47 protein-coding genes, 1 other RNA gene and 2 pseudogenes are annotated in these 49,445 nt (G+C 46.2%); 30 read left to right on the top strand and 20 right to left on the bottom strand.

Annotated features, from left to right (window positions below; genetic code table 11):
* Positions 1-448: 448 nt before the first annotated feature.
* Both QUB61_RS17535 and QUB61_RS17530 read right to left on the bottom strand, forming a co-directional pair.
* Positions 449-2,101, bottom strand: coding sequence for an alpha-amylase family glycosyl hydrolase (locus QUB61_RS17535; RefSeq protein WP_333130548.1), 1,653 nt, complete (start codon positions 2,099-2,101; stop codon positions 449-451).
* Positions 2,102-2,586: 485 nt separating this feature from the next.
* Complete coding sequence (locus QUB61_RS17530; RefSeq protein WP_333130550.1) at positions 2,587-3,309, bottom strand: response regulator transcription factor; 723 nt, start codon at positions 3,307-3,309, stop codon at positions 2,587-2,589.
* Between the two features lie 398 nt (positions 3,310-3,707).
* Here QUB61_RS17530 and QUB61_RS17525 point away from each other — a divergent pair, with 398 nt between their 5' ends.
* Entirely contained in the window at positions 3,708-5,594 is a 1,887-nt protein-coding gene (locus QUB61_RS17525) for an ATP-binding protein (RefSeq protein WP_333130552.1), read from the top strand.
* Between the two features lie 930 nt (positions 5,595-6,524).
* Here QUB61_RS17525 and QUB61_RS17520 read toward each other — a convergent pair.
* On the bottom strand, positions 6,525-7,052 hold the full coding sequence (locus QUB61_RS17520) for an orange carotenoid protein N-terminal domain-containing protein (RefSeq protein ID WP_333130554.1): 528 nt from the start codon (positions 7,050-7,052) through the stop codon (positions 6,525-6,527).
* A gap of 297 nt (positions 7,053-7,349) precedes the next feature.
* Here QUB61_RS17520 and QUB61_RS17515 point away from each other — a divergent pair, with 297 nt between their 5' ends.
* Positions 7,350-7,745: a hypothetical protein gene (locus tag QUB61_RS17515; RefSeq protein ID WP_333130556.1), complete on the top strand. Its 396-nt coding sequence runs from the start codon at positions 7,350-7,352 to the stop codon at positions 7,743-7,745.
* 273 nt (positions 7,746-8,018) lie between these two features.
* Here QUB61_RS17515 and QUB61_RS17510 read toward each other — a convergent pair whose 3' ends face one another.
* Positions 8,019-9,218 (bottom strand): glycerate kinase, encoded by a 1,200-nt coding sequence (locus QUB61_RS17510; RefSeq protein WP_333130635.1) that lies wholly within the window; start codon positions 9,216-9,218, stop codon positions 8,019-8,021.
* Between the two features lie 96 nt (positions 9,219-9,314).
* A complete protein-coding gene (locus QUB61_RS17505; RefSeq protein WP_333130558.1) occupies positions 9,315-9,647 on the bottom strand; it encodes a DUF565 domain-containing protein in 333 nt (110 codons plus the stop codon).
* A gap of 361 nt (positions 9,648-10,008) precedes the next feature.
* Here QUB61_RS17505 and QUB61_RS17500 point away from each other — a divergent pair, with 361 nt between their 5' ends.
* From QUB61_RS17500 to QUB61_RS17465, 8 genes are all read left to right on the top strand, one after another.
* Complete coding sequence (locus QUB61_RS17500; protein ID WP_333130561.1) at positions 10,009-10,587, top strand: hypothetical protein; 579 nt, start codon at positions 10,009-10,011, stop codon at positions 10,585-10,587.
* Between the two features lie 476 nt (positions 10,588-11,063).
* Positions 11,064-13,001, top strand: coding sequence for a glycosyltransferase family 39 protein (locus tag QUB61_RS17495; RefSeq protein ID WP_333130563.1), 1,938 nt, complete (start codon positions 11,064-11,066; stop codon positions 12,999-13,001).
* Between the two features lie 43 nt (positions 13,002-13,044).
* On the top strand, positions 13,045-13,572 hold the full coding sequence (locus QUB61_RS17490; RefSeq protein ID WP_333130565.1) for a GNAT family N-acetyltransferase: 528 nt from the start codon (positions 13,045-13,047) through the stop codon (positions 13,570-13,572).
* A gap of 137 nt (positions 13,573-13,709) precedes the next feature.
* Positions 13,710-13,979 carry a hypothetical protein gene (locus tag QUB61_RS17485; protein WP_333130568.1) on the top strand — a complete coding sequence of 90 codons (270 nt, stop codon included), beginning with the start codon at positions 13,710-13,712 and terminating at the stop codon, positions 13,977-13,979.
* 320 nt (positions 13,980-14,299) lie between these two features.
* Entirely contained in the window at positions 14,300-14,518 is a 219-nt protein-coding gene (locus tag QUB61_RS17480) for a hypothetical protein (protein ID WP_333130570.1), read from the top strand.
* A complete protein-coding gene (locus QUB61_RS17475; protein WP_333130572.1) occupies positions 14,515-14,784 on the top strand; it encodes a ParE family toxin-like protein in 270 nt (89 codons plus the stop codon). Before QUB61_RS17480 ends, QUB61_RS17475 begins: the two co-directional genes overlap by 4 nt.
* Before the next feature lie 55 nt (positions 14,785-14,839).
* A complete protein-coding gene (locus QUB61_RS17470) occupies positions 14,840-15,079 on the top strand; it encodes a type II toxin-antitoxin system Phd/YefM family antitoxin (RefSeq protein ID WP_333130574.1) in 240 nt (79 codons plus the stop codon).
* A gap of 61 nt (positions 15,080-15,140) precedes the next feature.
* On the top strand, positions 15,141-16,877 hold the full coding sequence (locus QUB61_RS17465; protein ID WP_333130577.1) for a protein kinase domain-containing protein: 1,737 nt from the start codon (positions 15,141-15,143) through the stop codon (positions 16,875-16,877).
* Here QUB61_RS17465 and QUB61_RS17460 read toward each other — a convergent pair.
* Positions 16,874-17,101 carry a hypothetical protein gene (locus tag QUB61_RS17460; protein ID WP_333130579.1) on the bottom strand — a complete coding sequence of 76 codons (228 nt, stop codon included), beginning with the start codon at positions 17,099-17,101 and terminating at the stop codon, positions 16,874-16,876. The genes QUB61_RS17465 and QUB61_RS17460 overlap by 4 nt on opposite strands.
* 234 nt (positions 17,102-17,335) lie before the next feature.
* On the opposite strand from QUB61_RS17460, the gene ssrA reads away from it, so the two are divergent.
* The 5 genes from ssrA to nuoK all read left to right on the top strand — a co-directional run bounded on the left by ssrA (position 17,336) and on the right by nuoK (position 21,086).
* Positions 17,336-17,726: a transfer-messenger RNA gene (ssrA, locus tag QUB61_RS17455) on the top strand.
* Between the two features lie 361 nt (positions 17,727-18,087).
* On the top strand, positions 18,088-19,206 hold the full coding sequence (gene nuoH / locus QUB61_RS17450) for an NADH-quinone oxidoreductase subunit NuoH (RefSeq protein ID WP_333130581.1): 1,119 nt from the start codon (positions 18,088-18,090) through the stop codon (positions 19,204-19,206).
* Positions 19,207-19,309: 103 nt separating this feature from the next.
* A complete protein-coding gene (gene ndhI / locus QUB61_RS17445; RefSeq protein ID WP_333130583.1) occupies positions 19,310-19,870 on the top strand; it encodes an NAD(P)H-quinone oxidoreductase subunit I in 561 nt (186 codons plus the stop codon).
* A 205-nt stretch (positions 19,871-20,075) separates the two neighbouring features.
* The gene (locus QUB61_RS17440; protein ID WP_333130585.1) at positions 20,076-20,702 is read left to right on the top strand and encodes an NADH-quinone oxidoreductase subunit J; all 627 of its coding nucleotides are present in this window, start codon (positions 20,076-20,078) and stop codon (positions 20,700-20,702) included.
* A gap of 78 nt (positions 20,703-20,780) precedes the next feature.
* Positions 20,781-21,086, top strand: a complete 306-nt coding sequence (gene nuoK, locus QUB61_RS17435) for an NADH-quinone oxidoreductase subunit NuoK (RefSeq protein WP_333130637.1) — start codon at positions 20,781-20,783, stop codon at positions 21,084-21,086.
* Between the two features lie 112 nt (positions 21,087-21,198).
* On the opposite strand, the gene folB is transcribed toward nuoK, so the two are convergent.
* The 3 genes from folB to QUB61_RS17420 form a co-directional block, all read right to left on the bottom strand.
* Positions 21,199-21,555, bottom strand: a complete 357-nt coding sequence (gene folB / locus QUB61_RS17430; RefSeq protein ID WP_333130587.1) for a dihydroneopterin aldolase — start codon at positions 21,553-21,555, stop codon at positions 21,199-21,201.
* 155 nt (positions 21,556-21,710) lie between these two features.
* Positions 21,711-23,078, bottom strand: coding sequence for a serine/threonine-protein kinase (locus QUB61_RS17425; protein ID WP_333130589.1), 1,368 nt, complete (start codon positions 23,076-23,078; stop codon positions 21,711-21,713).
* Between the two features lie 387 nt (positions 23,079-23,465).
* Positions 23,466-24,749: a glutamate-5-semialdehyde dehydrogenase gene (locus tag QUB61_RS17420; protein WP_333130591.1), complete on the bottom strand. Its 1,284-nt coding sequence runs from the start codon at positions 24,747-24,749 to the stop codon at positions 23,466-23,468.
* A gap of 388 nt (positions 24,750-25,137) precedes the next feature.
* Here QUB61_RS17420 and QUB61_RS17415 point away from each other — a divergent pair, with 388 nt between their 5' ends.
* On the top strand, positions 25,138-25,386 hold the full coding sequence (locus QUB61_RS17415; protein WP_333130593.1) for a hypothetical protein: 249 nt from the start codon (positions 25,138-25,140) through the stop codon (positions 25,384-25,386).
* 193 nt (positions 25,387-25,579) lie between these two features.
* Here the strand turns inward: QUB61_RS17415 and QUB61_RS17410 are convergent, their stop codons facing one another.
* From QUB61_RS17410 to QUB61_RS17400, 3 genes and pseudogenes are all read right to left on the bottom strand, one after another.
* Positions 25,580-26,005 carry an acyltransferase gene (locus tag QUB61_RS17410; protein ID WP_445300643.1) on the bottom strand — a complete coding sequence of 142 codons (426 nt, stop codon included), beginning with the start codon at positions 26,003-26,005 and terminating at the stop codon, positions 25,580-25,582.
* Positions 26,006-26,257: 252 nt separating this feature from the next.
* Positions 26,258-26,464: pseudogene (locus QUB61_RS17405) on the bottom strand (succinate dehydrogenase/fumarate reductase iron-sulfur subunit); the annotation flags it as partial.
* Positions 26,461-26,709: pseudogene (locus QUB61_RS17400) on the bottom strand (glutamate-5-semialdehyde dehydrogenase); the annotation flags it as partial. The pseudogenes QUB61_RS17400 and QUB61_RS17405, both read right to left, overlap by 4 nt.
* A gap of 219 nt (positions 26,710-26,928) precedes the next feature.
* On the opposite strand from QUB61_RS17400, the gene QUB61_RS17395 reads away from it, so the two are divergent.
* The 8 genes from QUB61_RS17395 to QUB61_RS17360 all read left to right on the top strand — a co-directional run bounded on the left by QUB61_RS17395 (position 26,929) and on the right by QUB61_RS17360 (position 35,469).
* Positions 26,929-28,650: a M48 family metalloprotease gene (locus QUB61_RS17395; RefSeq protein ID WP_333130595.1), complete on the top strand. Its 1,722-nt coding sequence runs from the start codon at positions 26,929-26,931 to the stop codon at positions 28,648-28,650.
* A 362-nt stretch (positions 28,651-29,012) separates the two neighbouring features.
* Positions 29,013-29,993 carry an SMP-30/gluconolactonase/LRE family protein gene (locus QUB61_RS17390; RefSeq protein WP_333130597.1) on the top strand — a complete coding sequence of 327 codons (981 nt, stop codon included), beginning with the start codon at positions 29,013-29,015 and terminating at the stop codon, positions 29,991-29,993.
* Between the two features lie 166 nt (positions 29,994-30,159).
* Positions 30,160-31,899 (top strand): hypothetical protein, encoded by a 1,740-nt coding sequence (locus QUB61_RS17385; RefSeq protein ID WP_333130599.1) that lies wholly within the window; start codon positions 30,160-30,162, stop codon positions 31,897-31,899.
* A gap of 154 nt (positions 31,900-32,053) precedes the next feature.
* Positions 32,054-32,650 carry a Uma2 family endonuclease gene (locus tag QUB61_RS17380; RefSeq protein WP_333130600.1) on the top strand — a complete coding sequence of 199 codons (597 nt, stop codon included), beginning with the start codon at positions 32,054-32,056 and terminating at the stop codon, positions 32,648-32,650.
* Entirely contained in the window at positions 32,586-33,233 is a 648-nt protein-coding gene (locus QUB61_RS17375) for an S-layer homology domain-containing protein (protein WP_333130602.1), read from the top strand. Before QUB61_RS17380 ends, QUB61_RS17375 begins: the two co-directional genes overlap by 65 nt.
* 74 nt (positions 33,234-33,307) lie before the next feature.
* Positions 33,308-33,643, top strand: a complete 336-nt coding sequence (gene psb28, locus QUB61_RS17370) for a photosystem II reaction center protein Psb28 (protein ID WP_333130604.1) — start codon at positions 33,308-33,310, stop codon at positions 33,641-33,643.
* Between the two features lie 83 nt (positions 33,644-33,726).
* Positions 33,727-34,233, top strand: coding sequence for a molybdenum cofactor biosynthesis protein B (locus QUB61_RS17365; RefSeq protein ID WP_333130606.1), 507 nt, complete (start codon positions 33,727-33,729; stop codon positions 34,231-34,233).
* A gap of 303 nt (positions 34,234-34,536) precedes the next feature.
* Positions 34,537-35,469: a methylated-DNA--[protein]-cysteine S-methyltransferase gene (locus QUB61_RS17360; RefSeq protein ID WP_333130609.1), complete on the top strand. Its 933-nt coding sequence runs from the start codon at positions 34,537-34,539 to the stop codon at positions 35,467-35,469.
* Positions 35,470-35,693: 224 nt separating this feature from the next.
* On the opposite strand, the gene QUB61_RS17355 is transcribed toward QUB61_RS17360, so the two are convergent.
* The 4 genes from QUB61_RS17355 to QUB61_RS17340 form a co-directional block, all read right to left on the bottom strand.
* Entirely contained in the window at positions 35,694-36,509 is an 816-nt protein-coding gene (locus QUB61_RS17355; protein WP_333130611.1) for a hypothetical protein, read from the bottom strand.
* A gap of 74 nt (positions 36,510-36,583) precedes the next feature.
* The gene (locus tag QUB61_RS17350) at positions 36,584-36,862 is read right to left on the bottom strand and encodes a hypothetical protein (protein ID WP_333130613.1); all 279 of its coding nucleotides are present in this window, start codon (positions 36,860-36,862) and stop codon (positions 36,584-36,586) included.
* Complete coding sequence (locus QUB61_RS17345) at positions 36,846-37,070, bottom strand: DUF433 domain-containing protein (protein ID WP_333041786.1); 225 nt, start codon at positions 37,068-37,070, stop codon at positions 36,846-36,848. Before QUB61_RS17345 ends, QUB61_RS17350 begins: the two co-directional genes overlap by 17 nt.
* Positions 37,071-37,240: 170 nt before the next feature.
* Positions 37,241-37,624: an Mth938-like domain-containing protein gene (locus QUB61_RS17340; RefSeq protein WP_333130615.1), complete on the bottom strand. Its 384-nt coding sequence runs from the start codon at positions 37,622-37,624 to the stop codon at positions 37,241-37,243.
* 358 nt (positions 37,625-37,982) lie between these two features.
* Between QUB61_RS17340 and QUB61_RS17335 the strand changes: the two genes are divergently transcribed.
* Positions 37,983-39,335 carry a cytochrome P450 gene (locus QUB61_RS17335; RefSeq protein WP_333130617.1) on the top strand — a complete coding sequence of 451 codons (1,353 nt, stop codon included), beginning with the start codon at positions 37,983-37,985 and terminating at the stop codon, positions 39,333-39,335.
* Positions 39,336-39,510: 175 nt separating this feature from the next.
* On the opposite strand, the gene QUB61_RS17330 is transcribed toward QUB61_RS17335, so the two are convergent.
* Positions 39,511-39,849 carry a hypothetical protein gene (locus tag QUB61_RS17330; protein WP_333130619.1) on the bottom strand — a complete coding sequence of 113 codons (339 nt, stop codon included), beginning with the start codon at positions 39,847-39,849 and terminating at the stop codon, positions 39,511-39,513.
* Positions 39,850-40,137: 288 nt separating this feature from the next.
* Complete coding sequence (locus tag QUB61_RS17325; RefSeq protein WP_333130621.1) at positions 40,138-41,073, bottom strand: class I SAM-dependent methyltransferase; 936 nt, start codon at positions 41,071-41,073, stop codon at positions 40,138-40,140.
* Positions 41,074-41,404: 331 nt separating this feature from the next.
* Here QUB61_RS17325 and QUB61_RS17320 point away from each other — a divergent pair, with 331 nt between their 5' ends.
* The 3 genes from QUB61_RS17320 (at position 41,405) to QUB61_RS17310 (ending at position 47,025) form a co-directional block, all read left to right on the top strand.
* Positions 41,405-42,307 carry a hypothetical protein gene (locus tag QUB61_RS17320; protein WP_333130623.1) on the top strand — a complete coding sequence of 301 codons (903 nt, stop codon included), beginning with the start codon at positions 41,405-41,407 and terminating at the stop codon, positions 42,305-42,307.
* Positions 42,308-42,562: 255 nt separating this feature from the next.
* A complete protein-coding gene (locus QUB61_RS17315; protein WP_333130641.1) occupies positions 42,563-43,501 on the top strand; it encodes a glutathione S-transferase C-terminal domain-containing protein in 939 nt (312 codons plus the stop codon).
* Between the two features lie 323 nt (positions 43,502-43,824).
* Entirely contained in the window at positions 43,825-47,025 is a 3,201-nt protein-coding gene (locus QUB61_RS17310) for a COR domain-containing protein (protein ID WP_333130625.1), read from the top strand.
* A gap of 40 nt (positions 47,026-47,065) precedes the next feature.
* Here the strand turns inward: QUB61_RS17310 and QUB61_RS17305 are convergent, their stop codons facing one another.
* Positions 47,066-47,251: a hypothetical protein gene (locus QUB61_RS17305; RefSeq protein ID WP_333130627.1), complete on the bottom strand. Its 186-nt coding sequence runs from the start codon at positions 47,249-47,251 to the stop codon at positions 47,066-47,068.
* Here QUB61_RS17305 and QUB61_RS17300 point away from each other — a divergent pair.
* Complete coding sequence (locus QUB61_RS17300) at positions 47,232-47,771, top strand: REP-associated tyrosine transposase (protein WP_333130629.1); 540 nt, start codon at positions 47,232-47,234, stop codon at positions 47,769-47,771. The two genes, QUB61_RS17305 and QUB61_RS17300, sit on opposite strands and share 20 nt — an antisense overlap.
* 230 nt (positions 47,772-48,001) lie before the next feature.
* Here QUB61_RS17300 and QUB61_RS17295 read toward each other — a convergent pair whose 3' ends face one another.
* On the bottom strand, positions 48,002-48,160 hold the full coding sequence (locus QUB61_RS17295) for a hypothetical protein (RefSeq protein ID WP_333130631.1): 159 nt from the start codon (positions 48,158-48,160) through the stop codon (positions 48,002-48,004).
* Between the two features lie 5 nt (positions 48,161-48,165).
* Here QUB61_RS17295 and QUB61_RS17290 point away from each other — a divergent pair, with 5 nt between their 5' ends.
* Positions 48,166-49,350, top strand: coding sequence for an MFS transporter (locus QUB61_RS17290; protein WP_333130633.1), 1,185 nt, complete (start codon positions 48,166-48,168; stop codon positions 49,348-49,350).
* Positions 49,351-49,445 lie beyond the last annotated feature (95 nt).

Genomic DNA, 49,445 nt, shown 5'->3' with positions numbered 1-49,445 from the left:
TTAGTCATTAGTCATTAGTCATTAGTCATTAGTCATTAGTCATTAGTCATTAGTCATTAGTCATTAGTCAACAGTCATTAGTCATTAGTCATTAGTCAACAGTCAACAGTCAACAGTCAACAGTTAACAGTCAACAGTTAACAGTCAACAGTTAACAGTCAACAATGATTCCGGTTGCACCGGAATCGATATGAGGACATCCGTTCTCGGAGTTTAGGCGAATTAAGAAAAAACTAAAGTCCTTACTACAAACATTGTTTTTTGGGTTGGTAGTGAGGACTGAAGTCCTCATATTTTTGAATGGCGAATCAGTGCTTTCGAGGTCTGATATCAACTCCGGCTGCGCCGGAATGATAAAGTCAAGGTCAATAATTCCACATTCCCCGACTCCCGACTCCCGACTCCCGACTCCCCATCATTCCGGTGTAACCGGAATCGATATGACAGCTTACTGCCAAACAAACACTTTTGCTTCGTATTCCGGCAAGTCAATCATAATATTGTTATCGCCAGATTCAATATCATAATTCCCCGTCCATTCGTGCCAAGTTCCGTTTTCCGGGAAGTTGGGAACGCTGTAACCAGCTAGATAATTTTCCGACCAATTCACCACTACTACAACTCTCGAACCTTCATCGTTCCAGCGAGTGTAAGCAAAAACTTTCGAGTCGGGGTCTTCGTGGAAAAACTCGATGTTTTCTGTGTAAAGTGCTTGGTTATTTTTGCGCAGGTGAATCAAGCCTTTGTAGTATTCCCACAAACCTTTATTCATATCATTTCCTAGCAGCGTCCAGTCAATTTTAGCTTGCTCAATTGTTTTGGGTTTGTATTCGCCAAATTCTTCGCCCATCCAAATCAGCGGCACGCCAACTGCTGTCATTAACACCACCGTTCCCAACTTCGCTCGCTTGAATGCTGCTTCATCCAAAATCCCGCACGATCCCAATTCGGCAAAAAGGCGATCGTGGTCGTGATTGGTGAGATAATTCACTACATTCGTAGCGCCCAAGTAACCTTGCCGCTTGCAGTCAATCACATCTTTGAGTTGTTCTAAATCAAAAAAGTCGCCGCACAGTTGTGGAATTATGCAGTGATAGAAACTGTCGTGCCAGCAGCCGTCCATCGGCCCGTCTAGATTCGTGATGCTGGGATCGTCGGGAATGAATTCGGCAACGGTGTAAAACGGTTTGGGGCCAGCGGCATTTTTGGCTTCTTGAACGATCCAGTGCAGGAAATCGTAGTTGGCAATTTGTCGCGCCGCGTCGAAACGAATGCCGTCGAGATGATATTCTTGAATCCAGAAGCGGACGGTATCGCCAGCAAATTTGCGTGCGGGGAAAGTTTCTAACTTTTCGTCGTAGAATTCGTAGTTAAATTCCGGACCCCAATTGTTGTCTGGATCGCGGGGTTCGTGGTGATACCAATAATCGTGATCGATTTGAGTGAGGGGGCTGGATGATTCCGAGTGGTTGTAAATCCCGTCCATGATGACGCGAATGCCGCGCCCGTGACACTCGTCTATCAGGTTTTTGAGTTCTTCTGAGGTTCCGTAGCTGGACTCGGCAGCGAAGAAGTAGCGGGGGTTGTAGCCCCAACTGTAGTCGCCTGGGTATTCTTTGACGGGCATGAGTTCGATCGCGTTGATGCCGAGTTCGACTAGGTAATCGAGTTTTTCGACGACGTGCTTGTACTGGCCGCGGGCCAGCGGGTCTGCTTCGCCACCGGAAAAGTCGGCAACGTGCATTTCATAAATCACTAATTCTCGATCGGCAGGCAGCGGTTTGTCGTCGTGCTGCCACACGTAGGTATCGATAATGCGATCGCCGTCTTTGATCCGAACAATGCCGTTTTGAGTGGGATTGTCGATGTCAGTCGCGTAGGGATCGACTATATCTATCCACTGATCGGCTTCTACAAACCAGCTTTTCGACTGAACGCGGAATTTGTATTGATAAACGCCATCCTCCAACTCAACTCGCGTGCGAAAATAACCTTCTTGGTCTTTTTCCATCGGGATTTCTTCCCAATTAGAAAAAGAGCCAATCAAGGCAGCTCCTTTGTTGTAGGGAGCAAATAACTTGAATTCAATTGGAGCGGCCATAATACCTCTTTCTAGGATATTCCAGTAGCAGTTGATACTTCTAATCTCGCAAATTTAAGCGAACTCAGGCATCACTCTGCGGATATAATTTCTTTAACGCTTAACTATTCCTAAAAGAATGAGTATCTGGCCCGGGCCGCTGCATTTTATGAAGTGAAATGGCGCCCTATCGGCAGTGCGATCGGAATTTATCTAACTTGTTATTGCTCAACCATAACTATTCGTAACATGACAACTATTTGGCATCTATCTTAAGGTCGATCTACTTCTAAAAAGATTATTTATAATATCTGCACTGCGATAGATGCAAGCTTAAACTATAGCCTTTTTTTACATAAAACAATTCGCCTGCGGGCGATCCCCGCGTACCGTAGATGAGCAGCAACAATTAGTCAGCCGGCGATCTCTGCACACCCTACACGAGCGGCGGTAAGGTGCGCAGCGCGCACCCTAATTTTAACTTGATTTTGCCCGATGATAAGGCTTCATCCAACCAAGCCAGAACGCAGGGCGAGAACGGCCGCTTGAGTGCGGTCATCAGCGCACAGCTTGTTGAGAATATTGCGGACGTGAGTCTTGACTGTACCGACAGTAATGTAGAGCTTTTCGGCGATTGCAGCATTGCTGTAACCCTGCACGATCAGTTCCAAAACCTCTAATTCCCGCTCGGTTAAAGGGTAAGTCTCAATGATGTGACTGAACTCGGGTTCGGCAGCCTTAATTGTGACTCTTTTGCCCTCAGCCTTCGGTTCTTCCGGTGCCGACTCTTTAGTGCGAGCTTGTTTGAGGACGATGCGGGCGATCGCGGGATCGATCCAAGAGTTACCTTCGTGAGTTACTTTTACGACATCCAACAACTGATCGAAGCTGATATCTTTCATGCAGTAAGAGTCAGCTCCGGCGGCAAAAGCTGCCAGAACTTCTTCTTCATTGTCCTGAAAAGTCAAAATCAAAATTTTCGTATCCGGATCGGACTCCGGTACCACCGATTTTTTGAACTTTTGTGTCAGTTCAATGCCGTCAAAATCCGGCAAGCCAATGTCTACAATTGCCACGTCAGGTTTTGAAGACTGAAGCAGTTTCAATCCCTCTGTAGCGTTAGCGGCATCGCCGACAACTTCTATGGTGTCACGCTGTTGTAAAGCTGTGCGGATGCCGACTCTTGTCAGGTCGTGGTCTTCTATCAAAGCAACGCGAATTTTACTCATCTTTTTTCCAATAGTCCAGTAAACTTTAAAAATATCGTCAATTGACTCAGCCTAACTGAGTAAATTTGAGAAGGTGTCCTGATTTAGGGTTTGACAGGCCGCACATCATTTTTAAGCATACTCATGCAGCCGCCAAGAGTGCAAGTTAATTTTCAAGTTATTTTGCGGCATCGCCTGCACGAGCCCTGCTCGGGACAGGTAAGCTGTCAATGTTTTAACAGTTTAACTGAATTATCCCATTGTCCGCCCCTTGATAGAGGTAAAGATACCACTACCCAGATAGATTTAAAGTATAAAAAATTTTGATGCACTTGGGCAGTCAAAATCAATAAAGCTAGCAGCATGAGTCTTTAGCCGTTGTTAGGGCTCAAGTTCGATGCTTATTGATAAAACTTGTTATGAGTCACTATCAGGGCAATAACTCTTTTCGCTGGGAGTTTTCCGGCGCGGAAATATTACACAAAGTATGTGAAATAACATCCCCCCTACAGCAAGTTGGCGACCGCGAAACTCAGGACGATCGCCTGTTGGACGCAATTTCTGACATAGTTTGGAAAGCAAATGCCGACGGCTGGGCGACTTATTTATGTAAGCGCTGGGAGGAGTACACGGGGGTAGCAGCAACAGCAGCTTTGGGTTTCGGCTATCTGGCGCCGGTCCACCCAGAAGACCGCGCTCGTCTTTTGGCGCATAGCTTGTGGGGCCCAAGGCCATGGCGCACTTGTGAGTTTCCGCCGGAAAGTTACGAAATTCTATTTCGTCTGCAGACGCGAGAGGGCACTTACCGCTGGCACCTGGCCGGAGGAGCGCCCGCTAACCCCGACAGTCACGAAGTTTTGGAGTGGGTGGGAACCTACATAGATATGGACACGATCAAACAAACTCAAACCTCGCCCCAAGCAGAACCAGAATTTTGGCGCCATCAAGCCTGCTCGGAAGCTAACTTGAGAGCAGAAAATTTGTGCGAAGCCCGGACGGTAATGCACGCTGGGCAGGATTTGGAGGCGATCGAGCGATTTATAAATGTGTTGAGCCAGCGCGCGGATAACTTGTGCGAGGTGTTGCAAGCGATCGCGGACGCGACTGTGGAGGCGATCGCAGGAGCTGAATTTTGCCTGGTTGCGATCCCGGAGAGCGATAGCAGCGGCCTGAAACTCACCGCTATCGGGGGCGCGCAAAACTTTGCTGCGGGCAAAACCCCGCACGTGCAAAACAAGCTGCTGTGGAAAGCCTTTGCGACGGGAGAGTCTGTACTGTGGCGGTCGGAGTCCGGCGACCCGCTGCCGGCGGCGGCCTGTGCAGCGGCGATCGAGTCGGGGGAAAGCGGGCGTTTGGGCGTGTTGGCGATCGGCAACCGGAAAGACAGCACTGCTATTGACGCGGAAACTCAGCAACTGCTGGCGGTGATAGGGAAACAAGCTGCGATCGCGATTAACAGGGCGCGGGCGATCGAAAAATTAAAAAAGCAGGAACAGCTTTTAGAGTTGCAAAACGAGCTGCTAATTCGCCAGCAGGAAGAACTGGAAAATCAGGGCCGGCGCCTTCAACAGCAAAAATTGCAACTGCTAGAAGCAGCAAAGTTAAAATCGCAATTTTTGGACACCATGTCCCACGAATTGCTAACTCCCATGAATGGGATTATCGGCTTTTCCCAATTGCTGCTGCGCCAGCACAAACAACTGCTGACCGGCCAGCAAACAGAGATGGTGGGGCGCATTTTACGTAACGGCAAAAACCTGCTAGTGCTGATTAAGGATATCCTCGACCTCTCCAAAATCGAGAACGGCCGCACAGAATTAGAAACTGAAGAATTTGATTTAGCGAATTTAGTAATGGATGTCGCCCTGGAATTCGGAAATCAAGCCACTGACAAGAATGTGGCAATGTTTGTCAGCGTTTGCTTGCAGAATCAGCTTATAGTTAATGACAAGTTGCGCCTGCGGCAAGTTTTGGTCAATCTCATTTCCAACGCGGTTAAATTCACGCATCGGGGCAGCATTTCCATTGAGGCGCGGGAATTAAATGGCGATCGGCTAATTATCACCGTTCAGGATACAGGAATCGGCATCTGTGCAACCGAACTGCACCACATTTTCGACAAATTCCATCAAGCCGACCAAAGCATAACCCGCCAATATCCAGGCACCGGTTTAGGACTAGCGATTAGTGCCTCTTTAGTCAAAATGATGAACGGCACAATTACGGTCGAAAGTCAACCCAAAAAAGGTTCGACATTTCGGATAGAATTCCCGCGAAAAATTAACCCTGAAAAACTCCAGTCCTGACTGCAAACATTTTTTATAAAATTTATGAAAAATAGGGATATATAGCCTTTCTCAGTAACATGAGGTGCTCTCGCGGGCATAGGGCATAGGCCTGGTGTGGGCATAGGACTCGCCCCCATACCTCACCACGCTTGAGAACCGCTATATATAGATTCTAGGCGAGCTTCTTTAGGGAAACGGCAAGCCTTAAGTCCAGCCCAGGGTTCTGCGACTTTTAATAATTAGTATAAAATTGATGATTCGAGCAAGACTTTTTTAAACTGGTATTATATCCATTCCGGTTGCACCGAAATCATTGTTGACTGTTGACTGTTGACTGTTGACTGTTGACCGAAAGCATCCAGGATACAAGCCCCCGGATTCATTCCGAAAGCAGACTCAGGACCCAGAAATAAAAAACCTGTATCCGATGAAACTTGCCCCCCAAATTTATCCGTGGGGTCAATGCTTCAATTCTTTAATCTAAAATCTAAAATCTAAAATCTAAAATCGATTGACTGTGGACTGTAGAAGGAGGGGTCAAAAAAATGAAAATTGCGCGAATTATTTGTTGGCCGCTTGATTCGACTTTACGCCCGACTTCGGAGCGCGGATTTGATATCATTCCGGTCTGACTGCCGGAATTGATATTATATTTACAGCCGATTGCTGACCTCAAGAGTCATGTAATTGCTGCGAGCGATAGCGGTTGCTTTGCTATAGATGGCAATGACATACTATAGCCATGCAAATAAAAAAAGCAAGTATTAAAACCGGATTTAGTATACAAACCTGCGGACATAATGAGGTTTATTTATGTCCGCTAATTATAGAAAATCGGGTTTTAATGCCTCCTTTATTCTGCCGTCTGCGGAGGACGTTCGGCGGAGCGAGGGTCGAGCCGCAGGCTGCGTTTGAGTCTATGCAGCGGTTTGAACCGCCGAGTCTTATCTAAAGACTAGAAGTTTTCCCTACTTCGTCCTGAGTAGCAATTGGTTTAACATCGGTGTAGCCCATATTATTAGCTACGTCGCGCAGCACCGAAATTTGCTGTTCAAACTCAAGACCTTCAATTTGACCCAACACACCATTGACAGCCTCAGTTGCCTTATATCCTTCGGGGATATCGACAATTTTTTTTCCCATATCAATAGCCCAAGCATACCAAACCAGCAACTGATTGTTAGCAGTTAAAGCTCCGTAAGCGTGAGAATACGGCGTGTCGTCGCGGTTGACAATACCTCGCATTATATTCAGTTGTTCGTCATGGGAAAGCTTGTAAAAATCATCGAGCAGCATGGGAGCTAATTCTGGGTCGGCGGCGGCGGGAGCGGCTGGTGTAATTGAATCTCCCATTTTTTCATAAACAAAGTAGAGCAGCGCCAGTTTTTCATCTGTACCCAACCCGTTGATTGTCTGAAGGATGTTTTGAGTATCGTTGGAGAGAGAGTGAGGATTGGTGGCGGCGGGTGAGTTCATAAATTAAATTCCTTAAAAATGCTTCCAGAATATACAAATATCAAGATTTGTAAGTGCAAGTCACCATCCCCGAGAGGTAATACGATTTGAGATTGGAGATTGGAGATTTGAGATTAAACAATAGGGAATGGCTGAATATGTATAGGTTTGGAGCTTGCCTAAAGTTGCATTATTTTCGGAAACTGGTGTAATGTTGAGCCGCCACCCTAGAATAAATCATCCTTAAGATAGAAGCCAAAGATACATCTGCGGGTAGATGAAAAAGCCTGGAATTTAACTAATGATTGAGAAAGTGAATTGTTAAATAAAACTAGCAAGGAGTCGGCTATGTCGGAAATAAATACAGAACCAAAAGACACTCAAAGCTTTGACGCGGATCAGATCGCTGAAAGCGCGGAAGCTGGAGAACAAAAGTTGCCGACCGTTGATGTATCAGCAGACTACGAAGCTTCAAAAGAATTCAGCGTTAGTGATATCGATCGCACGGGTGCCGGCGCCGAAGCTGCCGCCGCTGCAACTGCACCTAAATTTCCTATTCCCGCTCCTACAGAGACCGCAAAGCCGGCAGATACAAGCGGCAATCCCGATGATTTTCGTTCGATGGCTCAGGATCTTAACCCCGCAGGTACGCCGGGCGAAGTTACCGACGATTTGGTCCAGAGAGCGATCGATCTTGGTACTCCCGGCAGTTAATTTAGAAATTCTCCATCCTCGATGCAAAACCTCTGTATTGTAGGGTGCTTGTGGCGAACCTTACCCCTATAATTCGCGCGTCAAACGAGTTTTTGCATAAGCCTTGAATTCTCAATTGAATGCACGATAAGCTGCAATACGGTAGGGACACAACAATGTTGTGTCCTTAAAGGCTGCAATACAGAGGGACATAACAATGTTGTGTCCTTAAAGGCTGCAATACGGTAGGGACACAACAATGTTGTGTCCTTAAAGTGTTAAATTTAACTGTCCCTAATCGCTTAATTTTAAGTCGATCGCCCGACAAATTTTGCCGACAGTGCGATCGCTCATAATTTCAATTACTAAATCCACCCCATCGCCCTCCACCATCGACTTAATGAATAACTCGGGATGCAGCGCTTTCCAGAAATATTCGACAAACCGATTAATTTCGGCCTCTGACATTCCCGACTTCCCCGCGGCCATCATTTCCTGTTCCGCCTGATTGCGCCAGACTTGAGAAATGCGATAATCTTGGGGATACAAAACCATCAACCGATCTAATCGGTTCCACAGCGGCAGATAGTCGTGCAGCTTCGCATTCATATCGCGCGCAAACCGACAGTCGCCCTCTGTGGAAATCGGAAACGGTACACCCGCCAAAAACTCGTTCAATTTGGCATCAACCACGGGATTCACGCCGACAAACCAACCTTCAAAAAGTACAATATCCGCACCGGAAATAATTTCGGGTTGACTTCTATCTCCTGCACCTCCGCAGGCTGATTTGTCAAACCTGGGAATTTCTATATTTTTAATTATCTCCGGTTTTAGGACATCAGATTTTGGATTGTCAACTGCTGCTAATTCGAGAGTTTGAGAACGGCGCAACTTGTCTAAAACTGCGATTCCCAAGTCAATATCGTGAGTGCCGGGGGGGCCGCGCCAAATTAAACGCGGGTCTGCTTTTTGGAGTTGTTGGCGATCGGCATAAGTCTTGTAAAGATCGTCTAAAGAAAGGCTGACAGTAGAATATCCCAATTTTCCCAGAATCAGCCTCAAAACTTGGCATAAAGTAGTTTTTCCCGTCCCTTGCCCTCCTAAAATTCCTTGAATTAAAGGACGGTTTAAAGTTTGTTTTTCAGTCGATAATTGCATTGCCAGCGGCAGCCAAAGATTCCACAAAGTTTCGAGAAAAACAGTTGATTTGAGCGAGAAAGTAGGCAGTTCGTCAAGAATAGAAAAGAATAAATCGGTTTTGCAGCGGACAACATCGGCTGCATTGTCGGAAGTAATGCCAAAAGCGCGCGATCGCATATCATCGGCAAGTTCCCAAAAAGCCAGGCGATCGAGGTCGCGAGCGATCGTCTTCGAGGGCTTTCTTTCGGATCGCAACGCTTTCGCTAACGGGCGATCCTCTTCGAGGGCAACGCTTACGCCCGCTTGCCACCGGTGTAAAATCTCAACAGGGGTTACAGTCGATCGAGCCATATCATAAAAACTCTCTAGGCGGGGGCTGGTTTTGTACAAATACTATCCGCAACTGACAAATATTTCATCCTAAACCCGCGCCGATGCAAAAAGTTTTTAAGAGCCTAGTTTGAAAGCCTCCACAAATAAATTGTAAGTCAGGCCAATTTTCAGAGCATTGAGCATCTCCACCCACAAAGAACCCACTGCAGGCCGCGCGCCGCCGTAAACCAGCCAGTTCACGAGTTCCGTCAACAACACCAACAGCCCGGCGGCGATAATATCCCAATCAGCAGATTGTCCGGCGATCGTCGAAATAGCTGTTCCCAAAAAAGTGCCGAATAGCAGACTAATTAGCAAAAGCGAAATCCGCCGCCAAGGATTGCTCAGCCAGCCTCGGAATCGCTCGCCCAGAACATCAATCAATCTGTTAATTCGGGTATTCTGCATAAAAGTTATACAATTTGAGATTCGAGATTTGAGATTTGAGATTGGGAATGACTGATGACTGTTGGGGTTTGGATCATCTGCCTATAGTTGCATTCTTTTTTTAAACGGGTATTAAAAGTTATACCGATGAGTCAAAAAATGCCGCTCCAGACAAACTCCAAATCCTTACCGGGTTCAGTATGTAGCAATCTAAAATCTAAAATTTAACATCTAAAATGGTATTGAACGATCGCCGACTTATCGCCGAGAACGGTCAAGTAATTAAGTGTAACTGTATCTTGTGGCACACCAGCCCCGGGTTCTACATTAAAAATAGTTAAGACTAATTGGGCGTGCAGTCTATCCTTTAAGCGTAAAATTTATGAAACTTAAAATTTACCAGCTCGTAATTGGAGTGTCGATCGTCCTAATTACAGGAATGTTTCTAGGACGTTTTGAAATCACTATCTCTAACGGTTCAAATCTGCCGAGCGATTTGCCCTCCCCAGCCACCGCACTCCCCCCAATACCCCCCGTTTCCCCAGTCGCGACAGCTTCGGCAGACACCGCCAACGAGCCCAACCCCGACTCAATACCAACCCCCCCAGAGTCAGAGGAGGAATTGCTTTCCTCAATCCCTGCAAATACTAAAGCCACCGGCAGTCTGCGCGTCAGCAACCGCAGCGAACACCCAGTGCGAGTGGCCCTGCTGTCGAAACGGCAAGCCGAGAAATCCTACGGCAAACCCGCACACTGGGATTTTGCGCCGGGGGAAGGCGGCGGCAAGGGACTGATGCTATCGCTGCCGGAGGGCAAGTTACAAGTCCAACAGGGAGACATTTTGGTTGTTTTTGCTCAGGATGGTTCTCGCCGCTACTGGGGGCCTTACGTGGCCGGGGAGACAGCCTCGCCCGCTTGGAACAGCACAGCCAGAGAATGGCAATTAATTTTGCAGCCTTGAATCCTTAGCTGCAGGTGCCGAGATTTGGGTAGAGAAACCCGGTCGATCCGGTCTTGTTGAGAATGGTGCCGTTATGGGAGGTTAAACTCACATAGCGGCACCATTATAAAGAACAGGCAAGATGCCTGTTCCACAAAGAGTGAATTTTCTTGTGGGGATTAAAGAACAGGCAAGATGCCTGTTCCACAAAGAGTTGGGCAGGAGAGCCCGCCCATGAAATGCTTGTTGAGAAGGGTGCAAGATCTCAGTTGAACCGGATTCGATCGAAATAAAGAACAGGCAAGATGCCTGTTCCACAAAGAGTGAATTTTCTTGTGGGGTGGGCAGGAGAGCCCGCCCATAAAAGCCTTGTTGAGAAGGGTGCAAGATCTCAGTTGAACCGGATTCGATCGAATTGGGAGTTTCGAGAATGCGAATCTTTCGGTAGACTCTCTATGCGAGCTAAAATTTAAAATCTAAAATCGCAGGAAGTTTGCGTGAAGGAAGTTATTAAAAATTTGTCAGAGTTTAGGAATCGCCCGTTAGCGTTAGCGAAGCGATCCGAAGGAAAGCCCTCGAAGAGGATCGCGCCAAAGCTGCTGTCGCTGTTGTGGCTGTGCGCGATCGCCTGGGTAGGTTTCTTGTGGAATCTCGGCAACATCGGTTTAGTTGACGAAACCGAACCGCTGTTTGCCGAAGCCGCCCGTCAAATGACGGTGACAGGGGATTGGATCACTCCTTATTTCAACGGCGAAACGAGGTTTGACAAGCCGCCGTTGATTTACTGGCTGATGGCGGTGGCTTACCGCACTCTCGGCGTTAACGAATTGGCCGTGCGTCTTCCGTCGGCTTTGTGCGCTATCGGTCTGACTTGCCTCGGATTTTATACCCTATCGAAATCGAAGGAAGAAGGAAGAAGGAAGAAGGAAGAAGGAAGACAGAATGAGGAAGAAGCAAAATTCCCCCCCTCGGACACTCCCCCCCTCGGACACTTCCCCAATCTCCCAATCTTTTTTTCTACTCCTTGGATTGGTGCGGCCCTAATAGCTTTAAATCCCCAAACTATTGCCTGGGGACGGACTGGCGTTTCAGATATGCTATTAGTCGGCTGTATGTGTTCGGCACTACTCGCCTTTTTCCTCGGTTACACTCTAGAAGAACAGAGAGAACAAGCAGAATTTTCTACTGTTTCCGCTTCCCGATTTCCCAATAAGTGGTATCTGACTTTTTACGTACTAATTGCCTTAGCAATTCTGGCTAAGGGGCCTGTGGGAATTGTTGTGCCAGCGCTGATTGTTGGCTGCTTCGGGCTTTATTTGGGAAATTTTCGGCAACTTTGGCGCGAAATGCGTCCGGTGTCTGGAATCTTGATTATTCTGGCGATCGCCCTGCCGTGGTACATTTTCGTTATTTTAGCCAACGGTCAAACTTATATTGACAGTTTTTTCGGCTATCACAATTTCCAGCGTTTTACTGGGGTAGTCAACAAGCACTCGGCGCCTTGGTATTTTTACTTTTTTGTAGTGCTAGTTGGTTTTGCACCTTGGTCGATTTATTTGCCGGTGGCGATCGCCCGCACCCGTTTTTGGCAGCGCAGTTACTGGCGCCGTCAACCGCGATCGGCTCAGTTGAGTTTATTTGCCCTATTTTGGTTCGGCTGCATCTTTGGCTTTTTTACGATCGCCGTTACCAAATTGCCGAGTTATGTATTGCCTTTAATCCCCGCCGCTGCGATTTTGGTAACGCTGCTGTGGAGCGATATTATTGCAGGCAACGAACCAAAAAACAGGCAGGCAAAGTTAGAAAAAAAAACGAATTCTTTACCGCGAGGGCTGTTAGTTACATACATTTTTAATGTGATATTTTTATTAATTGTAGCCGGAGCAACTTTCTACAGCTACAACTGGCTGGGAGATGACCCGGCAATGCCCAATTTTCCCCAAGCAATTCAGGAGTCGGGATTGCTGATTGTCGGCGGTGCGATTTGGATAACTACAGCGGTGGCGATCGCACTTTTACTCTGGAAGCGGCAACAGCGCTGGATTTTGGTTGCTAACCTGATCGGGTTAGTAGCATTTATCATCTTTGGTCTTACTCCCGCCTACAAAGTGGTCGATATCAACCGCCAGTTACCTCTGAGAGAGTTAGCGCAGGTTGCGGTTCAACAAAAACTGCCGGGGGAAGAGTTGATGATGGTTGGCTTCTGGAAACCCAGTCTGGTTTTTTATACCCAAGGGCCGGTGACTTACTACCGAGCTGTCCAAAAGGCGATCGACTACATTAAGGAATCTAAAAACCCAACTTCTCCCTCTATTTTGGTGCTGGGATATCCAGAGAAATTTGTGCAATTAGGATTGCAGCCAAATCAATATCAATTGGTGGACAGTCGGGGGGCTTACCAACTCGCCAGGGTCCCGAGAACAGCGTTTCGATAGTGTCTCTAGTGTTATTTCATAATTGGTTAAACAAGGTAGAAAAATGATTAAAACTAACAATCTTCAACTACTTGCCATCGAAAGGATTCACGTAGAAGCTTTATTGCGCAATAAAAGCGAGCTTGCAGCAATTTTAAATGTCGTAGTCCCTAATAGCTGGCCTCATTTCCCGGAAGCATTTTCCCTCCCTGCTGACGAATCTTGCGAATCCAATCCGCCTCCAACTGAGTGGGGCAACTACTTCTTTATTCATCCAAAAAATGAAGTGCTGGTCGGCAACGGAGGTTTCAAAGGCTCACCTGATGAGTCGGGGACTATAGAGATAGGTTATGAAATTGCTTCCGAATATTGGAATCGCGGATTTGCAACTGAGGTGGCACAGGGAATGATCGATTATGCTTTCGCTCACGAGGAGGTTAAAGCAGTCATCGCCCACACTTTAGCTGAAAAAAATGCCTCGAATAGGGTGTTGCAAAAAGTGGGAATGAAGTTCATTGCAGAGGTGGACGATCCTGAAGAAGGCAAGATATGGCGGTGGCAAATAAGCAGGGATGAATATCATCCGACTTGAACTGTAACGCCGTTTGGCTGTTTAAGTCACTGGTTTTGGCGGTAATTTGAAGGTTCTCGCTTGGAGCATTAAATCTGCCAGATTGAATAAAAGCTATAATCTAGTCACTACCTAAAACCCGAAGCTGGGAGCATACAATGGTTTCAATTCTCAACAAACTCTCCTCGTTAATCCATGAAATTTGCCTTGAAAAAGTCGATCGGTGGAAGTTGTTCAAATTTAGTGAATCTCGGCAACAGCGTATGGAAAATTTGTTAGAGAAGAAGAAGGCAGACAAACTAATGGCAGAAGAGGCAGCGGAACTAGACGCCATTGGGGAATTAGATCGCATCTTTACCCACATCAATGCAATGATGGCGGCTCAAGATGTCAATCAGCGATCCTACGAGATAGAAGGTTGTCGATAGAATATTTATTACAAAAAAAAAATAGCTTTAATCATACTTAGTTAGAGTAGTCTTTTGTGAATGTAAGCTTGTATGGCGATAATGGGAATTAGCAAAATAATTTGATAGAGAACACTCTGACTGAATAGTGGAATTCCTGCATTTGCGAGATATAGAGAGGTATTTAAGTGCATGAAAAAGCTAGTCTAAAACAGAGAAGTTGTTCTCCCCTAGTTATTAATGATGATAATTAGCCTGCCATTTGTTCGACCTACCCTCAACTTGCCTGAAACAATGGATAATGGATAGGATGCCATTTTAATTGTAAAAGTGTGGTAGCCATGACTGAGTTACTGGAACGTGCGATCGCCAAGTTGAAAACATTGTCTGCCAGCGAGCAAGATGCCCTCGCTTCAATGATTCTGGAAGAACTTGAAGACGAGAGGCGCTGGGATCAAGCATTCTCCCGTTCCCCAGATGCTCTTGCTAAACTCGCAGCGACCGCAATGGCTGAGTATCATGCAGGCAAAACCCAAGAACTCGATCCAGAAACATTGTGAAGTCAAGCACTACAACCGAGTTCCGTAGATTATTTGCTGATTTACCCGAACAAGTTCAACAGCAGACTCGCGGGGCGTATCGCCAGTTCAAGGAAGACCCAAGTCATCCAAGCCTGCGTTTCAAGAAGGTGCATCCAGACTTACCAATCTACTCAGCCCGAATTACCAAAAACTATCGAGCAATTGGTCAGTTGGATGGAGACACTGTAATCTGGTTTTGGGTTGGTTCACACGCAGAGTACGACAAGTTTCTGGGGCAGTTGTAGCAGTGTCTACAGCCAGCCAATATCACTTAGAAAAGCGTATTTAGAAAAGTGGAAGATGATGATTCCAATCAATGAAGCCCAAAAGCAGTTACAGCAGTTGATCGATGCGGTGAGTCAGTCGCATCAACCTATTGCGATCGCAGGACAGACTAGCAATGCAGTGTTATTATCAGAATCTGACTGGGCATCTGTGCAGGAGACACTGTATCTTCTCTCAGTGCCGGGGATGCGGGAATCGATTCGGGAAGGACTGGCAACGCCGATCGAGGATTGCGATCGCCCTTTGGAGTGGTGAGGAGTGCCGACCATACGTGCCATAATCAGCCATATTATCTGGTACGCGATCGCCTGAATATATGGATGCGCTAATCGGCAAAACTTTACAGGGTGGAAAGTACACCCTCGAACAAGAATTGGGAAGAGGCGGCTTTGGAATAACTTTCAGGGCAAATCACCGCTATTTAGGACAGCCTGTAGTCATAAAAACCCTCAACGAATCTCTGCGGCAGCAACCTAATTTTGCTGAGTTCGATCGCAAATTTCAAGACGAAGCGAGGCGCTTGGCTTCCTGCGTCCATCCGAATATTGTCCGCGTCAGCGATTTCTTTGTCGAAGACGGGCAGCCTTACATGGTGATGGACTACATAGCCGGTCAGAATTTGGGCGATGTAGTCGGTTCAAATAATCCGCTGCCAGAAAATCTCGCAATTCTCTACATCACTCAAATTGGGGCTGCTTTAAAAGTAGTTCATCAAAAGGGTTTGCTGCACCGAGATGTCAAGCCACAAAACATTATTTTGCGCCAAGGTACTCACGAAGTCGTGCTGATTGATTTTGGCATAGCCCGCGAGTTTACTCCTGGTGCAACCCAAAGTCACACTAATATGGTGTCCGACGGCTACGCGCCCCCAGAACAGTATTTTGCCCAAGGAAAATATACGCCCGCAACAGATGTTTACGGTCTGGCGGCGACGCTTTACACTTTACTGACAGCACAGGTGCCGGTGGCTGCAATTTTGCGCACCAGCCAGCCGATGCCTTCACCCCGCGACTTGCAGCCTCAGCTAAGTGCGGCTGTCAGTTCTGCGGTGATGCGGGGGATGACGGTAGAAGCTCAAAATCGCCCTGCTAGCGTCGATGAGTGGCTGTCGCTGCTGCACGGGCAGCCTCATGGTGCAGCGTCGCCGAGCACTCTTGCGACGGTGGCGGTGATTCCGGGACACGGGCCTCAGTCGCCTGCAGGTTCCAGAACAGCGCCTGCTGTGGTGCCTTCTGGGTCCGGCAACCGCAAGGTTTGGTCGATTTTGGGGCTCGCGGCGATCGCACTTATTGTGGCAGGTTTGGTCGGTATTGCTAGGGTTTTCCTCAACCGGCCGTCTTCGGAACCCGCACCGGTGGCCCAGGACGATCGCACTTCGGCCCCTGCAGATCCAGAGGCGCGATCGAGCCCCGCACCAATTCCCGCGCCCACACCAACGCCTTTCTCGCCGACTCGCAGAGAAACTCCGCCGCCTGCTGCTGAAACTCCAACCGCAACACCGGCCCCAACCCCAACACCAGCCCCAACGGGGGCGGACACGGGGGCACCGCCCCTAGAACAGCCGACGGAAAAACTTGTTGACAAAGAGTTGCCGCCCGATCGATCGCCCGCACCCAGCGAACAACCGGGAACCAATTATCAGAAGACTCCCACAATCCCTGGGTATGCCGTTGGTACGGCGGAAAGTCAGATTATATCCGAATTGGGAGAACCCACTGACGCTCAAGCCCGGGGCTATTGGCCAAATACTCGGACCGCACTTTACGAAATATTGCCAAATCGGATTACTCTCGGCTACATTTACGATCGCGATTCGGGCCAGCTAGTACAAACAGAGGGTTCTTTTGCCCCGTCGGTGGACGATTTGGTAGTGCGAACCGCGTTAAACGGAATGGTGGGCGGCGCCAGCCGGGAGATTTTGCAAGGCTTGGGCGACGTGCAGCAGCGCCGAACTAATCAGTTTACGTTTAAGAAGGGTTCGCTCGAAGGTACGATCGAACGCAACGAGCGCGATCGGATTTACATCGGCGTCTGGGACGACAACTTGCATTAATTAGGAATTAGGCACGGGTGGTCAGAAACCGGGTTTTTTTGCCAGATACTTTCGTTACAGCCCGCATTAACCGCAAAAAACCCGGTTTCTTTAATCCCCAATCCCCAATCCAAAATCCAAAATCTCAAATCTAAAATCGCTTGACGATCGAACGCAACGAGCGCGATCGGATTTACATCGGCGTCTGGGACGACAACTTGCATTAAACTTCGCAGCGCTGACATTTTTGACCACCGTCAATAAACCTTTCAAGGGTGGGCTAGGAGGGCCCACCCCCAAAAAAACTTGAACTCTTGTGGAACAGGCATCTTGCCTGTTCAAGAAAATGCTGCAAGATGTAAATATTCTTGACTCAGCTTTGTGCCAAAATCCAAAATCCAAAATCCAAAATCCAAAATCCAAAATCCAAAATCGCTTGACGCAACACAAAATATTGTCTATGATTAAAGAACACACGAGGGGCTGTAATGGTTTCGACAGGGTGGCGAAAGCTGCTCCGTGATGCAGGTCGAGAGTGAGTCTCCTCTCGCTAATACCGGCTCAAACAAAAAAGTAAATGCGAACAACATCGTTCCTTTCGCTCGCAAAGCCGTCGCTGTAGCCTAAAAACTTCTTAAGCCCGGTTTAGAGTGTATGCCACCTAACTCCGTTAACGGTAGCATAACAACCCCCAACGGATGCCCTAGCTAAACGTTTCTAGTCGGCTAGCTAGGAAAGCAATCACTAGAAAATCCCCCCATTTGGGATAAAGATGGTTCCCGCCCTGAGGATTAGAAGGGATAAACCTGTGAACGATCGGAAGGTAAATACCCGCTTTGGACGGCAGTTCGATTCTGCCCAGTTCCATAAAAAAAGTGACGTAAAATCAATGGTTTAAGCCATTTGAAAGTTACTTTAAAGCATTAAAAGGGCCCAGAGTTAACTCTGGGCCCTTTTGTTTGGCATTCCAGGTTCATTCAATCTCAAATCTCAAATCTCAAATCGACTCAGCTTGTTGCCAGACTAAAAATACATAAGTGGCAAACCCATTAGCTAACCTGGGCTCTGGCATAAAATAATTTCACCTTGTCTGTACGTTCTTAGAGCCTGTCGGGCGATATACTATTAGGCGGTAAAGCCTTAAAATTCTTTACAAAAACCCCGATTTCCAAGCCTACTCCTACGAAGGACGGGTGAAAAATTATATGCTGAGCGCTCAAAAGCTGGAAAAATGAACCCAGGAATTGACTTACAAGGAAGTTTCGTAGAAGCCCTAATCAATTGGGGCTTGCCGGCGGAGATCGCCAAAGTGCTTTGGCTACCGCTGCCAATGGTGCTGATGATTGTCGGTGCTGTATTCGGGGTACTTACTAGTGTCTGGCTAGAGCGGAAAATTTCCGCCGCCGCTCAACAGCGGGTAGGCCCGGAATTTATCGGCCCTCTGGGAACACTAGCACCCGTTGCCGACGGTCTGAAGTTGGTATTCAAAGAAGACATTGTACCGGCAAAAGCTGACGCGCTGCTGTTCACGCTGGGCCCGGTAATTGTGGTGATTCCAGTTTTTCTCTCCTACTTAATCGTGCCCTTCGGAGAGCATATGCTGATCGCCGATATCGGGACAGCGATATTTCTGTGGATTGCTCTTTCTAGCATTCAGCCGATCGGCTTGCTGATGTCCGGCTATGCTTCAAACAACAAATACGCCCTCCTCGGCGGACTCAGAGCAGCCGCTCAATCCCTCAGCTACGAAATTCCCCTAGCTTTGGCAGTATTGGCAGTTGTGATGATGTCCAACAGCCTCAGTACGATCGACATCGTACACCAGCAAGCCGGCTACGGCATTCTCGGCTGGAATATCTGGCGGCAACCCGCAGGTTTCCTGATTTTCTGGATCGCAGCACTAGCAGAATGCGAACGGTTGCCCTTTGACCTCCCCGAAGCAGAAGAAGAATTGGTAGCAGGATATCAGACTGAGTACTCGGGCATGAAATTTGCTTTGTACTACATCGCTTCCTACGTTAACCTCGTCCTTTCTTGCCTGCTAGTAGCAGTTTTGTACCTCGGCGGCTGGGAAAGTCCGATTCCGGTCGGAGTCATCACAAATGCCCTGGGATTGAGCGAGACGACTCCTTGGTTGCAGGTAATTACCGGCACGCTGGGCATTACGATGACCATGCTGAAAGCCTACTTTTTCCTGTTTCTGGCAGTTCTGCTCCGCTGGACTCTGCCGCGAGTTCGGATCGACCAATTGCTAGATTTGGGATGGAAGTTTTTGCTGCCTGTTGCTTTAGTTAATTTGCTATTGACCGCAGCTTTGAAGCTTGCCTTTCCTTTTGCTTTTGGCGGTTAATTCATAATAGGTAAATGGCAACAGGTAAAAAAAAATAGCTGTTAACCAATTACCTATTATCAATTAGCAATTACCAAAAACTCAAGTACAGAGAGAGAACACCATGCTAAAATTCCTCAATCAAGTAGGCGAATACGCCAAAGAAAGTTTTCAAGCTGCTAAGTATATCGGTCAAGGTCTAGCTGTTACTTTTGACCACATGAGACGCCGCCCGATTACGGTACAGTATCCTTACGAAAAATTAATTCCTTCCGAACGTTTTCGGGGCAGAATTCACTTTGAATTTGACAAGTGCATCTCCTGCGAAGTTTGCGTTCGGGTATGTCCGATCAACTTACCTGTAGTGGATTGGGAATTTAACAAAGACAGTAAGAAGAAACAACTCAAGCACTACAGTATCGATTTCGGTGTTTGTATCTTCTGCGGCAACTGCGTAGAATATTGTCCGACTAATTGTTTGTCCATGACAGAAGAGTACGAGTTAGCCACCTACGAGCGCCACGAATTGAATTTTGACAACGTGGCCCTCGGACGTTTGCCCTACAAGGTTACAGATGACCCGATGGTGACACCGCTGCGAGAATTCGCTTATTTGCCGAAAGGTCCGATCGACCCTCATGATGTTCCCAGCAGCGATCGGCGCGCAGGTCTCCCTTCAGAGTAAATTATCGAAAAATAGGTAATGGGGCATGGGGCATAGGGCATGGGGCATGGGGCATAGTTAGTAGTTAGTGGTTAATGGTTAATGATTACTTGTTAGTAGTTTTTCTAATAACAAATAACAAATTTCCAATGCCCAATGCCCAATCCCCAATGCCCAATGCCCAATCCCCAATCCCCAATGCCCAATTAACAGAGGATTAAAAATTGTGAATCTAGCCGAAGGGGTTCAAATTGTTTCGTTTGGCATACTGTCCGTAATGATGATTGCAGGAGCATTAGGAGTAGTGCTGTTCTCCAACATCGTTTACTCAGCTTTTTTGCTGTGCGGCGTATTTACCAGCATTGCCGGCTTGTACCTGTTGCTGAATGCCGACTTTGTAGCAGCAGCGCAGGTATTGATTTATGTTGGCGCTGTTAACGTCTTGATTTTGTTTGCGATTATGTTGGTTAACAAGCGCGAAGATTTCCGCACTATTCCCAACGCTTGGGTGCGTCAAGTAGCCACAGCAGTGGTTTGTGCTGGTTTATTTGCGCTTTTGGGTACGATGGTGGTGTCTACTCCTTGGGCTATTGTGGCTACGACAGGAGCACCTGCAGAAAGTTCGATCGTGACCATCGCCAAACATTTCTTCACTGACTTTTTGCTACCTTTCGAGTTAGCATCAGTGTTTTTGTTGATGGCAATGGTAGGAGCAATTGTGCTAGCACGCCGCGATTTCTTGCCCGATCAATTGTCGTCGAACAAGCTATCTGAAACACCAGCTTTTAGTTTGCAAGAAAGGCCTCGCGAATTAGTTTCTGCCGGAGATGTTTCTTCGCCGGAATCTAAGTAACATTAGGGTGCGCGCTGCGCACCTATCTGTCTGTTTGGTAGTAATATTGATTGAGAGAAAATCGCAAAATTTATGCAACTGCAACTCCAGTATTTTCTGTTATTAGCCGCTGCACTTTTCTGCATTGGTGTTTATGGTTTGATTACTAGCCGAAATGCAGTGCGGGTGTTAATGTCGATCGAGTTGATGCTGAATGCTGTCAATCTCAATTTGATGGGTTTCTCCAATTATCTCGACCCCGTACAGATTAAAGGTCAAGTATTTACGGTGTTTGTAGTTACCGTAGCTGCTGCTGAGGCTGCCGTAGGTTTGGCAATTGTTTTGGCGATTTATCGCAACCGCAATACAGTAGACATGGAAGAGTTTAATTTGCTGAAGTGGTAATTAGTCAATAGTCATCAGTCATCAGTCATCAGTCATCAGTCATCAGTCATTAGTGACAAACTAATGCAGATTAAGGGCTGATGACTAAGGACTAAGGACTAAGGACTAAGGACTAAGGACTTCTAGTAATTTCTAGAGTAATTCTGCCACCGAAATCAGGGATGGGGGCAGCAGGTTTCGAGAGTTGTAGTTTAACTTTCTCGACTAAGGGTAGTTGTAAAAGCGCTTGAGCAATAGTATCTGCTAGGCGTTCGATTAATAAAAACTTCGAGTCTTTGACTAGCTTTTGAATCAGAGTAATTGCGCTGCGGTAATCAAGAGTATGTTGAATATCATCACTTTTTCCTGCTTGCGATAAATCCAGCCAGAGAGTAACATCCACTTCAAACCACTGGCCCAAAACTTGCTCTTCCGGCAGATAGCCCGTATATCCGTAGCAGCGAATTCCTGTAAGTTGAATAGAATCCATTTTGTAATAAACTAAAAGTGCGTTGCCTATACCAATTTGTATTAAACCAGATAAAGTTATCTTTCTCTTCCCTCTCTTTTTGTGATCCCTTGTCCACTTCCCTCTGCGCCCTCTGCGCCCTCTGCGGTTAAATCAGTCTTATTCTATCTTAAATTTCACAACTGTCCTCCTTTCTCCAACTTGTCGAGTAAATCCTCAGCAACTGCATACCATTTCCGCCTAATTTCAGCATCTTCTGACTTTTCTGTCAAGATACGACCTTGGAATTCTGGATATTTATTGTAATATAATTCATCAACTTTTTGATAGAAGATATCTTGATTAATATTGAGATTTTTGCGCCGTTTACCAATCTTTTCTTGACGAATTATTTCAGCTTGCTCTAAGGATGTATCGGGAGGTTGCTGGCGCGAAGAAAATTTAGGTAAATCCGGCAACTTGGGCAACGTGAAACCAGATTTGACTACACTAAAAGCTAACATTCCCGGCAACAAAACCACGCTTAAACTCCCTAGGGTTTTCCAAGGTATTAACTTGAAAATGTTGTTGTTTTTAACAATTTGAGGGTTTTGGTTAACAGGAGTATGATTGCTGGTAGCAGTTTGAGTGGTGTTTTTGAAAGGGCGGCCGACAAAGTTCATTGTCACCATTTGGGAAATTATACTGCTAATTTGAGATAGTTTTGGATCTTTGAGTGCTTCGCGGACTGCTTTTGCAGATTGGTAGCGATCGCCCGATTGTTCTGCTAACATCCGATCCAATACTGTGGCTAAATTTGGGCTGACACTGAGGTGCGATCGCCAATTCCAAGTTTTGCCGTTAATATCGTACAATTTTTGAGGCTTTTTGCCCGTTAGCAAGACTAAAGCCGTGACTGCTAAAGCATATAAATCGCTAGCCGGAGATACTTTACCCTGCAGCATTTGTTCCGCGGGCGAATAACCCTGTTTGCCGATCGCCGTATCCGATTGTCGGTTAAACTGATGTACGGCATTGGCTGCGATTTGTTTGACTGAACCGAAATCAATTAAAAATGGTAGTTTGTCAGCATCATGCTGAATAATATTATCCGGGGAAATATCGCGGTGAATTAAATTTTTTGAGTGGATGTATTCTAAAACTGGTAAAAGCTGAAATAGCAGTTGAGTAACTTCGGCTTCGGTAAAATTTTTACCTTGTTGCTGACGCGATATCAGTATTTCTTCGTAGGTTTGACCCTTGATATAATCTTGCACTAAAAATAAAGATTGATTGCCGCCGATATCGGTTCGCAGGAGTTCTCGAAAGCGGGGGATTTGCGGGTGTTGGAGGCTGTAAAGCATACTCGATTCGCGATCGAACAATTCGGCAGCTTTCGGGCTGTGAACAACCGGAGAAAACTCTTTGAGCACGCAATGTTCGTTGTAGCGGTTGATGTCTTCGGCGAGGTAAGTGCGGCCGAAGCCACCGCGGCCTAATTCGCTGAGGATGCGGTAGCGTTTTTCGAGAGTTGAACCGGGGGCGAGGAGGGAGGAGTTAGACATAAACAACGGAAAATTGTTCGAGTTGGGGAGTCGCCGAGCACAGTATAGCTTATTGTAGCTAAGTTTGTTTGAATGCGAGGGCGATCGCTTTTTTTGGGATGGATTAAGGAGAATGGACACTTTGCTTAAGATTCAGTATCTACAGGATATCGTAGGGGCGGGTTTTACCAACCATCTATGTTAGAAACCAAAAATATAATAAACCCGCCCCCACCCAACGACAAATCCAAATCTACATTTTTGGCATTCGATCGAACATCAGGTTAATCTAGATTATCGGCTGTCTAGGGGCGGGTTTATATAAATTGTTCGCGAACATCAAATATTGTTGGTAAAACCCGCCCCTACAGGCTTTTTTATTGTCTGGTTCGATCGGCTATCGAGGATTTACAAATCTCGATGTGTAAATTCCTTAGCATCTTTCCCTACATAACTCGCGGCAATATGACCATCTCCAACAACTCGATACTTATACGTCACCAACCCCTCTAAACCAACAGGCCCGCGAGGCGGCATTTGCTGCGTGCTAATCCCCACTTCTGCACCGAAGCCGTAGCGGAAACCGTCGGCAAATCGAGTCGAACAATTGTGATAAACTCCGGCCGCATCGACTCCATTTAAAAATGTTTCGGCGACTTCGCTGTCTTCGGTAACAATGACATCTGTATGTCTGGAACCGTATGTATTTATATGGTTAATTGCCTCTTCCACAGAATCTACTATTTTGATTGACAAAATTAAATCGCTGTATTCTGTAGACCAATCCGCTTCATTTGCTTGGGCAATATTTTCTAGGATGGCGCGAGTTTTTTCGTCTCCCCGCAATTCGACTTTTTTCTGCTGCAAAGCTTCGGCAACTGCGGGCAGGAATTTGGGGGCGATCGCACTGTGAACTAACAAGGTTTCAATGGCATTGCAGGCGGCTGGATACTGAGTTTTTGCATCGACAGAAATCTCTACTACTTTCTGAATATCCGCCGCTTTGTCTGCGTACAAATGACAAATTCCGTCGGCGTGTCCCAAGACGGGAATCCGCGTATTTTCCTGCACGAACCGCACGAAGGAATTAGAACCTCTGGGAATAATCAAATCTACATATTCATCCATTTTGAGCAGTTCGATTGTTTCTTCCCGCGTGGTGAGCAACTGCACGACTTCTGGATTAACCGCAGTTTCTGCTAATGCTTGATATATCACTTTTGTCAATATTTCGCAGGAACGGACTGCCTCTTTGCCTCCTTTGAGAATGACGCCATTTCCTGATTTGATTGCCAAGGATACTATCTGAATTAAAGCTTCTGGGCGCGCTTCAAAAATAATGCCTAAAACGCCCAAAGGACAGGTGACGCGCTTCAGAATTAATCCTGTATCCAATTCACGGTGAATTTGCACGACACCGATCGGCTCAGGGAGTTTCGCAACGTCGCGCACGCCGGAGATCGCACTTTTCAACTTGCTCTCATCCAACTTGAGACGATCGTACAGCGGTTTCGCAATTCCATCCGCGCTTGCCGCCTTGCAGTCAGCCGCATTCGCCGCCACAATATCCGGCGCAGCAGCTTCTAAAGCTTTAGCCATAGCCTCAATAGCTTGATTTTTGGCATCAGCGGACAAAACTGCCAATTTTCTAGCAGATACGCGCGTTTTTTGGGCAATTTCAATAATAGACATGGCAGTAAATTTTAAATAGTTTTGGGTTTTGGGTTTTGAGTTTTGAGTTTTGGGTTTTGGGTTTTGGGTTTTGGGTTTTGAATTGAATCCCCAGAAATAAATTTAGGGGCGGTTTTCAGTCTTAACAATTCTTAAGGAAATTCTATATTTTTGTTGAGTCCCCTTACAGCAATCCGAATTCACAGGTTAAAACAGTGAAGTATAGACAAAATCCCACGAGAATTTCCATTTGTCAATAACCTTCGGAGAGTATTATGTCATCTCAGGCCCCTTTACGCAAGGCAGGGCGATCGCGCAAAGCCGGCGTTAAACTGATACAGAGATGCGGGTTATACCTTCGGTTCTGATTTGAAATTGCCAGACTGAACGGGAATGATTTATCTGCGCTATGCTTCGGGATTTTGGGCCAATTGGTAATTTTCTGTTTGGCATGAAACGGGTTAAAAGTTTGATGGGAATGGATGTTAGCGCTTTGGGTTGGTTCGGCCGGGGCGTTGCACCTTGGATGGATTTGATTCAGATTGAAAGCGATAGCGGTACGGTGGTTAGTAGCTATCACCGCTTCTGGTCTTTTGTGATGGGTATATGTGCGATCGCGATCGGTATTGCATTTCTATTCGTGTCCTTTCCAGCTTAAGATTTGATTGAGTTATTTTAAAAAGGTAAAATCGTCTTCTTTTAGATACCCGACTTTTTCAAAAAGTCGGGTATCTGGATATTGTGTTGTTTTCGGTGGGTTTACTTAAGATTAAGAAACCCGGTTTCAGAGAGTCAGAGTTCCTTCAGGAATGATTCTCTGTCAATACTTTAATTCCCAATACAACTGGTTATTAACCGACCGTTTGAGCGGTATTGGAAGGGGGGGTAATTTTTTTGATAACTCTAGCAGGTATTCCAGCGACAATAGTATAAGGCGGTACATCCTTATTAACTAGAGAACAAGCAGCTACCACTGAATGTTCTCCAATTATACAAGGTCCAATAACAGTAACATTACTAGCCAGCCAAGCTCCCTCCTTAATGATTACGTCTTTTTCAAAAGCAGGAACAGTTATCTGTCTTTCACGTCCGAATTTATTATAATCATGTGTTCCTGTTAACACTGCAACATGATGTCCAAAAAATACATATTCTCCTATTTGGATAGTGCCGGAAATTGTGTTAAAAGTAGCATTGTTCACCACAGCAGTTTCAGCAATTTGCAAGCGTTCTTTATTTCCGTAAAGCAAGTATTTATAGAGGAAGCCTGTGTCCATGTATCTTGTGATAGCAAAATTTGCTATTTTGGCAAAGAATATATCGTAAATCTTAGTGACAATAACTTTAATGTTTTTTTTCATCAGGGTCGAAACTCCTTTTTTGCTATTAATTAAATAAGGTTTAGCATTTCCCACACTTGCTAATCTTATGTTGATTAGACACAGATGGTATTTGACCGAGACGATCCGGGGATTTGAGATTTTGGATGCAAAAATTACGATTTGTGAAATCAAAAACCGTAATTCTTTGTTGATTAAGACTTTCCCGTGGCTAATCGATCTACTGGCTTGGTCATCTTTGCGATCTAGAATTTCTTGTTTAATCTTACCAATTTGATCCATGGGCGCAACTTCCATCGGACAAACCGAGTTTCAGTAGTAACAACGGGTACATCCCCAAACGCATTCCGTGCCTTGGTTGTATTTTTTCAGCCGATTGTCTGTATCGCAAAATCTCGCACGCCGGAGATCGCACTTTTCAACTTGCTCTCATCTAACTTTAGACGATCGTACAGCGGTTTCGCAATTCCATCCGCGCTTGCCGCCTTGCAGTCAGCCGCATTCGCCGCCACAATATCCGGCGCAGCAGCTTCTAAAGCTTTAGCCATAGCCTCAATAGCTTGATTTTTGGCATCAGCGGACAAAACTGCCAATTTTCTAGCAGATACGCGCGTTTTTTGGGCAATTTCAATAATAGGCATGGCAGTAAATTTTAAATAGTTTTGGGTTTAGGGTTTTGAGTTTTGAGTTGAATCCGCACAAATAAATTTCGGGGCGGTTTTCAGTCTTAACAATTCTCAAGGAAATTCTATATTTTTGTTGAGGCCCCTTACAGCAATCCGCATTCACAGGTTAAAACAGTGAAGTATAGATAAAATCCCACGAGAATTTCCATTTGTCAATAACCTTCGGAGAGTATTATGTCATCTCAGGCCCCTTTACGCAAGGCAGGGCGATCGCGCAAAGCCGGCGTTAAACTCATACAGAAAACTGGCTCAAATCTCGTTTTAGCTTCCGGCGTCACCATCACCATGCTATTTGGTATGGTGTTAGCGCTATCCTTAGCCTCAGTTTTGATTCTCAACAGTCCCGATCCAGTCGTCGGATTGTCTCTCGCACTTCCCATAACTCTGATTTTTAACATCGCTGCTTTTTTCCTATCGCCTTACTTGATGGACTTAACCCAAAATTTGCTCTACGATACTCGCTGGGTTTCCCTAGCAGAAATAGAAAGCCTAAGTCCCGAAACAGCGAAAGTTATTCAGAAGGTTTGCCAGCAGAAAAAACTCTCTTCTGTGCGTTTAGGAATTATCGACGACCAAAACCCTACTGCTTTTACTTACGGTTCATTTCCCAACAGCGCTCGCTTAGTCGTCAGTCAAGGTCTTTTCACCTATTTAGACGACGATGAAATTGCCACTGTTTACGCCCACGAACTCGGTCACATCGTCCACTGGGACTTTGCAGTAATGACTTTAGCTTCGACTTTGGTGCAGATTACTTATTTAATTTACACTACTGCTCAAAGGATGGGTCGAAGTGCTGGGAAAGCTAAAGAGGCGGCGGGTAGTGTAGCTGCTGTTGCTTATTTGTTTTACATCGCCGGCACTTATTTATTGCTGTATTTGTCGCGGACGCGAGAATATTTTGCCGACCATTTTGCTGCCGAAACTACGGGCAACCCCAATGCTTTATCCCGCGCTTTGGTAAAAATTGCTTACGGTATTTTGGAAGAAGGACAAACAGCAACAGAACCCAGCCGCTTATTAGAAGGAACTCGCGCTTTAGGCATTTACGATGCCAAAGCTGCCACATCTACTGGCACTGCTTACAGGATTTCTTCGGAACCAGAAAAAATTGGGCGAGTGTTTTTGTGGGATATGTTTAATCCGTGGGGTTGGTGGATGGAGTTGAACTCTACTCACCCGCTGACTGGTAAACGAGTTCGCGCTTTGAGCACTTATGCCGAACAATTAGGCTTGGATGTTGAGTTTGACATGGGCCGGATTGTCGGCGAAGGCAACCTTTTGAGCAAGCGGAGATTGTACGGAAATTTTGTGTTCGATTTGCTGCTGTACAGTGCAGAAACTCTGGGCTTAGCGGTGGGTTTGGCGATCGGCATTGCCCTGTATGCTGTAAATCCGATGATGATGGTTGCTTGTCCTTTAATCGCTTTGGGCGTGGGAATTTTGCTCAAGACTTTGGTGATGTTCCCGAATTACCAACAAGCCGAACATTTGGACGTTTTAACCTTAATGTCTGACCCTTATGCAAGTCCTTTGCGAGGTCAGCCTGCGAAACTGCAAGGCGAATTAATTGGTCGCGGCGATGCGGGTTATACCTTCGGTTCTGATTTAAAATTGCAAGACAGAACGGGAATGATTTATCTGCGCTATGCTTCTCGTTTTGGGCCAATTGGTAATTTTTTGTTTGGCATGAAACGGGTTAAAAGTTTGATTGGAATGGATGTTAGGGCTTTGGGTTGGTTCCGCCGGGGTGTTGCACCTTGGATGGATTTGATTCAGCTTGAAAGCGATAGCGGTACGGTGGTTAGTAGCTATCACCGCTTCTGGTCTTTTGTGATGGGTATATGTGCGATCGCGATCGGTATTGCACTTCTATTCGTGTCATTTCCAGCTTAACACTTGACAGGTGAAACGTTTTAAGTTAAATATAATTAAGCTCGCATTTTCGAGCTTCTTTTTTTTGTTACATACCGTACTATCGAATTTAATACCCCTCTAAATTATCTTTTTTTTATCAAAATAGTGAGTTGACGAACCGCTTTCGACGTGTTACCGCGGGGGCGCGATAGCGCTCTTGTCGCACAGAAAAAAGAAAGGAATAAGTAAAGAAGGAGATAAGCTGTTGCGGCATTTAAATTGTATGTCAAAAAAAATTCAAGTCTTGTGGGGTGTCCCGCCCGCCCTGAATATACAATTTAAAGGCGCGACAGCTTAGGTAATCTTATGGTGGGAAGGAAGTAATTCAGTTACGAGCAAACATGACAATCAAAATTGCTACAATTAGTTTGTTGGTGATAGTATTAAGTTTAGCAATCAGCAACCCCAGCAAAAAACTCAGGGGTAACTTAACAAAGTTGACCGCCCACACGGAAAACAGGGAGAAAAAAAACACCGTGCAAGATATTCTTGATGACAGTGCGAAATTAGAAAAAGTAGCTGGCGATTTCCAATTTATAGAAGGCCCGATTTGGCATCCAGACGGCTTTTTGCTGTTCAGCGATATTCCCGCCAATATTATCTATAAACTCACATCAAATCAGCAAGTTGAGGTATTTCGCCGCCCTTCGGGAAAAGCCAACGGGAATACTTTAGACAAAGAAAACCGCTTACTTACTGCCGAACACGAAAATCGCCGCGTATCCCGCACAGAAAAGGACGGCAAAGTTATCACATTGGCGGATAGATACGAGGGCAAGCGGTTCAACAGTCCGAACGATTTGGTTGTTAAATCCGACGGCAGCATTTATTTTACGGATCCGTCCTACGGTGTTAGTAAAGAGCAGGAAGAATTGGGTTTTTACGGTGTTTACAGGCTGGCACCAGACGGAAAATTAACTCTGCTGGTTAAGGATTTGGTGCTGCCGAATGGCATCGCCTTTTCACCAGACGAGCAAAAACTTTATGTCAACAATTCGGAAGCGAGATACATTGCTGTTTACGATGTAAAACCGGACGGAACTGTTACAAATGAGCGGCTTTTTGCGGATTTAAAAGACGCCGGTCAAGGCGGAGCTCCCGACGGTCTAAAAGTTGATTTAGAGGGGAATGTTTACAGCACCGGGCCGGGGGGTGTGTGGATTTTCTCGCCGGATGGCAAGGTTTTGGGGAAGATTTCTGTGCCTGAGACGGCAACTAATGTGGCTTGGGGAGAAAGCGATCGCAAAACGCTTTACATTACGGCAAATACAAGTCTGTATCGGATTCGCCTTAAAATTGCGGGCGTGCGGCCTGGAAAATAATCTAAAATAGGGCGAAGTTGAAAATAAAGCGGTTTGTAGCGAGGACTAAAGTCCTCGCTACAAACTCTTTTTATTAGGGGTAATTGACCGGGCATGATATAATCCTTGTTTTGAAAATCAGTCAATCTCAAATCTCAAATCTCAAATCTCAAATCTCAAATCTCAAATGGTATTAATAGCTCGGTTGCACAAATTTCTGACTGCTACAGTCGATCGCACATCCGGATCGCACACAATATTTTGGTTGACTCTGAGCTTGACATTTGCCACAGTTTATGGTATTTTAGGACTCAAGCAAGTCTTTAGCGCCGAGTATATGGTGCAAGACGATGCGAGGCAGCACGTTTTCTGGATGATGCGGTTTGTCGATCGCCAATTATTCCCCAACGATTTCATTGCTAATTATTTTCAATCAGTCGCCCCCGCAGGATACAGCACGCTCTACAAATTAGCCGCAACAATTGGCATTCACCCGCTATTTTTTCACAAAATATTGCCGCTATTTCTCGGCTTAATCTCCACTTATTACTGTTTTGGCCTTTGCCTAGAAATGCTGCCAGTGCCGATGACTGGATTTATTGCATCTTTGCTGCTAAATCAGCATATGTGGATGACCGACGATTTGGCTTCCACAACGCCAAGAGCTTTTATTTATCCGATATTTCTGGCTTTTTTATATTATTTGTCGCGCAGTTCCTTGCTGCCTTGTTTGGGAGCGATCGCCCTGATCGGACTATTCTATCCTCCTTACGCCTTGGTTGCTGCTGGAATTTTAGTTTTGCGCCTGCTATGCTGGGAAAAAGGCGGTTTGCGCTTGTCGCGCGATCGAACTAATTACCTATTTTGCACTACAGGTTTGGGAGTAATATTTTTAGTAATGCTGCCCTATGCCTTAGATAACTCTGAATTTGGCCCAACTTATACCGCAGCAGAAGCGAAGCAAATGGGCGAATTTGCACCAGACGGCAGAAATGCTTTTTTTCGTCCAAACCCGGTAGATTATTGGCTGACAGGGCGCGGCAGCGGGATGTTTCCCAAGTCGCTGTTTACGCCTGTAACTCACTGTGTCGGGCTCTTATTTCCGCTGCTGCTGTTTTTGCGATCGGCTTTTCCCTTAGCCAATCTGATTCAACGCCAAATCTGGCTTTTGCTTCAGCTATTTTTAGTATCCTCGGCGATGTTTTTTGCTGCTCACGCTACCCTTTTTAAGCTGTATCAACCAGGCCGCTATACAGCCTACAGCTTGCGATTTATTGTTGTTTTGATAACTGCGATATCCCTCACTTTAATTATCGATGGAGTCGGTCATTGGGCATTAAAAACCGCAACTACATTTCATTGGAAAAGTCTAGTTGCACTAATTACGACAGCGATAATCGCTGTCGCAGTGGTGCTTTACCCCTGCTTTGCCAAAAAATTTCCCACAGTTGGGTATGTAGAAGGTAAAATGCCGGCTTTGTACAAATTTTTTGAGCAACAACCTAAAGATATCCTGATTGCTTCTATCGCGACCGATACGGATTATTTGCCAACATTTAGTCAGCGTTCGGTTCTGGTGGCAAAGGAATATGCAGTGCCTTATCAGAAAGGCTACTACAGCAGATATCGGCAGCGACTTAACGATTTAATTCGCGCTCAATACACTCCCGATCGAGCTGTATTGCAAAAATTCATTAATAGCTATGGAGTTGATTTTTGGATGCTCGATCGCAATGCTTTTACTCTTCAGTATGTAAAGGATGATGGCTGGCTAAATCAATTTGATTCTATACCGGAGGCGAGGCTTTCTCTCGAACAAGGGAAAATTCCCGCCTTAGCTTCAGCAATGACAAGTTGTGCGGTTTTTCAGAATCAAATTGTAGTGGTTTTGGATGCGTCTTGTATTGTGAAATTGACCGGGAATTAAGGCGAGGCGGAGCCTCGGGATCTGCGTTCCCAGGAAGAGCCTGGGAACTAGAAAGAACTGTTCGGATTCCTCAGCTACATTTGCTGCACGGATCTTCTGTAGGGGCGATCGCCCAATGCGTTATAATGCCGATAAGAGATAATGGTGCGGGTCAATGACACAAGTTCTCGATCGGGAAACTCTCGATGGGCGAGTGGTGCTCAACGGCACTTGGGAGCAATTCAAGTTAATCCAGAAGGTTTCGGAAGATTCCCCTGGCATAAAGTTGTCTTTTTTTGCAGGGGCGATCGAGATTCTGATGCCGGGATTCCAACACGAAAATTTTTCTGAAATCATTGGTTACTTGGTGACCACTTTTCTGCTGCAACAAGGTATTAAGTTTTACCCTTCTGGTTCAATGACGCAGGAGAAGGCGCCAGAAGCTTCAACTCAAGCAGACAAATCGTTTTGTTTGGGAGAACCTAAGTTGATTCCCGATTTGTCGATCGAGGTGGTCTATACTAGCGGTGGACTGAGCAAGTTGCCAAAATATCGAGCTTTGGGCGTGCCTGAAATCTGGTTTTGGGAAGATGGCACGCTGCGGCTGTATCATCTCCGCGAAGATGGCTACGAGCAAGTAATTCAGAGTCAACTCTCAGGATTGGAAACGCTGGATATCGATTTGCTAAGACGCTGCATTTTAATGGGTGAAACTGATTTGGCTGAAGCGGTTAAGGTTTTTGGGCAGGGAATCTCGATCGATCGTACCTGACGAGAGTTTAACTAGGGCTCAGGATGCGGCTTTGCTGGCGAAGGCGTTTGAATTGGTGCCGCGCCGTGAGGCGGCGGATTTTTGGGCGCCCGGATCGCTCGCCCTGCCTAATCGAGCAGGGTTTTTGGCTGGATATCCAGACAGCACGTTTCGCCCGCAGCAGAATTTGACTATAGCTGAGACGATCGAATCTTTGGTAAACGGCTTGCAGTTTGCCCGCGGCAATCCCAATTCTTTGAGCGTTTATGTCGATCGAGCTCAGATTCCCAGTTTTGCCACCGACGAGATAGCAACCGCCACAGAGGGCAAAATCGCGGTCAACTATCCCGCGGGCGAAAAGCTTTCCCCCGCCCGCGACATCACCCGCGGCGAGATATCCGCCCTCATCTACCAAACTCTGCTAGCCACAAACCGGGCCGAGGCAATTAACTCTCCCTACATCGTCTCAGGGAATTGGGAGACAAGGGAGAGGAGAACTTGGGCTACCAAGAACCAACCCATCTCTCCTCGCCCTTGTCTGGGATTCCCTCACTCTGGCCCACACTCACCCACTCTCGCCCACTTCCACCCTCCCAAGTCTTGATTTGCGAGTACCCGAATCGTTTTATGATTGAACATTAAGAAATTAAGCAATCCTTAAGGTTCCACTGTCAGATTATGGCTAAAATTCAATTCTCTCGGGGTATAGACGAAGATGCTGTGCCCGAAGTGCGCCTAACCCGTTCTAAAAGCGGAGAGCAAGGCACTGCCACGTTTACCTTTGTAAAGCCCAAAGCTCTCAGCAGCAGCAGTACCGAAGATATTACTGGAATGTACATGATCGACGACGAAGGCGAACTCCTCACTCGCGAGGTTAAAGCTAAGTTCATCAACGGTCAGCCTGAGGGTTTGGAAGCTCTTTATATAATGAAAAGTTCCGCAGAATGGGATCGATTTATGCGTTTCATGGAACGCTACTCGGAAGCAAACGGCTTAGGATTTAGCAAGGCATAATGGGTAGTTGGTAATTGGTAATTGGCAATTGGTAATTAGCCGATCGCCCGTTGCCGGTTGCCGATTACTTAGAAGAAGAAACTATGAAGCAAATTCCTCACCCCGACTTATCTAAAATACCCGTAAATTGCGCTATCATTACTGTTAGCGACACGCGCTCGCGTGACACAGACAATAGCGGCTTGTTAACTAATAACCTGCTAAAAGATGCCGGTCACTATGTGGTAGCTTACACTGTTATTAAAGATGATGCGGCAAAAATTTTATTGCAAATGCAGACGTTTTCCCAGCGTGAAGATGTGGATGCAATCATTGTTAACGGCGGGACGGGCATCGCTCCCCGAGATACGACTTACGATGTCCTGGAAAGTTTGCTAGACAGGATTTTACCGGGATTTGGGGAGATATTTCGGTTTTTGAGCTATCAAGAAATTGGTTCGAGGGCGATCGCCTCTCGCGCCGTTGCAGGGGTGTATAAAGGCAAGTTAGTCTTTTCTCTTCCTGGCTCTAGCAATGCCGTCAAACTAGCTGTGGAAAAGCTAATTTTACCGGAATTAGTTCACTTGGTGACGCAGTTGCGCGGTGGGTGATAAGCTGTCGCGCATTTAAATTGTATATTCAGGGCGGGCGGGACACCCCACAAGACTTTGATTTTTTTTTGACATACAGTTTAAATGCCGCAACAGCTTATCAATTCCGCTAACACCGGAATGATGGGGAGTGGTCCGTTGGGGAATGTGGAATTATTGACCTTGACTTTATCATTCCCATGCAACCGGAAACGATATGAGGTCGCTTTCTTCAATCTCTTCAATCTCTTCAATCTAAAATCTAAAATCTAAAATCGACTGGCTGCATTCACCGCAAGAAACGGGTGGCTTTGAGCCTAGTCTATGGCTAAAGTGAGGAAACATCAAAATTCCCTTGACTTAGACTACATGATTTCGATGCAGAATGCCAGTGTCTATGCTAGCGAAGATTATCACCGGATTGCTCGGGCGATCGCCTTTATGCGACAACACCACCTAAACCAGCCCAATCTGGCTACTGTGGCCCAGCACATAGGACTTAGTGAATATTATTTTCAACGGCTATTTACTCAATGGGCCGGCATTAGCCCCAAGCGGTTTTTGCAATATCTGACAGTTGAATATGCCAAGTCAAAAATCACTGAGACTAAAAGCCTTCTAGACCTAACATTGGACGTGAGACTATCGAGTCCCGGACGATTACACGATTTATTTGTGAACTTGGAAGCAATGTCACCAGGGGAGTTCAAAGCAGGCGGAGCAGGTTTACAAATTCGCTATGGCATTCATGATACCCCCTTTGGCACATCTCTAATCGCGACAACTGCCCGCGGTATTTGTAACCTTTATTTCTTGGAGACAACAGACGAACAAACCGCCGCACAAAGACTGCGATTGGCATGGAAAAACGCTGAAATCATTCGCGATCAGCAAGCCACTCAATCATTGCGCGACCTGATTTTCAATTTAGAAACTCTCAGCGAGCAAAAACCACTAACGCTCTTGGTAAAAGGCACTAACTTTCAGATTCAAGTTTGGCGAGCACTTTTGAAATTGCCATTTGGTGCGATCGCGACCTATCAGACTATAGCTCAACTGGTAGCTCGCCCAACTGCTGCTAGAGCTGTAGGAAATGCGATCGGTAACAATCCTATCGGCTATCTAATTCCCTGTCACCGAGTCATTCGAGAATCTGGAGAACTCGGTGGCTATGGCTGGGGAGTAGAGCGTAAAACAGTCATGTTAGGTTGGGAAGCTAGCCGTACAATCTGCGATCAATCGGGAAGAAAAGCTTAAGTTACATGGCTACACTATCGACGCGAATACACCGGGGGAATCCATATGGGGTGAGAGATACAACCCACGGAACTACCCTTGCAGGAATAGAGCGGTCTAACGGCCCGCTTCACCCGTCGCAGACAATTTCTTGGTTCCACCAGACAACCTTGATATGGTCGGTGTGCAAGCGGGTTGTTAGGCTACACTATCCAGCAATTGTCCCACTATATTCTTCGTGACACTCAGCTTGAGGAGGTTAATATTACGTTCCCTCGGCTACGTTGTAAAATCGTCTCTGTTATCAAGTTGTCTCGCCATACTATCCCGATTTGCGCTTCAAAGCTATCACTCGGGTTTAAACGCCCTGAATAAACCCCTAAAAGCCGCCAACTAAAAGGGCGTTCCACAACGCTAAACTTGTTTGTTGCACGGTCAAGAGAGTAGTATGGCCAGTTAGAAATTGCTAAACAAGGTGCCCCTGACATGCCTTTCCTAGTGGCGGTATCAACATAAAAAGAACAATCTATCCCCTGACCAAACTCCAACGATGAAGCTAGACTCGCTCGCTTCCAGATTGGCAAAAAGCTATCTGCTGAAAGTCCAAGAGGATAGCCTGGCAGGAAGAGGTCATCTCCAAGATCAATAAACATATCAGGAGCATGTCCGCTAGAATCAAAAAGATCGATTGCCGAGCCAACCTCATTTGCTTCAATTGGCAGTACGGCGACATCGAAGTCTTGACCACGAATCGGATGTTGAAACCAAGTTGCTTCTAGATTTGAGGCATCGCCTAATGAGCGTATAACTGGCTTAAAAGTGAGGGGTCCCTCTTGCCACGAAGCAAAATAAAATCTACAAGCATCTGGTACAGCACAACTTTTATCTATAGGTTGACCGCTTTTAGGATCGCGTCCTGAGAAAACATGCCAGTTAGTTACCAAAAACCAATTGGATTGATACTTCAAGAAAAAACCCGTTGCCTTACCAAGTGGATGATCGTTACAAAGTAACTCTATTTTTGTGATTGAGAGATTCAGTAAATTCGCAGTACCTGCCATGAGTAAAAACCTATAATGTACAGTGACGAGCAGTGCATCTTGTTGTAGGAAATCTTAATATTTAAGGGGTGAATTTATGGTGATACATATTTTTCAGTCTCACTTATAATTGTATCACAGTTGCTCGATGCTACAAGAACAACGACTGCAACTCCAGCTTGCTGCAAGTTTTGCTGATAGCGCAAATTTTGATCTGTGGTGAGCAGAATCGTGAAGCCCTCTTGACTCATAAGCAGCAGCAATTCACCGTTCTTTTTTCCTGACCATCCCATCTCAACAACTGTGCGTATCTCGTAATCAGCAAGTTCACGCTTTAAAGGTCGTGGGGCACATTCATCAAGCAGGATTCGCATAGGCTGTCAGCATTTCCTTGGCTAATTCAAGAGCTGCAATTGTCTGTTCCCGACTGACACTAGGGAAATGGTCTAGAAATACCTCTAATGAATCACCAGCCTTAAGATAATCAAGTAGGGTTCTCATTGGTACACGAGTCCCAACAAAAACAGGGGTTCCCCCCAGAATATCGGGGTCGCTATGAACAACACGGGATGTTAATGTCATAACAAATTTAGCCAACTGGCTACCAGCTTTTATAACAATTGTATCCCAAAGTCATTGGATTTTCGTGAGCAGAATGCCAAACCAAATGATCGCTAGCATCCATTTCATCGTTCTTGTAGATTATTTTCAGCGAAGCTTCCCGAGAATTTCCTGGCTGCATCGGTACCGCGTTAACAGGTTGAGTGAAATATTCCCCCGACCTTCTTACCTTGTTGCATTAAATTGTTGAAAAGGTCTACAGCCAATTGGGTAGGCCCAATATAATACTCAATACCTCTTTGATTCAGCAGTTCTTCAGTTTCGGGACAGGTATGTAGCATGAGTTGCATACCACGTGTCAAAACCATAAATTCTATACCTTGCTCTAAAATTTCTTCGATATCAGCAGGTTGAATACCTGGTTGGTGACGAGTACCTGTGTGTCTCCAATCCCATTCCTTAGCACCTCCAGGCCATACTTTACAATCTTTGAATTGACAAGTTTGGCCGTCAGTGGTTACCTTAATATGTCCCCAAGAGATATGACTAATCAGGCTTTGCTGAGAATTGCTCACGATCGTGTTTTTTCTATTATAAAAAAATGGACAAAAGACATTTAGCAAATGTAGATAGGAGCGCCCAACGGCTAAATTGAGCGGCAGCCAGTAACTTTAGCTTAACTGAAATTATTCCTGTTGAGTCAATCAAGGCTCGTTGACAAACATCAAGTCCTTGAGTTAAGCATTGCTCTCGCCACTTTCGAGAAATGGGTGCAAACATTTCTAGCAACTGGTGTTTTGTCCATTCGTAGTTCTGGTGTAGCTTACGCTCAGAAACCCGGTTTCTAGCCAATGTCGATCGCTCGCAGATAAATTTCAGGGTGCAAGGTCGATCGATATACACTAGAAACATTGCTGTATCGCAAGTTTTTCAATGACGCTGCCTACCGGATCTCGTTCTCCTGCTTTGTTCCAAACGCTTTCGCTGGTAGCTGACCCGATCGCATTTTTCGATCGCTACTCGGCCAAATACGGCGATACATTTACCGCCCGCGTGTTGGGGCCCTCTTCGCCCCCCGTGGTGTTTCTGGGCAGTCCAGAAGCGATTCAGGCGGTGTTTACGACGTTAGCCGATGCCTTTGAGTTTGGCAAAGTGACCAACGTATTTCGCCCGCTGGTGGGAAATGAATCCCTAATTATGAATGAAGGGCCGCGACATCTGCGACAGCGACAGCTATTAATGCCCGCGCTGCATCGGGAACAGTTGCACAGTCAAGGGCATTTGATTGTTGATTTGACGAAAAAGCGGACGATCGACTGGAAAGCCCCAGATGCGATCGCAGTCCGCGAAGAAATGTCAGAAATTTCGCTGGAAGTAATCTTGCAAGTCGTCTTTGGATTAGTCCCGGGAGAGCGCTACGAACGCCTGAAACAATTGCTCAGCAAGCTTTTAGAGGCGATTACGTCTGAGCTGTACTCGATACAATTTTTCTTTGAACCGTTGCAGCAAAATTTGGGGCCTTGGAGCCCGTGGGGGCAGTTTTTGCAGCAGATGGCGCAGATTGACTCGCTGATTTATGCGGAAATTGCCGAGAGGCGATCGCATTCTCTCGATTCGTCTCGCACGGATATTCTGTCGGTGTTGATGATGGCCCGCGACGACACCGGCGAATCCATCGGCGATCGAGAATTGCGCGATCAGTTGATGACGCTGTTGTTGTTGGGACATGAAACGACTGGATCGGCGTTGACTTGGGCGTTTTACTGGCTGCATCAGTTTCCCGAATGCCTTGGGAGGTTGCGGAAGGAATTGGATGAATTGGGCGAGAATCCCGATCCGATCGCGCTTTCGCAGTCGCCCTACTTAACAGCAGTCTGCAAGGAAGCGCTGCGGGTTTATCCAATTGCCTTAATTTCGCAGCCGCGCAAGGTGAAACGGACGATCGAACTCGAAGGCTATACATATCAACCGGGAACGATTTTAATCCCCTGTGTCTATTTGGCGCACCGTCGGCCTGAAACCTACGAAAATCCGGCCGCGTTCAATCCCGATCGCTTTTTAGAACGCAAGTTTTCCGCCTCTGAATTTTTACCGTTTGGAGGCGGGAGTCGAAGCTGCATCGGGATGGCGTTATCGATGTTTGAAATGAAGCTCGTTTTAGCCACGGTGCTGTCTTCGCGTGAGTTTGTATCGAATCTCGATCGGCCAATTCGTCCGACGCGCCGGGGAATCACCTTTGTGCCGCCCGATCGGTTTCGATTAACGGTTGTGGGCGATCGGCGTTAGATTCAGTGAAACGCCGTGTCAATCGATTTTAGATTTTAGATTTTAGATTTTAGATTGAAGCATTGAGTCCACGGATAAATTCGGGGGGCAAGTTTCATCGGATACAGGTTTTTTATTTCTGGACGGATGAATCCGGAGGCTTGTATCCTGGATGCTTTCGGTCAAGCAAGATATGTTATTCGATGAAAATCCCAGCAACTTTGTCTCCATTCATCGTCATGTGTGCCACAAATTCATCTCCCCCATCTTCAAAACTCAGCTTCCACAAATAAATCGGACTATTACCTTGTTTTATCTCGCCAAAATAAGTAATTGAATATCCCTTTTGCAGGCGTGAAGCGAGCTGCTCGCTAACATCGTCAAACATTAGTTGTGTAATGCTCGCTTTGTAGCCTGCATCGCCCACTGTGGTAAAAAGCTCGTAATTTTTCGATGCAGTGGCATCCAAGATAACCTGTAAACAATCGATGACGTTTTGAGAGGGGGCTGTCGGGTTCATGACGATGTTCTCCATTTAGGGTTTTAGCAAAATGTGTAACAAATGGCGCTGTGAATAGATCCTAGGGCTGTCTCATATCAAATCCGGTAGCATCGGAATTATTTATCGGTAGGGGGCGCGATCGCATAAATTTTAAAATCCACAGATTAGACTATTTACACTCACGCACCGCCCCAAGGATTGAATAATATCGATGCAACTTTACTATTTATAGCAGTTTTCAACCGGATGAAATAAATACAGCGTTAGACAAGGCACTCTCGTGTCCTACCCGACATCTGTACTTCACTCTACTGAAAACCCCTATATTGCCTCAGCAACAATAGTTCGGTGTCGGACTGTATTGCAAGTGATTGTCGGCTGTGCAAAACCAGAATCTACCAATGCTTGCTCGATATCCAACCCAAAATACTGATCCAAATAAGGCTCCGTACTCTTGAGCAAAGTCAAAATATAAGGAGGCATTTTGGCATAAACTTCCGACTGAGGATTCATATCCATAATTGTCAAATGTCCGCCAACACGCAGCAAACGCCTCGCTTCCCGGAATATTTCTCTCGTAGCTTTCTGCGGCAATTCGTGACAAACTAAACAAATAGAAACTAAATCAAAAGCAGCCGCGGGCAAACCAGTAGATTCAGCAGCAGCGTGAACCCAAGTCGGAGATTTTTGATTTAAAGATTGGGATTCTCGCTGTTGGGAACGGTATTTAGCAACGGCTAAGAAATAAGGCGACAACTCCACCCCTGTCATCTTCGCTTCCGGGTAAACATCCCCAAGAGCAAAGGTACTCATTCCCACGCTGCATCCCAAATCAACAATATTTTGCGGTGAAGAAGCAATTTGAAATTTGATGACTTCGTGATAGCTGGCGCGGAGTTTAGCATCGCCTTCTGCACCCGCTTCCGGCCAAATTCCCGCGTGAACTGTACGGGCTGCAACTTCAACTTCTGTAGCAGCTTCCCAGCTCATGTTACCTTGTTCGTAAGCGTGGAATGAAGTTAGATAATATTTCGGGTAAACAAGATCGGGATTTTGGACGCTGAGCAATTCTGCATCCCAATTTCGAGCTAAAAGTGCTTGGGCTTCTTGTCGCCAATGCACTCCGATTTTTTCGGCTCTTTTTATCATCATTTCCCGCGCTTGGTGCTTGGCTAGATTAGCCAAAGGCTTGATGGAGAGTACGCCATTTACTAAACGCGAGGCTAATCCGGGAGTTTGGTTAACTGCAACAGTCATCTTTTAGCTTTTTCTATTTTGCGCCATCTATTTTAACACGTTTGGGCGATTTTGAGTTGGTCAATATAATGAAAGTTAATTTGGTGCTGGCGAGTGAAATGCAAATGTTTTGTGAAAAAGATTTTTTTTAATGAACCGCAGAGGGCGCAGAGAACGCAGAGTTAGAAAAGAGAGAAAAGATCGGTGTAGGGCAAAAGTGGCTGGGGTGGTATAATATTTATTTGTGCTTGCCTACTTAGTTTTGGGGAATTTACCCGCAATCGGGAATCGGATTTGCCGAAGTTGGAGTATTTGGAAGAACACTTTAAATCTGGCTATTCAGGAGTTTGTGATGAGCAAATCTATTGTGGAATTGGTTGATAATTTGCCGTCTGGTGGCGTCACTGTGATGATGTTAAAATCTCTCGATTTTGTGGTTCCGGGGGAGTGGAACAATGTAACGGGTTTTGATAATACTATTCAAGCGCTGACAGGGGAAACAAAGCGCAAATTAGTTGGGAAAATTCGCGATCGCGCGATCGAGCTTTACGCTAACCCCAACGAGCCATATCAAGGCGTACTCAGGCTTTACCAGTTAGCAGACAGCGCCGACAGTGCGTTAGGTGCAACGGCTATGGCGAATAAAATCGGTGAAAACATCGGCTTTCTTTCCTTTCTCAACCGCCTCACTCCTAAAGCTGACACAACTCAAACGATCGACTTGTGCGTCAAAGTGGCGATCGAGCTAATTGCCTTCTGCAAACTTAACAATATTTCCCTTGACAATGTGGGAAGCTTTGGTAATTATTTATCTCATTACAAAGGCGAATCTCTGATGCGGATGGCTGCTTTAGTTTGTGCTGACGGTTTAATTCCCCTCGGCCCGGACTTCATTCGAGTAGCACAAAATACCCTAGGCGGATTGAATCCTTCAACCTTGCAGCAAAACTCAACATTCCAAAATATCAGCAACCTAATTCCGGGCGCAAATAATTCACAAAAGTTCGGATTTGTGACAGCAACTTTCGCCTCAGCCCAAGGTTGGATGAACAATTTAGTACAGTCTCGCGGCTTAACTCCCGCCATAGTTTTAAGCCATCTCAAGCAATACATTGATGTTACCGATGACAAATTGGATTATGTGGCGGCGTTTTTAGACATGACTACCAATTATTACGAACATACGGGAATTCAGACGGTTGCTCGCCGATTGATCGATCGAGCTTATGCTGAAATAGCCTCTGGCAGATCCTAGAAAAGTCGTTCCCAGGTGAGGGAAAACAGCGAACAGCGAGGCAGAGCCTCTAAATATGCGTTCCCAGGCAGAGCCTGGGGACGAGGGAAACCATTGCTTACTTTGCCTTCTTCCTTCTTCCTTCTTCCTTCTTCCTTCGGCTGTGAGTTAAAATAAGCTGATTATGTTTAGCAAACCTCTTTTAATCGCCTTGTGAAAAACAAATCGCTTCCTTCATCCGTAACAGTCAAGCTAGGCAAATTTGTCTGGACATCAATGTGGCAATTAATGATGTCAAAACTAGCGCCGCCCGATCGCACCGGAGCATACATTCGCCCCAGCAGCAGTTTCCGCAACTTTGTCAGCACTGCACCAGACAACCCTCACGGGCCCGCTGCGGGACGATATCGCCTCTTCGTGGGTACGGGATGCCCTTGGGCGCACCGCACTCTGGTGACGAGGGCGCTCAAAGGGCTTGAGGATGCGATATCCGTGTCTCTTGTCTATCCCTCTGAAGGGGGAATGTGGGTGATGGAGTCGGAGACTTTTGGCTGCAACACGATGCCGGAACTTTACCAGTTGGCTTTACCGGGCTATCAGGGGCGGTGTACGGTGCCGGTGCTGTGGGATGACTCGAAAAAGACGATCGTCAATAACGAGAGTTCGGAAATTATTGTGATGCTAAACTCGGAGTTTAACGAGTTTGCTGGCAATCCTCAAATGGATCTTTATCCTCTGGATTTGCGAGAACAAATTGACGAGTGGAATGAGAAGATTTACCAATCGGTGAATAACGGCGTTTATCGCTGCGGTTTCGCGCAATCTCAAGCTGCTTATGACTCGGCTTGCAGTGAATTGTTTGCTGTTTTAGACGAGATCGATCGATCGCTCTTGAGGAGTCGTTATCTGTGTGGCGATCGGGTGACTTTAGCAGACGTGCGGCTTTTTACTACTCTATTCCGTTTTGATGCAGTTTACTACAGCTTGTTCAAATGCAATGTGCGCCGCATTCAAGATTACGAGCATTTGGGAGCTTATCTGCGCGATTTGTACCAGTTACCGGGAGTTGCGGGCACTTGCGATTTGGAGGCTGTGAAGCGCGATTATTACGGCAATTTGTTCCCGCTCAATCCCGGCTGCATTATCCCCGCTGGGCCCGATCCGGCGAGTTTACTCAAAGCTCACGATCGCGCAGGGTTCAGAAACCGGGTTTAGCTCGTTCCCAGCCTCTGCCTGGTAACGCATTCCCAGAGGCTCTGCCTCGCCTTGCTTGGGCGATCGCGCCGAAACTCAAAAACCAGCTTTAGCTCGTTCCCAGGCTCTGCCTGGTAACGCATTCCCAGAGGCTGGGCCTCGCCTTAACCCTCTAACAAACCCTCCATTCTCTCCTTTACTCAAACCTCACGATCGACAAAATATTCGTGTTATTTTGAAGTGAGCTTAATCAATATTCAAAATTAAATCATAGTTGGCGATCGCCCGAGTCATCTCAAAAGGCGATCGTACTTATATACAAAAATCAAAACAAGGAATTGGCAATGTTAGAAACTGAGGGCGATCGGGAAGCACGGCAGCGCATTGAAGAGGCACGGCGAGAGGGAGCAAGAACACTCGATCTTAGCTACATGGAACTGACGGAACTGCCAGAGGCGATCGCATCCCTCACTCAGTTGCAACACTTTGACCTCTCCAGAAATGAACTAACAGAACTGCCAGATGCAATCGCATCCCTGACCCAGTTACAACAGCTTGACCTCTCTGACAATCAACTGATGGAACTGCCAGAGGCGATTGGCTCGCTCACCCAATTAAAGTTGTTGAATCTTAACGACAACAAGCTAACGTCTCTACCAAATTGCTTGGGAAATCTAAATAAATTAGAGAAAATACAATTATCCTCGAACCAGCTAGATGAAATACCTCTTGTTCTGCGGAGATTAAACTTACTAAAGGAACTTTATATACCTAGAAACAAACTACGAATAATTCCCCACTGGATTGGGGAATTGCAATTACTGGAATCATTGAGCTTATCTGGGAATCAAATTACCAATTTACCGGATTCAATAAAGAACTTACTGAAACTGAAAATACTTTGGTTAGGCGCTGAGTTTCCTAACATTGATTCTGAATTGCAAGACTTAGGCAATCCGTTATATGAACTTCCATCTTGCTTAAGCCTACCCAAACAAATTAAAAAACTTTCACTTGCAAATTGTAGTTTGACTACGCTACCAAACTGGTTAGGCGAACTTACAGAATTATCTGAACTTCAGTTAAATACAAATAATTTGGCTGACTTACCAGCATCGCTGTGTCAGCTCTCTAATATAGAAAATCTGTATTTGGAAAACAATGCCCTCAACCCTGACCTAGCAGCTGCATACCAGCAAAGCACTAAAGCTGTTTTGCAATACCTGAGGGCAAAAGCAGAGGCACAAGTAACGCTGAATGAAGCCAAACTGATCCTAATTGGCGAGGGTGAGGTGGGCAAGAGTTGTCTGTTGGGTGCATTGCGGGGGGATGAATGGGTGGATGGTCGCCCCACGACTCACGGGATTGAAATTAAATCTGTAATCGTCACCGATCCCGACAGTGGTACAGAGATATCACTCAATGGTTGGGATTTTGGCGGTCAACGGGTTTATCGACCGACGCACCAGTTGTTTTTCAGTGCGCCAGCCGTGTATCTGGTTATCTGGAAGCCACGGGAAGGCCCCCAGCAGGGCTTTGTCAAAGAGTGGATTACGCTGATCAAAAATCGAGAACCAGATGCAAAGGTGTTGGTCGTCGCAACCCACGGCGGTCCCGGACAGCGACAACCGGATATTGACAGACAAGAAATTTTGGATCAATTCGGCAAAGATACGGTAATCGATTTCTTCCATGTAGACAGCAAACCCAACCAGGATACGACGGATTGCGCTGGTCTTGCAGAATTAAAAGATACTATTGCTCGTGTCGCTGCATCTCTTCCCGAAATGCGGCGTTCTGTTCCAGCAAAGTGGCAACGGGTGCGGGAAACCTTACAGACAAGTGACAAAGCCTATCTCCCCTACAATGATGTCATTGCCATCTGCGCTAAAGAGGGAATCGATGAGGAGCAAGCAGAACTGTTTCTTCGCATCTCCCATATATTAGGGCATTTCATCCATTACCATTACGACCCAACACTACGCGATATCGTCATCCTCAAACCCGACTGGCTGGCAAAGGCGATCAGCTTCGTGCTAGATGATGAAACGACACGCAAACGCAACGGTTTAGTGGAATTTCAGCATCTCAGCCAGTTGTGGAGCCATCCGCCATTTGCAGGCGAAGAAGGCTACCCCTCAAAGTTGCATCCAATCTTTCTGCGACTGATGGAACGCTTTGATCTATCCTACAAAGTGGTTTTCGATCCGTCAGAAACTAGCAATACCAGCCTCATTGCTCAACTTGTTCCCGACACACGCCCGGAGCCATTGCCCAATTGGGGAGAGCAACCAGAAGCGGGAGACAGGCAACAGATACAAATCTGTCGCATTGTGGACAGTCGCGGACAGTTTGCAGTAGCAGAAGGGTTATTTTATCAATTGATTGTCCGGTTGCACAAATACTCACTGGGGCGGACTAATTACGAAAACAGCATTCACTGGCAACGCGGCTTAATGCTTGACAATGATTACAACGGTCGGGCATTGCTGGAATATGTTGGCACTGATGTAAAAATCACGGTGCGGGCAGCTTATCCAGAAAGGTTCCTGTCATATCTCACGGAAGAGATTAAATGGCTAGTCGAGAATTTCTGGGAAGGATTGCGTTGTAACGTCATGGTTCCCTGCATTGCACCGTGCAGCATGAATGCGCCTGGAAACGGACTGTTTGAGGTACAGAAACTAATTGAAAGTAAAAAGAAAAATCGTCATGAATTCCCGTGTCCCATTTCCGGGTGTGGTGAATGGCAAAATATAGACCGACTGCTAAATAACGCGCCGACTGCTCAACCCCCATCCCAAGAAATTGGCATTGAGCAGTTCCGAGACATTGTGAAAGACGAGTTAAACGTCATCCGCCAAGATTTAGTAATTTTAGATCGTCGAGGTGAAGAACGCTTTCAGTCATTGTCTCAGGATCAGCGGATCATTCTCAGCAAAGTCGATGAGGAATTTGCGTCGCTAATGCAAATGCTCACCGATGAAGCGAAAGATGGCCCGCGCCTGTTCAGTTTCAAGCCCGTCGATCCCAAGTTTTTCGATCGCCCCAAATGGATAAGTACAAAATTGCAAATTACCCTCTGGTGCGAACACTCTCGTCAACCGCTTCCCGCCTTAAATCCTAACGACAAGAAAAAGGGAGTTTATGAATTGGAAGTGTCGCGCGAATGGTTTACCAAAGCAGCCCCCTATCTCAAAATTTTGACAGGAACCCTGAGTCTAGTCTTACCTGTCGCAGCCTCGGCAACCAAGCTAATGCTAGATGAAGCCACCTACAAAGGCATTGAAGAGGAACTCGATTTAGGACAAAAAAGCATCGAGTCTACCTTAAAAGGAAGCGATTTAGCGACTAATTTGTCTACCGAAAGTGATGCCCCAGATTGGCAACACGGCGAAGCAGCCATCCGCGCCCAAGGCTCGATTTTGCGAGAATTACACGCCAAGCTAAAAAAAGAAGATCCTGGTTTTGGTGGCTTGGTGCGGGTGCAGAACAGACGCCGCGAATTTCTGTGGGTTCATCCTCAGTTTGTAGATGAGTATTAATATTTTTATATTGACACCATTATTACGATCGTGTGATAATTTAAAATCCCTCGTTACCAGGCTCTGCCTGGAAACGCATATCCAGAGGCTCCGCCTCGCCCCAACCCTCAAACAAACCCTCAATTTCCCTTCCAGACTCTGCCTGGTAACGCATATCCAGAGGCTCTGCCTCCCCCCAACCCACCAACAAACCCTCGATCGCCCCAATGGGAAGAAGCAGATACAAAGTAATATATTCCGACAACCAACCGCACTTTGTCACCTCTACAATTATCAACTGGATTCCTGTATTCTGTCAAGCAGAAATAGCACAAATAGTCTTAGATTCCTTAAGTTTTATGCAGCGGGAGAAGCGTTTAGCCTTACACGGTTACGTGCTGATGGAAAATCACTTGCACTTAATCGTAACTTCTTCTGAATTGTCAACGCAAATGAGAAATTTCAAATCATTTACAGCTCGCTCCATAATTGACTTGCTTGAAAAAAATCAAGTTACCAACATCCTCGATCAACTCGCATTCTATAAAAAGCTACACAAAAAAGACCAAAAATATCAGCTATGGCAAGAAGGGTTCCACCCGCAAGCTATTTTGGATGAGGCAATGCTGTTGCAAAAATTGGAGTATATCCACAATAATCCTGTTAGGCGCGGCTATGTTGACGATCCGGCTTGTTGGAGATATTCTAGTTATCGAAATTATATGGGTCAGGATGGATTGTTGCCAGTTGATTTGATTGATTTTTGAGTCGGATGATTTGTTTGAAAGAGCGAGGCAGAGCCTCTGGATATGCGTTACCAGGCAGAGCCTGGGAACGAGCGGATTTTCATTTTTTTGACCCCTCCTTCTACAGTCATTAGTCATTAGTCAACAGTCAACAGTCAACAGTCAACAATGATTCCAGAGAAGTCTATTGATACTGACGTTTATAAGTCTTAATACAAGGTATCATGAAAAATTTTGATTTTTATGCAAATTTAGCCTAAAGTCGGCAGAATACAGTACAGATGGGGGATGAAGTTAACTGCACTGAGATTTTGAGATAGATTGAGATGAGAAATAGCGAGTAAAGCTGATGTCACATTCACCCCCAAATCCCCGATCGCATCCACAGCAAAATCCACAATCTTGGGCAACCAAAATGACCCTGTTGTTGGCCAGCAGTCTCACAGTGATGGCCGGTGCGACGGTTTCTCCCGCACTGCCGGCAATGAAACAACATTTTGAAAGCGCGATCGCCGATGTCGATACTCGCACCACTTTAGTTAAACTAATCATCACCCTGCCCGCCCTCTTTATTGTGATTGGTTCGCCCATTGCCGGGTTAATTGTCGATCGCTTTGGCCGCAAAGCCTTGTTACTGATCGCCACCCTGTTATATGGGTTAGCAGGCAGTTCGGGACTCTTTTTTGATAGCTTGACTGCAATTCTGGCGGGGCGTGCGGTTCTGGGTTTGGCAGTAGCAGGCGTTATGGTGACAGCCACCACCTTAATTGCCGACTACTATAGTGGCCCCGCCCGTGCGGCATTTATGGGATTGCAAGCGGGATTTATGGGCTTGGGCGGCGTGCTGTTTCTGACAATGGGGGGAATACTGGCACAGCAAAACTGGCGCTATCCTTTTGTGATTTACCTATTTGCCTGGTTGATTGTGCCACTTATCCTGGTGTTTATTTTAGAACCAAATCGGACTGATGCTAGTATCCCTGGAGTAGAAGCGCCTACCGCAGAGGCACCGCCGAATTCAATGCCTGTAGGGGTTCTGGGGATTGTTTATGGGTTGACGACGCTGAGTCAAGTTGCCTTTTATCTGATTCCCGTTCAATTGCCCTTTTTCTTGGAAACATTGGTCCAGGCTTCCCCCTCACAAAGTGGGATGGCGATCGCACTTTGTACGCTATTGAGTGCGATCGCATCCCTCACCTATGGCAAATTCAAACAGCGCATGGAGTTTGTCGCGTTTCTGCCCTTAATTTTTGGGTTGATGGGCATCGGCTATCTGTTAATCGGTCAATCCGCCAACTGGGCGCAGGTATTGACTGGGTTGGCTATTTCCGGGATGGGACTGGGAATTTTGATGCCTAACATGACAGTTTGGCTGAGTGCCGCTGTGCCCGAAGCCGTGAGAGGACGTGCGCTGGGAGGTTTGTCTACGGCGATGTTTCTGGGACAATTTTTATCTCCGATAGTGACTGGGCCGTTGACAAAGGCAGTAGGTATGGGTGCAGTCTATGCCATCACCGGAGGGTTTTTGGCGATCGTCGCGATCGGATTTGCCGTATTTAAGGCTCAAATCCGTCGCCTGACTCGTAGCAGTGCGATCTAGTGCAGGGAGAGTACATTAAAACTCACATCTTGCACCATTCTCAAGAACAGGCAAGATGCCTGTGAAGCGAAGAGTGAATTTTCTCGCTTCACAGG

Source organism: Microcoleus sp. C2D2 (genome assembly GCF_036702495.1).
In the GTDB taxonomy this organism is placed as follows: domain Bacteria; phylum Cyanobacteriota; class Cyanobacteriia; order Cyanobacteriales; family Microcoleaceae; genus Microcoleus.
This window is presented reverse-complemented; position numbering and strand designations above follow the sequence as displayed.

Coding starts and splice junctions, on each gene's coding strand:
- folB (WP_333130587.1), bottom strand. CDS start 21,555: ATGGATTCTATTCAACTTACAGGAATTCGCTGCTACGGATATACGGGC.
- QUB61_RS17300 (WP_333130629.1), top strand. CDS start 47,232: ATGGGAAGAAGCAGATACAAAGTAATATATTCCGACAACCAACCGCAC.
- QUB61_RS17465 (WP_333130577.1), top strand. CDS start 15,141: ATGGATGCGCTAATCGGCAAAACTTTACAGGGTGGAAAGTACACCCTC.
- QUB61_RS17525 (WP_333130552.1), top strand. CDS start 3,708: ATGAGTCACTATCAGGGCAATAACTCTTTTCGCTGGGAGTTTTCCGGC.
- QUB61_RS17410 (WP_445300643.1), bottom strand. CDS start 26,005: ATGGACACAGGCTTCCTCTATAAATACTTGCTTTACGGAAATAAAGAA.
- QUB61_RS17345 (WP_333041786.1), bottom strand. CDS start 37,070: ATGACATTAACATCCCGTGTTGTTCATAGCGACCCCGATATTCTGGGG.
- ndhI (WP_333130583.1), top strand. CDS start 19,310: ATGCTAAAATTCCTCAATCAAGTAGGCGAATACGCCAAAGAAAGTTTT.
- QUB61_RS17535 (WP_333130548.1), bottom strand. CDS start 2,101: ATGGCCGCTCCAATTGAATTCAAGTTATTTGCTCCCTACAACAAAGGA.
- QUB61_RS17360 (WP_333130609.1), top strand. CDS start 34,537: ATGGCTAAAGTGAGGAAACATCAAAATTCCCTTGACTTAGACTACATG.
- QUB61_RS17330 (WP_333130619.1), bottom strand. CDS start 39,849: ATGGAGAACATCGTCATGAACCCGACAGCCCCCTCTCAAAACGTCATC.
- QUB61_RS17395 (WP_333130595.1), top strand. CDS start 26,929: ATGTCATCTCAGGCCCCTTTACGCAAGGCAGGGCGATCGCGCAAAGCC.
- QUB61_RS17390 (WP_333130597.1), top strand. CDS start 29,013: ATGACAATCAAAATTGCTACAATTAGTTTGTTGGTGATAGTATTAAGT.
- QUB61_RS17480 (WP_333130570.1), top strand. CDS start 14,300: ATGACTGAGTTACTGGAACGTGCGATCGCCAAGTTGAAAACATTGTCT.
- QUB61_RS17320 (WP_333130623.1), top strand. CDS start 41,405: ATGAGCAAATCTATTGTGGAATTGGTTGATAATTTGCCGTCTGGTGGC.
- QUB61_RS17335 (WP_333130617.1), top strand. CDS start 37,983: ATGACGCTGCCTACCGGATCTCGTTCTCCTGCTTTGTTCCAAACGCTT.
- QUB61_RS17490 (WP_333130565.1), top strand. CDS start 13,045: ATGATTAAAACTAACAATCTTCAACTACTTGCCATCGAAAGGATTCAC.
- QUB61_RS17530 (WP_333130550.1), bottom strand. CDS start 3,309: ATGAGTAAAATTCGCGTTGCTTTGATAGAAGACCACGACCTGACAAGA.
- nuoH (WP_333130581.1), top strand. CDS start 18,088: ATGAACCCAGGAATTGACTTACAAGGAAGTTTCGTAGAAGCCCTAATC.
- QUB61_RS17290 (WP_333130633.1), top strand. CDS start 48,166: ATGACCCTGTTGTTGGCCAGCAGTCTCACAGTGATGGCCGGTGCGACG.
- QUB61_RS17520 (WP_333130554.1), bottom strand. CDS start 7,052: ATGAACTCACCCGCCGCCACCAATCCTCACTCTCTCTCCAACGATACT.
- QUB61_RS17470 (WP_333130574.1), top strand. CDS start 14,840: ATGATGATTCCAATCAATGAAGCCCAAAAGCAGTTACAGCAGTTGATC.
- QUB61_RS17500 (WP_333130561.1), top strand. CDS start 10,009: ATGAAACTTAAAATTTACCAGCTCGTAATTGGAGTGTCGATCGTCCTA.
- QUB61_RS17350 (WP_333130613.1), bottom strand. CDS start 36,862: ATGCGAATCCTGCTTGATGAATGTGCCCCACGACCTTTAAAGCGTGAA.
- QUB61_RS17325 (WP_333130621.1), bottom strand. CDS start 41,073: ATGACTGTTGCAGTTAACCAAACTCCCGGATTAGCCTCGCGTTTAGTA.
- QUB61_RS17425 (WP_333130589.1), bottom strand. CDS start 23,078: ATGTCTAACTCCTCCCTCCTCGCCCCCGGTTCAACTCTCGAAAAACGC.
- QUB61_RS17505 (WP_333130558.1), bottom strand. CDS start 9,647: ATGCAGAATACCCGAATTAACAGATTGATTGATGTTCTGGGCGAGCGA.
- QUB61_RS17460 (WP_333130579.1), bottom strand. CDS start 17,101: ATGTCAGCGCTGCGAAGTTTAATGCAAGTTGTCGTCCCAGACGCCGAT.
- QUB61_RS17310 (WP_333130625.1), top strand. CDS start 43,825: ATGTTAGAAACTGAGGGCGATCGGGAAGCACGGCAGCGCATTGAAGAG.
- QUB61_RS17365 (WP_333130606.1), top strand. CDS start 33,727: ATGAAGCAAATTCCTCACCCCGACTTATCTAAAATACCCGTAAATTGC.
- QUB61_RS17420 (WP_333130591.1), bottom strand. CDS start 24,749: ATGTCTATTATTGAAATTGCCCAAAAAACGCGCGTATCTGCTAGAAAA.
- QUB61_RS17485 (WP_333130568.1), top strand. CDS start 13,710: ATGGTTTCAATTCTCAACAAACTCTCCTCGTTAATCCATGAAATTTGC.
- QUB61_RS17415 (WP_333130593.1), top strand. CDS start 25,138: ATGCTTCGGGATTTTGGGCCAATTGGTAATTTTCTGTTTGGCATGAAA.
- psb28 (WP_333130604.1), top strand. CDS start 33,308: ATGGCTAAAATTCAATTCTCTCGGGGTATAGACGAAGATGCTGTGCCC.
- QUB61_RS17315 (WP_333130641.1), top strand. CDS start 42,563: ATGTGGCAATTAATGATGTCAAAACTAGCGCCGCCCGATCGCACCGGA.
- QUB61_RS17385 (WP_333130599.1), top strand. CDS start 30,160: ATGGTATTAATAGCTCGGTTGCACAAATTTCTGACTGCTACAGTCGAT.
- QUB61_RS17355 (WP_333130611.1), bottom strand. CDS start 36,509: ATGGCAGGTACTGCGAATTTACTGAATCTCTCAATCACAAAAATAGAG.
- QUB61_RS17510 (WP_333130635.1), bottom strand. CDS start 9,218: ATGGCTCGATCGACTGTAACCCCTGTTGAGATTTTACACCGGTGGCAA.
- QUB61_RS17380 (WP_333130600.1), top strand. CDS start 32,054: ATGACACAAGTTCTCGATCGGGAAACTCTCGATGGGCGAGTGGTGCTC.